Annotated in this window: 55 protein-coding genes (1 of these 55 only partly in view); 45 read left to right on the top strand and 10 right to left on the bottom strand. The window is 58.8% G+C overall.

The window, feature by feature from the left end; translation table 11 throughout:
• Window positions 1-557: 557 nt before the first annotated feature.
• The gene (locus tag NUH19_RS07270) at window positions 558-1,310 is read right to left on the bottom strand and encodes a MurR/RpiR family transcriptional regulator (RefSeq protein WP_262315888.1); all 753 of its coding nucleotides are present in this window, start codon (window positions 1,308-1,310) and stop codon (window positions 558-560) included.
• 157 nt (window positions 1,311-1,467) lie between these two features.
• On the opposite strand from NUH19_RS07270, the gene NUH19_RS07265 reads away from it, so the two are divergent.
• Both NUH19_RS07265 and NUH19_RS07260 read left to right on the top strand, forming a co-directional pair.
• Window positions 1,468-2,820, top strand: a complete 1,353-nt coding sequence (locus tag NUH19_RS07265) for an FAD-dependent oxidoreductase (protein ID WP_262315887.1) — start codon at window positions 1,468-1,470, stop codon at window positions 2,818-2,820.
• Between the two features lie 10 nt (window positions 2,821-2,830).
• Entirely contained in the window at window positions 2,831-3,469 is a 639-nt protein-coding gene (locus tag NUH19_RS07260; RefSeq protein WP_262315886.1) for an LVIS_2131 family protein, read from the top strand.
• Window positions 3,470-3,514: 45 nt separating this feature from the next.
• Here the strand turns inward: NUH19_RS07260 and NUH19_RS07255 are convergent, their stop codons facing one another.
• Window positions 3,515-3,814, bottom strand: coding sequence for a hypothetical protein (locus NUH19_RS07255; protein ID WP_262315885.1), 300 nt, complete (start codon window positions 3,812-3,814; stop codon window positions 3,515-3,517).
• A gap of 422 nt (window positions 3,815-4,236) precedes the next feature.
• Between NUH19_RS07255 and NUH19_RS07250 the strand changes: the two genes are divergently transcribed.
• The 4 genes from NUH19_RS07250 to NUH19_RS07235 all read left to right on the top strand — a co-directional run bounded on the left by NUH19_RS07250 (window position 4,237) and on the right by NUH19_RS07235 (window position 6,786).
• Window positions 4,237-4,443 (top strand): LBP_cg2779 family protein, encoded by a 207-nt coding sequence (locus NUH19_RS07250; RefSeq protein ID WP_262315884.1) that lies wholly within the window; start codon window positions 4,237-4,239, stop codon window positions 4,441-4,443.
• 117 nt (window positions 4,444-4,560) lie between these two features.
• Complete coding sequence (locus tag NUH19_RS07245; protein WP_262315883.1) at window positions 4,561-5,676, top strand: lactate oxidase; 1,116 nt, start codon at window positions 4,561-4,563, stop codon at window positions 5,674-5,676.
• A gap of 159 nt (window positions 5,677-5,835) precedes the next feature.
• Window positions 5,836-6,306 (top strand): flavodoxin domain-containing protein, encoded by a 471-nt coding sequence (locus NUH19_RS07240; RefSeq protein WP_262315882.1) that lies wholly within the window; start codon window positions 5,836-5,838, stop codon window positions 6,304-6,306.
• A gap of 249 nt (window positions 6,307-6,555) precedes the next feature.
• Window positions 6,556-6,786 (top strand): hypothetical protein, encoded by a 231-nt coding sequence (locus NUH19_RS07235; protein WP_262315881.1) that lies wholly within the window; start codon window positions 6,556-6,558, stop codon window positions 6,784-6,786.
• 105 nt (window positions 6,787-6,891) lie between these two features.
• On the opposite strand, the gene NUH19_RS07230 is transcribed toward NUH19_RS07235, so the two are convergent.
• The 4 genes from NUH19_RS07230 to NUH19_RS07215 form a co-directional block, all read right to left on the bottom strand.
• Window positions 6,892-7,554: a type 1 glutamine amidotransferase gene (locus NUH19_RS07230; RefSeq protein ID WP_262315880.1), complete on the bottom strand. Its 663-nt coding sequence runs from the start codon at window positions 7,552-7,554 to the stop codon at window positions 6,892-6,894.
• A gap of 165 nt (window positions 7,555-7,719) precedes the next feature.
• Window positions 7,720-8,307 carry an SGNH/GDSL hydrolase family protein gene (locus NUH19_RS07225; RefSeq protein WP_262315879.1) on the bottom strand — a complete coding sequence of 196 codons (588 nt, stop codon included), beginning with the start codon at window positions 8,305-8,307 and terminating at the stop codon, window positions 7,720-7,722.
• A gap of 93 nt (window positions 8,308-8,400) precedes the next feature.
• Window positions 8,401-9,021: a hypothetical protein gene (locus NUH19_RS07220; protein WP_262315878.1), complete on the bottom strand. Its 621-nt coding sequence runs from the start codon at window positions 9,019-9,021 to the stop codon at window positions 8,401-8,403.
• 153 nt (window positions 9,022-9,174) lie between these two features.
• The gene (locus NUH19_RS07215) at window positions 9,175-10,014 is read right to left on the bottom strand and encodes a sugar phosphate isomerase/epimerase family protein (RefSeq protein WP_262315877.1); all 840 of its coding nucleotides are present in this window, start codon (window positions 10,012-10,014) and stop codon (window positions 9,175-9,177) included.
• Window positions 10,015-10,221: 207 nt separating this feature from the next.
• Between NUH19_RS07215 and NUH19_RS07210 the strand changes: the two genes are divergently transcribed.
• The 6 genes from NUH19_RS07210 to NUH19_RS07185 all read left to right on the top strand — a co-directional run bounded on the left by NUH19_RS07210 (window position 10,222) and on the right by NUH19_RS07185 (window position 16,853).
• A complete protein-coding gene (locus NUH19_RS07210; RefSeq protein WP_262315876.1) occupies window positions 10,222-11,262 on the top strand; it encodes a Gfo/Idh/MocA family protein in 1,041 nt (346 codons plus the stop codon).
• A gap of 310 nt (window positions 11,263-11,572) precedes the next feature.
• A complete protein-coding gene (locus tag NUH19_RS07205; protein WP_262315875.1) occupies window positions 11,573-12,430 on the top strand; it encodes an AraC family transcriptional regulator in 858 nt (285 codons plus the stop codon).
• A gap of 115 nt (window positions 12,431-12,545) precedes the next feature.
• Window positions 12,546-14,111 carry a type 2 periplasmic-binding domain-containing protein gene (locus NUH19_RS07200; RefSeq protein ID WP_262315874.1) on the top strand — a complete coding sequence of 522 codons (1,566 nt, stop codon included), beginning with the start codon at window positions 12,546-12,548 and terminating at the stop codon, window positions 14,109-14,111.
• A 204-nt stretch (window positions 14,112-14,315) separates the two neighbouring features.
• On the top strand, window positions 14,316-15,275 hold the full coding sequence (locus NUH19_RS07195; RefSeq protein WP_262315873.1) for an ABC transporter permease: 960 nt from the start codon (window positions 14,316-14,318) through the stop codon (window positions 15,273-15,275).
• Window positions 15,276-15,286: 11 nt separating this feature from the next.
• Window positions 15,287-16,192, top strand: coding sequence for a carbohydrate ABC transporter permease (locus tag NUH19_RS07190; RefSeq protein ID WP_262315872.1), 906 nt, complete (start codon window positions 15,287-15,289; stop codon window positions 16,190-16,192).
• A gap of 34 nt (window positions 16,193-16,226) precedes the next feature.
• Entirely contained in the window at window positions 16,227-16,853 is a 627-nt protein-coding gene (locus NUH19_RS07185; protein WP_262315871.1) for a YesL family protein, read from the top strand.
• Between the two features lie 76 nt (window positions 16,854-16,929).
• Here NUH19_RS07185 and NUH19_RS07180 read toward each other — a convergent pair whose 3' ends face one another.
• The 3 genes from NUH19_RS07180 to NUH19_RS07170 all read right to left on the bottom strand — a co-directional run bounded on the left by NUH19_RS07180 (window position 16,930) and on the right by NUH19_RS07170 (window position 19,330).
• Window positions 16,930-17,616 (bottom strand): glycerophosphodiester phosphodiesterase, encoded by a 687-nt coding sequence (locus tag NUH19_RS07180; protein ID WP_262315870.1) that lies wholly within the window; start codon window positions 17,614-17,616, stop codon window positions 16,930-16,932.
• Between the two features lie 26 nt (window positions 17,617-17,642).
• Entirely contained in the window at window positions 17,643-18,464 is an 822-nt protein-coding gene (locus tag NUH19_RS07175) for a MurR/RpiR family transcriptional regulator (protein WP_262315869.1), read from the bottom strand.
• Between the two features lie 167 nt (window positions 18,465-18,631).
• Window positions 18,632-19,330 carry an N-acetylmannosamine-6-phosphate 2-epimerase gene (locus NUH19_RS07170; protein WP_262315868.1) on the bottom strand — a complete coding sequence of 233 codons (699 nt, stop codon included), beginning with the start codon at window positions 19,328-19,330 and terminating at the stop codon, window positions 18,632-18,634.
• Window positions 19,331-19,809: 479 nt separating this feature from the next.
• Here NUH19_RS07170 and NUH19_RS07165 point away from each other — a divergent pair, with 479 nt between their 5' ends.
• From NUH19_RS07165 to NUH19_RS07090, 16 genes are all read left to right on the top strand, one after another.
• A complete protein-coding gene (locus NUH19_RS07165) occupies window positions 19,810-20,691 on the top strand; it encodes a carbohydrate ABC transporter permease (RefSeq protein WP_262315867.1) in 882 nt (293 codons plus the stop codon).
• Window positions 20,692-20,705: 14 nt separating this feature from the next.
• Complete coding sequence (locus NUH19_RS07160) at window positions 20,706-21,593, top strand: carbohydrate ABC transporter permease (protein WP_262315866.1); 888 nt, start codon at window positions 20,706-20,708, stop codon at window positions 21,591-21,593.
• A gap of 22 nt (window positions 21,594-21,615) precedes the next feature.
• Entirely contained in the window at window positions 21,616-22,887 is a 1,272-nt protein-coding gene (locus NUH19_RS07155) for an ABC transporter substrate-binding protein (RefSeq protein WP_262315865.1), read from the top strand.
• Window positions 22,888-23,493 carry a hypothetical protein gene (locus NUH19_RS07150; RefSeq protein WP_262315864.1) on the top strand — a complete coding sequence of 202 codons (606 nt, stop codon included), beginning with the start codon at window positions 22,888-22,890 and terminating at the stop codon, window positions 23,491-23,493.
• A gap of 124 nt (window positions 23,494-23,617) precedes the next feature.
• Entirely contained in the window at window positions 23,618-25,150 is a 1,533-nt protein-coding gene (locus NUH19_RS07145; RefSeq protein ID WP_262315863.1) for a DUF4127 family protein, read from the top strand.
• Between the two features lie 18 nt (window positions 25,151-25,168).
• The gene (locus NUH19_RS07140; RefSeq protein ID WP_262315862.1) at window positions 25,169-27,031 is read left to right on the top strand and encodes a beta-N-acetylhexosaminidase; all 1,863 of its coding nucleotides are present in this window, start codon (window positions 25,169-25,171) and stop codon (window positions 27,029-27,031) included.
• A gap of 104 nt (window positions 27,032-27,135) precedes the next feature.
• Entirely contained in the window at window positions 27,136-28,407 is a 1,272-nt protein-coding gene (locus tag NUH19_RS07135; protein ID WP_262315861.1) for a DUF4434 domain-containing protein, read from the top strand.
• Window positions 28,404-29,141: a sugar phosphate isomerase/epimerase family protein gene (locus tag NUH19_RS07130; protein WP_262315860.1), complete on the top strand. Its 738-nt coding sequence runs from the start codon at window positions 28,404-28,406 to the stop codon at window positions 29,139-29,141. The genes NUH19_RS07135 and NUH19_RS07130 overlap by 4 nt, the downstream gene beginning before the upstream one ends.
• Before the next feature lie 50 nt (window positions 29,142-29,191).
• Window positions 29,192-29,977 carry a sugar phosphate isomerase/epimerase family protein gene (locus tag NUH19_RS07125; protein WP_262315859.1) on the top strand — a complete coding sequence of 262 codons (786 nt, stop codon included), beginning with the start codon at window positions 29,192-29,194 and terminating at the stop codon, window positions 29,975-29,977.
• An 18-nt stretch (window positions 29,978-29,995) separates the two neighbouring features.
• Window positions 29,996-31,054: a Gfo/Idh/MocA family protein gene (locus NUH19_RS07120; protein WP_262315858.1), complete on the top strand. Its 1,059-nt coding sequence runs from the start codon at window positions 29,996-29,998 to the stop codon at window positions 31,052-31,054.
• A gap of 38 nt (window positions 31,055-31,092) precedes the next feature.
• Window positions 31,093-33,291, top strand: coding sequence for an alpha-galactosidase (locus NUH19_RS07115; RefSeq protein ID WP_420844677.1), 2,199 nt, complete (start codon window positions 31,093-31,095; stop codon window positions 33,289-33,291).
• Window positions 33,278-34,981 (top strand): glycoside hydrolase family 36 protein, encoded by a 1,704-nt coding sequence (locus tag NUH19_RS07110; protein ID WP_262315856.1) that lies wholly within the window; start codon window positions 33,278-33,280, stop codon window positions 34,979-34,981. Before NUH19_RS07115 ends, NUH19_RS07110 begins: the two co-directional genes overlap by 14 nt.
• A 1-nt stretch (window position 34,982) precedes the next feature.
• Window positions 34,983-35,846, top strand: coding sequence for an ROK family protein (locus NUH19_RS07105; protein WP_262315855.1), 864 nt, complete (start codon window positions 34,983-34,985; stop codon window positions 35,844-35,846).
• Between the two features lie 177 nt (window positions 35,847-36,023).
• Window positions 36,024-37,403, top strand: a complete 1,380-nt coding sequence (locus NUH19_RS07100) for an FAD-dependent oxidoreductase (RefSeq protein ID WP_262315854.1) — start codon at window positions 36,024-36,026, stop codon at window positions 37,401-37,403.
• 50 nt (window positions 37,404-37,453) lie between these two features.
• The gene (locus NUH19_RS07095) at window positions 37,454-37,924 is read left to right on the top strand and encodes a hypothetical protein (protein ID WP_262315853.1); all 471 of its coding nucleotides are present in this window, start codon (window positions 37,454-37,456) and stop codon (window positions 37,922-37,924) included.
• Complete coding sequence (locus NUH19_RS07090) at window positions 37,921-38,898, top strand: Gfo/Idh/MocA family protein (protein WP_262315852.1); 978 nt, start codon at window positions 37,921-37,923, stop codon at window positions 38,896-38,898. Before NUH19_RS07095 ends, NUH19_RS07090 begins: the two co-directional genes overlap by 4 nt.
• A 154-nt stretch (window positions 38,899-39,052) precedes the next feature.
• Here NUH19_RS07090 and NUH19_RS07085 read toward each other — a convergent pair whose 3' ends face one another.
• Complete coding sequence (locus tag NUH19_RS07085; RefSeq protein ID WP_262315851.1) at window positions 39,053-40,012, bottom strand: AraC family transcriptional regulator; 960 nt, start codon at window positions 40,010-40,012, stop codon at window positions 39,053-39,055.
• Window positions 40,013-40,278: 266 nt separating this feature from the next.
• Here NUH19_RS07085 and rsmG point away from each other — a divergent pair, with 266 nt between their 5' ends.
• From rsmG to NUH19_RS07000, 17 genes are all read left to right on the top strand, one after another.
• Window positions 40,279-41,016, top strand: a complete 738-nt coding sequence (rsmG, locus tag NUH19_RS07080; protein ID WP_262315850.1) for a 16S rRNA (guanine(527)-N(7))-methyltransferase RsmG — start codon at window positions 40,279-40,281, stop codon at window positions 41,014-41,016.
• A gap of 78 nt (window positions 41,017-41,094) precedes the next feature.
• A complete protein-coding gene (gene noc / locus NUH19_RS07075; protein WP_420844676.1) occupies window positions 41,095-41,979 on the top strand; it encodes a nucleoid occlusion protein in 885 nt (294 codons plus the stop codon).
• 5 nt (window positions 41,980-41,984) lie between these two features.
• Window positions 41,985-42,752: a ParA family protein gene (locus tag NUH19_RS07070; protein WP_262315849.1), complete on the top strand. Its 768-nt coding sequence runs from the start codon at window positions 41,985-41,987 to the stop codon at window positions 42,750-42,752.
• Window positions 42,742-43,611: a ParB/RepB/Spo0J family partition protein gene (locus NUH19_RS07065; RefSeq protein ID WP_262315848.1), complete on the top strand. Its 870-nt coding sequence runs from the start codon at window positions 42,742-42,744 to the stop codon at window positions 43,609-43,611. Before NUH19_RS07070 ends, NUH19_RS07065 begins: the two co-directional genes overlap by 11 nt.
• A 432-nt stretch (window positions 43,612-44,043) precedes the next feature.
• Entirely contained in the window at window positions 44,044-44,238 is a 195-nt protein-coding gene (locus NUH19_RS07060) for a DUF951 domain-containing protein (protein ID WP_262315847.1), read from the top strand.
• A 20-nt stretch (window positions 44,239-44,258) separates the two neighbouring features.
• Window positions 44,259-45,359 (top strand): redox-regulated ATPase YchF, encoded by a 1,101-nt coding sequence (gene ychF / locus NUH19_RS07055; protein ID WP_262315846.1) that lies wholly within the window; start codon window positions 44,259-44,261, stop codon window positions 45,357-45,359.
• An 11-nt stretch (window positions 45,360-45,370) separates the two neighbouring features.
• Window positions 45,371-46,045, top strand: coding sequence for a DUF1129 domain-containing protein (locus NUH19_RS07050; protein WP_262315845.1), 675 nt, complete (start codon window positions 45,371-45,373; stop codon window positions 46,043-46,045).
• A gap of 841 nt (window positions 46,046-46,886) precedes the next feature.
• Window positions 46,887-48,374 carry an IMP dehydrogenase gene (gene guaB, locus NUH19_RS07045; protein ID WP_262315844.1) on the top strand — a complete coding sequence of 496 codons (1,488 nt, stop codon included), beginning with the start codon at window positions 46,887-46,889 and terminating at the stop codon, window positions 48,372-48,374.
• 670 nt (window positions 48,375-49,044) lie between these two features.
• Window positions 49,045-49,923: a hypothetical protein gene (locus NUH19_RS07040; RefSeq protein ID WP_262315843.1), complete on the top strand. Its 879-nt coding sequence runs from the start codon at window positions 49,045-49,047 to the stop codon at window positions 49,921-49,923.
• Window positions 49,920-50,804, top strand: a complete 885-nt coding sequence (locus NUH19_RS07035) for a hypothetical protein (RefSeq protein ID WP_262315842.1) — start codon at window positions 49,920-49,922, stop codon at window positions 50,802-50,804. The genes NUH19_RS07040 and NUH19_RS07035 overlap by 4 nt, the downstream gene beginning before the upstream one ends.
• A 637-nt stretch (window positions 50,805-51,441) precedes the next feature.
• Window positions 51,442-52,320: a hypothetical protein gene (locus NUH19_RS07030; protein ID WP_262315841.1), complete on the top strand. Its 879-nt coding sequence runs from the start codon at window positions 51,442-51,444 to the stop codon at window positions 52,318-52,320.
• Complete coding sequence (locus NUH19_RS07025) at window positions 52,317-53,207, top strand: helix-turn-helix domain-containing protein (protein WP_262315840.1); 891 nt, start codon at window positions 52,317-52,319, stop codon at window positions 53,205-53,207. Before NUH19_RS07030 ends, NUH19_RS07025 begins: the two co-directional genes overlap by 4 nt.
• Before the next feature lie 224 nt (window positions 53,208-53,431).
• Window positions 53,432-54,004, top strand: coding sequence for a DUF1643 domain-containing protein (locus NUH19_RS07020; protein ID WP_262315839.1), 573 nt, complete (start codon window positions 53,432-53,434; stop codon window positions 54,002-54,004).
• Between the two features lie 21 nt (window positions 54,005-54,025).
• Window positions 54,026-54,277 carry a hypothetical protein gene (locus NUH19_RS07015; protein WP_262315838.1) on the top strand — a complete coding sequence of 84 codons (252 nt, stop codon included), beginning with the start codon at window positions 54,026-54,028 and terminating at the stop codon, window positions 54,275-54,277.
• A gap of 54 nt (window positions 54,278-54,331) precedes the next feature.
• Window positions 54,332-55,774, top strand: a complete 1,443-nt coding sequence (locus NUH19_RS07010) for a hypothetical protein (protein ID WP_262315837.1) — start codon at window positions 54,332-54,334, stop codon at window positions 55,772-55,774.
• Window positions 55,775-55,783: 9 nt separating this feature from the next.
• On the top strand, window positions 55,784-56,851 hold the full coding sequence (locus tag NUH19_RS07005; protein ID WP_262315836.1) for a hypothetical protein: 1,068 nt from the start codon (window positions 55,784-55,786) through the stop codon (window positions 56,849-56,851).
• Window positions 56,852-57,038: 187 nt separating this feature from the next.
• Window positions 57,039-57,671 carry the 5' portion of a hypothetical protein gene (locus NUH19_RS07000; protein WP_262315835.1) on the top strand. 405 nt of this gene lie beyond the right edge of the window, so the window shows 633 of its 1,038 coding nt (coding positions 1-633); it begins with the start codon at window positions 57,039-57,041; the stop codon falls past the right edge of the window.

Below are 57,671 nucleotides of genomic sequence, written 5' to 3'. Positions count from 1 at the left end.
CGCCGGCGAGCGGCGCGTCAAGCCGGGCTGGGCCCGGTGGTGGGAGTGCGGTGCAAAAATGGAATCCTGGCCAGAATTCGGTGGCGTTCCTGCCACAATCTAAGCGTAACCGATTGACCAACCCCATGTACAATAATTAGATATGGTGGTTAATTATTTGGCCGCCGGGTCGCGGCGCGAGGGGGCGTCGCGGCGGTGGCAACGCATGCGCCGCAACGCCGGCGCTTGTGGCGGCACCGGGTGGTTATGGTAGCGGTTAGATGCGACCTGGACAATATTTGTCGCAATGGAACTTGTCACGGCCCGGCCGCCGAATTTCCCGGGCAATCGTGGTGGTGCGGTCGCCAGTTACCACGTGACCGCACGGTTGCCGGTCGCCGCAGGGCTTGCCGGCCAGCGCTGCGATTGCTGGGAGCGGCGGCCGCACCCCGCCCATCGCAGTACCGGCCACGCCACCCCCACCCGACAGGCGGTCAGACGGCCACGCCACCCCAACCCGGAGCGGCCGGCCACGCCAAAAAACCCCACCCGGCGGCAGTCGGGTGGGGTGCTATGGGCTAAAGCGTCTCTGCGGCCTGGGCGTCGGCCAGCTTGTGGGCCAACAGCTCGATCAGGTAGATGATCGGCACCTGGGTGGTGAGGTTCAGGTCGCCGTGCTTGATTTCGGGCATGTAGTAGGCCAAGACCAGGTCGGACATGTGAGCCAGCGTCGAGTCCGAGCGGTTGGTCAGGGCGATCACGAACACGCCGTTTTGCTGGGCCCGGGAGGCCATTTCGATCACCTGCTGGCTTTCGCCGGACACGGACAGGGCGATCATCACGGTGTCTTGCAGGACCGGGTTTTGGACCGGGAACGGGTAATCGGTGTCGGTGATGGCCAGGCTGAACTTGCCGACGTTGGACCAGTACCTCGCACCGTACTCGGCGAGGGCCTGGCCGGTGCCGATGCCGCAAAGCAGGACCATCGGCGCCGGTTGAATGTGGGTCAACGCCCGGTCGATCAGCTGCGTGAAGTCCGGGGAGTTCACGCTTTCGAAGAATTCGGCGACGGGAATGGAGATGTCGTAGCCGGTTTGGGGCTGGGCGGCGGCGAGCTTGGCGCGGTGCTGTTTGAGGGCGTAGCGGAGCTCGGAGTAGCCCTCAAAGCCCATTTTGTTGGCGAAGCGCAGAATCGTGGTGGTGCTGACATGGGCCTTTTCCGCCAGCTCACGGATGGTCATCTTCTCCACGCTGGCCTGGTGCTGGTTGATATAGGTGTAAACGGCCGACTCGAGGCCGTTCAGGGTCCGCAACTTGTCATACGGGAACACGCCTTCATCTCCTACTGACGATTTTCTTCACTCATCATACCATAACGGCGAGCTGTCACCGTGGGAAAAATGGCCGGCAGCGGCGGCTTCTGATTTGGCCAAACTTGTGGCATAATGTATACGGCCTACTATCACACTAACGGAGGAAGCGGCATTCATGAAAATTGCTGTCGTCGGCTGCACCCACGCGGGGACTGCGGCTGTTCACGAGATCCTGGCAAAGCAGCCGGACGCCCAAGTCGATATTTTTGAACGTCGCGCGGACATCAGCTTTTTGTCCTGCGGCATCGCCCTGTACCTCGAGGGCATGGTTCCCAAGCTTGAATCGATGTTCTACGATTCCCCCGCCGGCTTGGAGTCGCTGGGGCCGAACGTTCACGTGCATCTGCGCCACGACGTCACGGCGCTGGACGCGCGGTTCCACCGCTTCGAGGTCCAAAACATGGCCACCGGCGAGTCCTTCACCCAGGACTACGACAAGCTGATCGTCACCACCGGCTCGTACCCGGTGGTGCCGCCGCTTCAGGGCATCAGCCTGCCGCGCATCCTGATGTGCAAGAACGCAGACGACGCCAAGGCGATTAAGGAAACCGCCAAGGACGCGGAGACCATCGCCATCGTCGGCGGCGGCTACATCGGCGTCGAGCTGGCCGAGGCATACAGCCGCACCGGTCACCACGTGCTGTTCATCAACGGCGTTCACCGGCTGCTCAGCCACTACGTCGATGCGCCGATCGGGGATTTGATCGAGGCCGAGCTCAACGCGCATGGCGTCGACACGCACCTCAACGAGATTGCGCTGCAGTTCGACTCCGACGAGTCCCACGCCTACATTCGCACGGACAAAACGGAACACACCGCCGATTTTGCGGTGGTGTGCGTCGGGTTTCAGCCGATGACCGAGCTGGTCGACGGCCAGGTGAAGACCAACGCGGATGGCTCGATTCACGTCAACGACTACATGCAGACCTCGGATCCCGACATTTACGCCGCCGGGGATGCCGTAGCGGTGCATTTTAACCCCACGGGCAAGGACGCCTACGCGCCGCTGGCCACCAACGCGGTGCGGCAGGGCAAGCTCGCCGGCATCAACGTGCTGGGCAACCGCGTGAAGTACATGGGGACCCAGTCGACCAGCGCGATGCGCGTGTACAACCACACGCTGGCCTGCACCGGCCTGACCCTGGACCACGCGCTGAAGCTGAAGCTGCCGGCCGCCGCGGTCACCTTGAAGGAGAACTACCGACCGGAGTTCATGCCGACCACCGCGCCGATCACGATGCGGCTGGTTTACAACACCGAGACCCGCGGTATCTTGGGGGCCCAGCTTTACAGCAAGTACGACATCGTGCAGTCGGCCAACCTGCTGTCGGTGATGATTCAAAACCGCAACACGATCGACGACTTGGCCTACGTGGACATGCTGTTCAATCCGCATTACAACAAGCCGTGGAACTACCTGAACCTGCTGGGCCAAGCCGCCGTCGCGCAGGCAGACCAAGCGCAATAGGAGGACTATTATGTGGAACCTGATCGGGGTCGCGGCCTGGGTGCTTGTGATCTGCTACCTGATTTTCATCGTGCTGAACATTCGCCACCGCCACCTGCGCATGCTGGTGCTGCACCGCAAGAACCGCGCCGGGCTCACGCTTTTGGTCGACCTGATCGAGGTGGTCGTGCTGGCCGCCGCCGTCTACGGCATGAGCTGGGTGACCTGGCTGCGGCCGGTTGACTACACCGACACCGCCAGCATCCGGCTGCATTACACCTACCACAAGCTGATCATCCAGCCGGACGCGACGCGCTCTTACTACGTGACGGTCAAAACGGGCACCGGCGCCGATGCCGCCGCGGTGCGTTACTACACCTACTGGACGGAAGGCGCCAAAACCGAGATCACCAGCCGCAACGCCGACATCGCCAGCGCGACCAACGCGCTGACGCTCAAGGCCTCCGCCTACCCGTGGGACACCACGGCCCTGGCCGCCCTGGACCGCACGGCGGAAAAGGCCTGGGTGGCGTCGCTGCGAGCCACCTACAAGAGCACATTCCTGAACGGCCTGGGCATGCACATCGGCCACCAGGCGCAGCGCTTCGACCTGATTCGCGTTCCCAACGAAACCGTGATCAAGGTCCTGCCGCTGGGCGAAGACGAGTAATTCAAAAAAGCACGGGCTCCCACATTGGGGGTCCGTGCTTTTGCGTCAGCCGACCAGCACCGCGTGGTCGACGTTGAGGATGTAATGGACGGCGTCGGCCAGCTGCCGCTCCGAAAAGAAGTGGATGTCCTGATGCTCGCCGAGGTTATCGATTTCGATCACCGGCTCGAAGCCGCCGAAGCCGCGCAGCTCGCGGCGCAGCCAGGCGTCCCACACGGCGGTGGTCAGCCCGTTGTTGTTGGCGAGGTTGCGCCGGATGATCACGTTCTTGTTCTCGAAGCGCCGCACCCGCAGCTTGGTGTGCTGGGCCGCGGCCAGGTCGTTGAGGTAGGCAAAATGATCCATGGCTAATCCCTCCCTAGTCTCATGCTCTAAGTCTATTATACAAACAAATGTTCGCTTACGCAAGTTTAGTGGCAAAGATTTGTGAGGTGGCGGCCGCTGGCGGTCAAATCTGGCTCCGACTCGCAACGCGGTGGCGGCTTGCTACGCCGCGTCACCCGGTGCCAGGCCCGGGCCCCAAGCGCCACGGCTCGGCAAGCCGTCCCGCTAAATTCGCTCGTCTCCGCCCTCTGATAAACGGGTTCCGGCTCGCAACGCAAACGCGTTTAGCTCGCGCTGGCGGTTGAAGCAAGGACCGCTTCAACCGCCAGCGCCACACTAACCGGTTCGCTAAGTTCGCTCGTCTCCGCCCTCTGCAAATAAACTGCTCTTTTGGCTCAAAGTTCGGTATACTAAAGGGGATACAAATCGAGGAGGTTACAACCGTGAGTGAGAAGGAACAAGTAAGTGCGTTCTCTCAGGAGATCATCGCGTTTCAGCGAAAGAACAATCTGACTGATACTGAAATGGCGCTCAATAGTCACGTGTCCGTCGAGCACATCCACAACATCAAGGCAATGCGCGAGGCACCGGAACCGTCGATCGTGGCGAGTCTCCGCGATTACATGGAACACAAGCCAACAGGCAAGTAGACAAGGTTGAGTCGCAGGCAGCGACTCTTTTTTCTTACAAAAAATCAGTGAATCGGCTTTACTTATCTTTAGTAAGTGATAAGATAGACCTCGTAAACAACTTTGGGAGGGATTCTTATGACAATTGTGAATGGTTATGAACAAAGCGACAACGAGCGACCGCTGAAGATTGTGAACCTGCCGGCGCTTGAAAAAGACGCGCAAAAGATTATTCCCAAGGGTGGTTTCGGCTACATCGTGGGTGGCGCCGAGGACGACTGGACGCTGCGCCAGAACACGCAGGCGTTCACCCACGCCCAGATTGTGCCCAAGGCGCTGTCCAACATTGAGCAGCCATCGACTGCGACCTCAGTGTTCGGCATCGACCTGAAGACGCCGATCATGATGGCGCCGGTGGCCGCCCAGGGCCTCGCCCATGCCAAGGGCGAGGTCGACACGGCCCAAGGCGTCGCGGCGGTCGGCGGCCTGATGAGCCAAAGCACGTACAGCTCGACGTCCATTGCGGACACCGCGGCGGCCGGCCACGGCGCCCCGCAGTTCTTCCAGCTGTACATGAGCAAGGACTGGACCTTTAACTACGCCCTGCTGGACGAGGCGAAAAAGGCCGGCGTGAAGGCCATCATCCTGACGGTCGACGCGACCGTCGACGGCTACCGCGAGGCCGACATTGTGAACGACTTCCAGTTCCCGATTCCGATGGCCAACCTCGAGAAGTTCTCCGAAGGCGCCGGCAAGGGCCAGGGCATCGGCGAGATTTACGCCGCCGCCGCCCAGAAAATCGGGCCGGATGACGTGCGGCGCATCGCGGCTCACACGGATCTGCCGGTGATTGTCAAGGGAATCGAGTCCGTCGAAGACGCCCTTTTGGCCATCGGGGCCGGCGCGGCCGGCATCTACGTCTCCAACCACGGCGGTCGCCAGCTCAACGGCGGCCCGGCCTCGTTCGACGTGCTGCCGGCCATTGCCAAGGCGGTCAACCACCGGGTACCGATCATCTTCGACTCCGGCGTTCGCCGCGGCAGCCACGTCTTCAAGGCCCTGGCCGCCGGCGCCGACCTGGTCGCCATCGGCCGGCCTGCCGTGTACGGCCTGGCGTTGGGTGGGGCCCAGGGGGTTCAAAGCGTGTTTGAGGCGCTGAACCACGAGCTTGAAATCACCATGCAGCTGGCCGGCACCAAGACCATCGCCGACGTCAAGCAGGCGCCGCTCACCCACTTTAATTACGCAGACTAACGCGTGGTTTCCCCGCCCGAGATTATTTCCCGGGAAATCACGCGGCCAGCGCGGCGCGTCCCTGTGACGCGCCGCGTTTTTGGCCGGGTCAGGCAATCGACTCGTGAAAGCTTTTACATCCAGGCCCGGCCTAGTATAATGAAGGCAGAGGTGAACGCGATGAAAGTGTTGATTTTGTACGCATCGATCACGGGCAATGCCAAGGGCATGGCGCGGATTCTGGATCAGTTCTTCAAACACGCCGGCGCCGAGACCACCGTCGGCACCATGCAGCAAACCGACGCGGCGACGCTGAACGACTACGACGCGATTGTGCTGTCGACCTACACGTGGTCCGGCGGCACCATTCCTGAGGAGTCCGAGGACTTCTACGCCGATTTGGAGAAAGTCGACTTTAGCCAAGGCCCCTTGGTGTTCGGGGTGGTCGGCACCGGCGATCCGTTCTACGGCGCGGATTACAACACGGCGCCGGACCTGTTCACGGCGGCCCTGCGAGCCAGCGGCGCCGTGCGAGGGGCAACCACCGTCAAAATCGAGCAAAACGCGACGGAAGGCGACATGCCGGCGTTCGCCCAGTTCACCAAGTCGGTGGTGGCCAAGATCAAGGACGTGCAGGCGGCTAAGTCGTGAGCCGGCGACCGGCCGCTTCGTTCGAGGTGCGGCCGGTTGCATTGCCCCGGTTGCGCTCGGGGTGTGGCCGGCTGGGCTGAGTCGCGGGTGGCGCGACCGACCACTCGGTGACGCCGCGGCCGTTAACCGCGGCTGGCCGCCGAGTGCCGCCGGCTGCCTGAGCCGTTGGATGGTGCGGTCAGCCGTCTGGTGACGCCGCCATGACTGGTTGCGTCGGTGCTTTGAGTCAGCAGGAAGGGAGCGAGCATTATGGATGAGATCATTTACTTTAACCCAGGCGATGCGGTGGCGCAGGATCACGATTTTGCGGCGGCGCGACGCAGCGCGGAGATTTTCAAGGCCAAGTCGGTCAAGGACTTGGGCCTGGTGGTCGGTAAGGACGACGACGGCAAGTTCGCCGTCTTCTACGAAGGCGCGGCCCAGGACCCGCACCCCGGCACCGAGCCGGCCACACGTTACACGATTCTGGCGCATCTGTGAGCTTCGCCACCGGTGCGACAACGCACAGGTCCAAAATAGGACCCCTCGCAGCACAGTCTTGTGCGGTGAGGGGTCCCTTTTTTGCGTGGCCTGTTGTGTGGCCTGTTACGCCACAACCTTGGCGCGTTGGGCCAAAATCAGCTGGGTGATGCCCTTGGCGATGTTCTCGTTGCGCAAAAGCGGCCCGTGAGCGTAGCTGCCGAAAGTGTTCTTGTAGCGCATGCCCTCGACGCCGTCGTCCGGGTTGTTGCCGTAACCCTTGACCATTTTGCCCAGCGGCTGCAGCTTGTCGGCGTCGTCGAAGTAGGTGCGGCCGCTATGGTTCTCAAAAGCGCGAACGGTGCCGAATTCGGTCTCGAACTCGGTGTCGCCGATCATCCGGGCGTCGGCCTTGAACACGGTGTGAAGCGGCAAAATGCTCAGCCCCGGAATCTTGGTGCCGCTTGAGGTCATGTAGTAGCTGCCGAGCAGCTGGTAGCCGCCGCAGATGGCCAGCATCGGTTTGCCGGCCTCGATGTAGTCGCGCAGGGTGTCGCGCAGCCGCGGCAGGTCCTTGGCGACCACCGTCTGCTCGTAGTCCTGGCCGCCGCCGAAGAACACGAAGTCGTACTGCATCGCGTCGAAGTCGGCGCCGAGGCTGATGTTGTCGACGGTCACCGGGTAACCGGCGCGGTTGAGCCAGTAGCGCAGGATTTTCACATCGCCGCTGTCGCCGTACGTGTTCATCAGGTCTTCATATAGGTACGCGATTCGAATCGTGTCTGCCATGTCAGTCTCCCTTTCCGTGCGTGGATTATGCCTGATTCTAACACAGAATGGAAGAAAAAACAGCAGACCGGCTCAGGCGAGGTAACCAAAAACGGCGGCCACGCGGGGCCGCCGTTGAAAACGTACAAAATGGTACACGAAGCGGGGACGGCTGCGGCTCGCCGCTTACAGGTACTGCCGCAAAAAGGCGGCGGTGTGAGCGGCGACTCGGCGGTTGCCCTCGGCGCTGAGGTGCAGCCGGTCCGGCCCCTTGAAGTAGTTGGGGTCCTGCAAGGCGAAGTGGTAAAGGTCGTTGATGGCGACGCCGTGCGTCTGCATGATCGGCAGCGCGGCGGCGTTGTAGGCTCGCACCACCGCGTCGTCGTAGGTGATGTCGATGTCGATGCCGGTGTTGTCGGCGGCGTGGCCGGTGTAACGCACCGGCAGGGTGGTGGCGAACACCAGGTGCTTGGTGTGTTGGCCGAGGAACTCCGCCAGCCGGGTCAAGAAGTAGCGGTACTCGGGCAGCGGGTGCAGCCGCTCCAGCATCGGCGGCTCCGGGTTCATGTCCCAGTAGCCGTTGTTCCAGTGAATCACATCGACGTCGCCGTATTCGTGCAGCAGCTGGTTGGCCTGCCACAGCGTGAAGGTGGTGTCTCGTCCGTTTTCCGGGGAGAAAAGGGTCTCGGCCACCGGGGCGAGTTCGCGGCGCAGGTCTTCTTGATAGCCCATGCGCATCGAATCGCCCAGCAGCAGGACGCGGGGTTTGGTCATGTCGTGCCTCCTATGTTGTGAGCCGCACAGCAGACGCGACGTGACCGTCGTGACCTAGGCGAGCCGGGAAAGGCGCCGCAAGTCGGGTCTTGGCTACTGTGCGAGCATTTTGACCAGCACTTTCTGGGTCACGGTGCGGTGCTTGGACGCCGCAGAGAAGAACATGACCTGGTTGGTGAGGCCGTACTTTTTGAACAGCGGCAGCTTGCCGGCGTAGACGCCGGTCGCCTTGCCGTTTTTGAAAATCAGCTTGGTGCGGTACTTGGCCACTTGGGCCTTGCTCAGCGGCAGGGTCGCCACGCTGCCCTGCTTTTGATAGTTGCGGTAAATTTTGGGCTGCACCACGGCCAGATCGATTTCGCTGGCGGCGATGCCGTCGACCAGCCGCTGCATCGCGGCGGAGCTTTGGGAAATGGTGTCCCAGGTGACCACCAAGTTATCCTTGTCCTTGTCGTAGGTGACCCACTTTTCCACCTGCTTCTTGACGCCGGGCTGGGCGTCGTCGTTGGCCACGTTGACGAACACGCCGATGTTGAAGGCCTGACCCTTGGCCGTCACCTGCGTGTAGACGAAGTAGCCGGCCAAGACCACGGCGACGGCGATGGCCGCGGCCGCCTTCCAGTAGTAGCCGGCCAGGTACCGGAACTTCTCCTCCCGGGAGATGTCCGAGTGCAAAACGTTTTTGAGTTGATTGTGAACTTCGTATTTAGGCATGTCGCGCTTCCGATCTATCTGGATTTGTCAGCGAGTAGCAACTGCTTCCAAAGCCATGTTACCACGAAAGCGTGGCGGCCGCGCGGTGAAGCTGGGGGGTGTCACCCCACCGGTAGGATATGCGGCACCGGTGGGGATGCGCGGCACCGGTCGCTAAAGCGCCTGAATCCGCCGCAGCGCGTTGGCGGTGTCGTCGATGGCCTGATCGGCGCAGTAGCGGTAAGGGGGCACTTCGGCGGTGACAGCGCCGGTGTAGCCGATGTCTCGCAGCGCCGCCATCACCGCCGGCCAGTTCACGTCGCCGGCCAAAAGCGGCACGAAGCCCTGGATGTTGCCGATGCTTGTGCGGAAGTCCTTCACGTGGACCTTCAGCACCAGCTCGGCCAAAACGTGCAACCACTGCTCGGGGAAGCCGCACTGCAGCACGTTGCCGACGTCGAAATACGCACCGATGGCCGGGTGGTTGAGCTCGGTGATGAACCGCCGCATGGCCAGCGGCGTCATCAGGAAGTTGTTCCACACGTTTTCCACCCCGACGGCCACGCCGGTGCCGCTGGCGTAGTCGCCAATCGCCGTAAGCGAGGCCTGGGCCCGGTCGTAGGCGGCTTGGTAGTCCGTGGCGGCGTCAATCACCGCCGGCACAATCAACACCGTGTCGCCGCCGACCGCCTGAGCCGCGTCGATCATGCGCTTGGCCACCGCGATACCCCGGGCCCGAACCGCCGCGTCCGGACTGCTCAAAACGGCCTGCCAGTGCAGCCCGGTCGAGACGCTCGACACCGCCAGTCCCGCGTCGCGACTCAGCGCGGCCATCTGAGCCAGCGCCGCGTCGCTGACCGCCTCCGTCAACAGCCCCAGCGCCTGGGCCTGGGGCGTCGCCGCCACCATGTCCAGCTCCAGGTGGTCGTACCCGGCCGCCTTGGCCCGGGTGAAAATCGTCGCCAGCGGCATGTCGGTCGGGGCACAGCCCGTGTTTAGTCCAATGGTTACCATGTTAGTCCTCCTTGTTCGGGTCTGGTTCGGGGATGCGGCGCCAGGACTTAGCCGCATCCGTCACGCCCATTATGGACGCTCAACGAGCCGGTGTAAGCGTATGCGCAACGGTGTGGCCGATATCAGACATTTCCTAGCCGATTGCGGCATTTTGCAAGCGCTTTTGCGGGTATTCTACAGGTATTCCAGACTCGAAGGAGGATTATTATGACGATTAAAGTGGGACTGGTCGGCCTGGGCTTCATGGGTAACGGCCACCTGAGGAACTACCTGCGCCTGCAAGAAGAAGGCGTGGATGTGAAGCTGGTTGCGATTTGCGACGTGGATCCCAAGAAGCGCAAGGGGGCCCTGGTCGCCGGCAATCTGCCGGTCGGCGTGGCCGGCGACGTCGACTTTTCGCAGTTCAATTTTTACGCCGACATGGCCGACATGATTGCGCATGAAGACCTCGATTACGTCGACCTCGTCACCCCGACTTACACCCACAGCCCATTAGCGGTTCAGGCGATGCGCCTCGGCGTCAACGTGCTGAGCGAAAAACCGATGGCGATCTCAAGCGCCGACTGCGCCAAAATGATTGCGGCGGCCGAGGAAACGGGCAAAAAGGTGATGGTCGCGCAGTGTCTACGCTTCCATCCGGCCTACGCTTACGTCAAAGAGGCGGTTGACTCCGGCCACTACGGCAGCGTTGTCAACGCATCGTTTTATCGCGGTGGCACGACCCCGCGGTGGTCCTGGAACAACTGGATGATGCAAAAGGAGCTGGCCGGCGGCTGCCTGCTGGACCAGCACATTCACGACGTCGACACGATTAACTGGCTGTTCGGCATTCCGGCCAAGGTCGCGACCAGCGGCCAAAACGTGATTGAAACCAGTGGCTACGATGCCGTCAGCACCAACTACATCTACCCGACCGGCGGCGTGATTCAGGCCTCGGACAACTGGACCATCAACTCCGACGACTACGGCTTCGAGATGCGCTTCCGCGTCGACTTCGAGCACGGGTCCATCCGCTACGAGAACGGCAAGGTGACCGATTTTCCGTACGGCGCCGCCAGCTTCGAGCCGGCGCTTGACGAAAACGATGGCTACTACAACGAGATCCGCTTCTTCATCGACTGCGTCCAAAACGACCGCGACCCGCAGGAGCGGCTGCCGCTGAGTTCGACCATGACAACCATCCAGATCGCCGAGGCCGAGGTTCGCTCGGCGGATGACGGTGGTGCGGTGGCGGCCGTGACACTGTAGCCTTCTCTTGACGCAGGTATTCATCACATGCGGTTTGAAGCGTCGGATGACTCAATCAGAGTCATCCGACTTTTTTTTGCAGTAAGCATGCCTACTTTTTGAGGTGTAAAGGACTGACTGAGCGGTTTCGAACAGAGAAATTACAAATCATCTCTAATAAGTGGGATGAGATTCTCTGTGACAAGTTTTGAACCTAAAAGGTCATGAACTGAGAGTTTAGACTCAATCTTTGCATATATAGTGAATACGAAATGAAGCGATTACAACAGATGACGTGTCAACTTAACAATGAATCGAAGGTGGTTTGTATATGTCAAGCTACGTTGAAATTCCCGGGCTAGATCCCAGTTTTCCAGTTAAGGTCTTTGATGGCACAGGCGATTCAGCAATCGCTCCGCATTGGCATATTGAGATTGAGATTATTTATGCGCTGAGCGGAGTTGTACCGTTGGGACTTGAATCTGGAGTGGTTGAAATCGCGAATGGTGAATTCTATATCATTTCATCAGCCGTCTCACATTATTTTTTGCCTGCCAAGAAGTCGAAACGATTAGTATTCTGGATACATCCAAGTCTCTTTGCTTCTCCACAAACTGGTTACTCATTTGCAGCAGTTACAGATGTCTTTGCAACACGAAATTCGTATAGCGTGAACTGGTCAGCTGTAGAGGCACAGAAATTTCGACTGATTCTTGATCGTCTCAGAGATGCACAAACCCAGTCCGCTGACCGCCTGATTCTCTTTTCGAACTATATTCAACTATTTGAGTGCCTAGTCGTAGGAGCTCCAACTGATTACAGCGTCTCTAATGCCGCAAAAGTTAGAGATGCGACTGAGTCACTCGCTTTGGTTCAAGAGGCGATGCAATATATACAGGCACATTACGCAGAAAATGTCACACTACGTCAAGTATCAAATGCAGCAGGGTACTCTGCTGAGTATTTCTCTCGGCGATTTAAGCAGACAACAGGTTTAACTTTTACCCGGTATTTGACGATGTATCGGGTTAATATGGCTAAGTATCTGTTGAGCTGTTCTTCTCAGGCAATCGATGTGGTAGCAATGCGAGCAGGTTTTTCCAGTTTGCAAACTTTTTATCGAGTTTTTAGGCAAGAAACCGGATACCCGCCCCTCAAGTTTCGAAGACTAAAAATTGAGAATAAATGAGCTGATTTCGAGATTTTAACATGACAGTTAGAAGTTATAGTAAGCGCATACAGAAGAAACCGCGGGAATTTAAATTCTGTAGGCGTGAACAGAGAATACTGCTGGAGGGGACAAAATGAATCGAAAAATCATGTTTTGTGCAGCAGCACTTGGAGTACTTGTCTTAGCCGGGTGTGGAAAGAGTAGCCAGAACGAGAAAACTGGTGACAAAAACACTTTTACAATTTTAACCGCGCGAAATCAGGACTGGGGCGACGCTTTTCAAAAAGGGTTCGTGGCTAAGGCCGCGAAGAAGGCAGGAATTAAGCTCAAGTGGGATGTGGTCATAGGGTCTGACTGGGGAGATAAAAAATCTGTCACATTGTCTTCCGGTAAACTTCCAGATGCCTTTTTGGGACATGCAACGTTAACTGATCAAGATGTCGAGAAGAACAAAGCCGCCTTTGTTGTTCTTGATGATTATATCAAGGACATGCCAAATCTTCAAAAAGCCTTTAAGGAAGATCCGACGTTAAAGGCAATGTGTACCTCGACCGATGGACACATCTACTCATTGCCTAATAAGTTGGCGCCACGTCCTCTGGTCGGGAATCAAATCTTCATTAATAAAAAATGGATTGATAAACTCGGAATGAAGATGCCAACCACTTATAAGGAGTTTATTGAGGTACTGCGGGCCTTCCGTGATGGAGATCCAAATGGTAACGGTAAAAAGGATGAAATCCCGTATGGCGGTGGGTCTTCAGGTATGTCTTCCGAGATTCTTTTGAATTTTGTGCTTCCATTCAAGATTTTCTCTCCGTTTGGTGGCGGCATTGCCGATAACATTGTGATGGACAATGACAAACCGATTTTTCAGGCCACAACGGATCGCTATAAGGCGGCTATTGAGGCAATGCACAGTGCATATAAAGAGGGGCTGATTGATCCTCAATTCTTTACTGCAGACGGCGCTCAAGTAACCGCGAAAAAGCAGAGCAAAACACCAATTTATGGTGCGGCAGTTATGTGGACAGCAGATGCTGAATTTGGGGTTAATGCTGATCAATACGAGGCACTACCACCATTGGTTGGCGAAGATGGCGGACGATACGTAAACTCGGATCCAACTCGGCTGAATTATAATCGAAATGAGTTAGTTGTCACCAAAGGTACAACGAAAAAGAACATTAAAAAGTTGATGAAGTGGGCAGACGCGTTCTATACAAACGATGCCACGGCCCAAACCATGTATGGTTCATTTGGTGTTGGGACAAAGAAACTTGCGAACGGCGATATTCAGGTTCTACAACCGAAGACCGGCTCCTCAGATATGTTTGCATGGAAAAATGCGCTTCGAGATAACGGAATGAAGTACATGCAACCAGATTTCGAGAAGCGACTGGTATTCGACAAGGCAAATAGTGATTACGCCAAACTTTCAATTGATAAAAAGTATCGTAAATACGCGCTTCCTGGTTTTCCTAATGTTATGTATACCCCTGAGGAATTAAAGACTTCCGCCAAACTGACAACTGATATTAATACGTTTGTGACGCAGAAGCGAGCGCAATGGATCACTAAGGGTGGCGTTGAAAAAGATTGGAATAACTACAAAAAACAGCTCAATGCAATGGGACTTTCCGAGTTTATGAAGATTCAAAATGCGGCGTATGCGCGGTGGCAAGATAACCTGAAGTAACCTTAAAAAATTGTAATATTCGGAATGAATTTCTGGACGCGTAATGCTTCCGTATTGCCAGAGGCTGTATGTGAATCGAGTTTCTTGGTCGTTTCCTTGCAGATTATGGTAATGGCGGAGGCATTATTTGTCTGAAATAGGGTTAGTTATTACTAGAATTTGCGGCCGTATGCTGGGTTGTGTGGCGAAAAAGGAGGAAGTCTAATGGATGTCAGAACGGAGATATCGACCAATATTCCCACTAGTAGGGATCTACGAACACGGGAAATCAGAAGGAAGTTCAAAACAAGCTTACCCCTATACGTACTACTGCTGCCTTCACTTATTCTGCTTGTCATATTTGCCTATTTTCCAATTTATGGCCTGATAATGGCCTTTCAAGACTATTCACCGATTCTAGGAATCTCTGGTAGTCCGTTTGTCGGGCTGGACAATTTCAAACAGTACTTCAACTCATATCAATTTCTGCTTACGATTAAAAATACTCTAGTACTGAGCGTATATAGCCTGATTGTCAACACTCCATTGCCGGTTGCACTCGCTATTATGTGTAACCAGATTCGTCGTGAAGGATTCAAGAAGGTTTTCCAGGTAGTGACATATCTCCCACACTTCATCAGTACAATGGTCATGTGCGGGATGATTTTGCTGTTCTTGTCTCCACAGACGGGACTCCTTGCAAATTTTCTTCACCTTTTTGGGGTGAAGCTTCCCGACATTATGTCTAACGCCAGCAACTTCGCACATGTTTATGTGTGGAGTGACGTTTGGCAGCATGTGGGTTGGAACAGTATTATCTATATCGCGGCGCTTTCTGCAATTGATCCGACGTACTATGAAGCCGCAACGATGGACGGTGCGACGGTCTGGCAGAAAATCGTTCGAATTGACTTGCCACTAATTCTGCCTACCATGATGATTCTACTGATTATGAGTGTGGGCAACCTCTTGAATGTCGGCTTTGAGAAAGTCTTACTCCTCCAAAACTCCTTGAATTTGTCTCATAGCGAGATTATTTCGACATATGTATATAAGATCGGTCTTCAGGATTCGCAATACAGTCTTTCGACAGCTATCGGTCTCTTCAACACGCTAATTAACGGGACGCTCTTGATTGCCGTCAACTGGCTGTCCAAGAAATTGACGAACACAGGTCTGTTTTAGGAGGACGTGCCATGTTTAAAAAAAGAAAATCTGCAGTGGTCCGTTTATCAAAACGTGATCAAGTGTTCAAAGTTGCGATATACATTTTGGCCATTCTTATGATTGTAGCGGTTCTTTACCCGATGTGGTTTGTTCTCATTGCATCCTTCAGCAATCCTTCTGACGTTGCTAACGGGGAGGTATTTCTATGGCCTACACGCTGGACATTAAAAGGATACAAGACGCTGTTTGATCGCGATACGATTTGGCGGAGCTACTTTAACACGATTGTGTATACAATTCTCGGCACAGCCTTTTCCCTTATCGTCAATCTTCCAGCGGGGTATGCACTATCCCGGAAGGACTTACTCGGGAAGAAATGGCTCTCGATTCTCTATGTAATTCCGATGTTTGTCGGCGGTGGCCTCATTCCAACGTACATGGTTGTCAAAAATGTCGGATTGCTGAACAACTTTTGGGTGATGATTATTCCATTCTCTGTTTCTTCGTACAACATCATTGTGGCTAGAACTTTCTTCAAACAAAGTATGCCGGAAGGTCTATGGGAGGCTGCGCAGATAGATGGCGCCGGCACGTTTAGGTACTTTTTCGAAATGGTGATTCCCTTATCCAAGGCAATCATCGCTGTTCTGGGACTTTGGACAGCGGTCGGCATCTGGAACCAATGGTTTAACGCTTTGATTTATTTGCAAGATGAGAAGTTACAGCCCCTTCAGCTGATCCTGCGACAAATTCTGATTACCAATCAGCAGATTTCGGCGAATTCGACCGGTCAATTAGGAGCAGAACTGCAACAGCTAGCCGAAATGATGAAGTATGCCTCTATCGTGGTTTCGACGCTTCCGATTATGTTGCTATATCCATTTCTTCAGAAGTACTTTAACAAGGGAGTAATGCTCGGTTCTCTGAAGGAATAACTGCGGCCAAATTCATTTGCCAGGGGGATATGAGATGCAACGCCTGTTAGGCTACAATAGTAAGACAATTCGAGTCTTGGAAAACTTAACGAATTTACTCATCATAAATCTACTTGTCTTGATCGCAAGCGTCCCTATCGTCACGATTTCTGCTGGTCAAATCGCAGGGGCCAATGTTGCTCAGTATTGCCGCCGTGAGCGGGGAGGTCATGTGTTCTCACTTTTCTGGCATTACTTTCGAAGCAATGCGCGGCAAGCAGTGGTTCCGTCTATTCTTCAGGTAATAGGTGTAGTTGCGTTAATGGGCAGCGTTGCCAGCATGGCAATCGTACCCATCATGGTGCGGCCGTTGTATCTGGTCACACTGTGCATAGGTATTCCGGGACTGTTTGCCCTGTGTCAATGCGCTTGTTTGTACCAGGCAAGGTATCAGGGTAACGTTAAGCAAATATGGCGTAATGCGTTGGTGATTTTAGTCCAACACCCGGCTGCGGCGCTACTTCTGCTCCTTGTGAATGGATTACCTGTCTACCTAGTTCTCATGGCTGGCGTTCCAGGCGTTGTGACTGTTTTGTTCGGTTATACTTTCGGTGCGGCCGGTGCGGCGGCATGGTTGACGGGGATCATTTATCAAAAGGTCTATCGAAAATTAGAGTCTTAGCCAGTTTAATTCAATGTACATCAAAGGCCCGGTTCAAATGAATCGGGCCTTTGATGTATTCTCGAGCAAGAATAGATTATCTGGATTCGAGTCGCAGAATTTCCTGGGCCTCCTCGAAGTGGTTGGTGATTAGCCCGGTGACATTCGGCAGGAGGCTGAGCCGGCGCATCTGCCACGGGTCATCGATGGTCCAGACGCGCTGCGGTAAGTCGAGGTCGTCAAAGTAGCGGTCGGGGTGCAGCACGTCGGTCAGCGGACCGATGGTGCCCCAGCTCGGCAGCACCGTGCCTTCCGTCAAGAAGCAGCGCTGCATCTGCGGCGCAATCGCGTGAATGGCGACCAGGCTGTCCGGGTTGAACGAGCAGTAGACGGTTCGCGCCGCGACGCCGTACTGCTCGACTAGTGCCTGCACTTGGGCTTCCAGGCCTTCGTAGCGGTAGCGGGTGGTTTTGAACTCGATGTCCAAAAGCGCCGAGGAATCGGCGACGGCCGCCAGAAAGGCCTTGAACGTCGGAATCGGCTCACCGTTGGCCAAGTGGAACTCGCGCAGCTGCGCCAGGGTGTAGTCCTTGATGGCACCGTGGCCCGAGCTGGTGCGATCGATCCACTCGTCGTGCATGATTACCAGCTCGCCATCGGCGGTGCGGTGAACGTCGGTTTCGACGCCGTCGATGCCGTGGCTTACGGCGTAGCGGAACCCGGCCAGACTGTTTTCAGGAAAACGGGCGGGATACCCGCGGTGACCGAAAATCTGGATTGACATGATTGCCTCCTGAATGATTGACGTTGTTACAGCGATTTGGGTTCATGCACCGCCTCGATGGTCAGGCGCATGTTTTCAGAGTATTGGGGATCCTCGAGCAGGTAAACCGACAGCACATCGACGACGTAAAGTAGGGAGAATTGCGTGTTGATGAATGACTCGTTGTCCAAAAACAGGGAGTTGTAGACCAACACGGTGTAGTCGCTGAGCTCGGTCAAGGGACTTTGAGAGAAGCTGGTGAATGACACGATCTGAACGTGGTTTTTCCGCGCAATCTTGACGCTTTGGATGATCTCAGGGGTGTTCCCCGAGTTAGAAATACTGATGATTAAGTCGTCTTGACCCAGCAGCGCGGTGGCGATGCGCATTGCGTCGCCGTCCGTGCAGGCGAAGGCGACGATGCCCATTCGTGACAGGCGCGACTGCAGTTCCAGGGCGGTGAGCCCCGAGCTGCCGATGCCGAAGACGTAGACGCGCTTGGCGTTGGCAATTAGCGAGGTGACGTGCAAAATGACGGATTCGTCGACGGAGCTGATGGTGTGTTGCACCACTTTTTTATAGAACTCGTTGACCTGCGTCAGGGTGGTGTGGCTGGGATCTTTCTGCTTCGCCGCATCGCCATTGGCGGTCGACACGGCCAGCTTGATCTTGAAATCGGCGTAGTTGGCACACTTCATTTTTTTGCAGAAGCGGGTGACTGAGGCGATGGACGAGTGAGCGCGAGCGGCTAGGTCCGTGATGGTCATGGATTGAACGAGCTTCGGATTGTGGATGATGAACATGGCAATCGTGCGTTCCTTCGGTGCAAACGAATTGTAGCTCTTTTCGATCTCTTCAAGGATGTTCAATGGTGGCCCTCTTTTCCTCTTATGGTGTAGAAGTTTCCGAGTGGTGTGGAAGTTTCCGAGCTGCCGGTGGTCCGGCACGAACTTGGTAAATCAGTTGTCAGCTTATCATACCACCTTGAACGCTCCCACGGGCTCACAAACGCCTGGCGTCCTTGATCCGCGGGGGTCTAGGCCTCCTGCTTGAGGGTCTCAATCTGTTTGACGAAGCGCTCGGCGATTTGCTGGGGCCGGGTGATGGCGCCGCCGACGACGACCGAGTAGGCGCCGAGCGACAGCACCAGCTTGGCCTTCTCCGGCGTGTCGATGTTACCCTCCGCGATGACCGGGGTGTGAACCGTGTTGAGCACGTCTCGCAGGTAGGCGAAGTCGTGGTCGGCGATGTTTTGGCCGCGGGTGTAATCCGTGTAGCCACGCAGCGTGGTGCCGATAAAGTCAAAACCGAGGTGCTCGGCGTTGATGGCCTCCTCTAGCGTCGAGGTGTCGGCCATGAGCAAAACGTCTGGATACTTGTCACGCGTGTAGGCGACAAGCTGCGCCAGGCTTTGTTTGGGGCGGGGCTGCGTCGTGGCGTCCATAGCGATGATCGGCACGTGGCAGGCCGCCAGCGCGTCTACTTCCCTCGCGGTGGCGGTGATGTACACCTTGGAGCCCGGGTAGTCACGCTTGATAATGCCGATGATTGGCAGCGCCACGACCTGTTGAATCGCCTGGATGTCCGTAACGGTGTTCGCCCGGATGCCTACCGCCTTGGCCTGCTTGGCCGCGATCGCCATCCTTGCCATGATTTCCGATCCGAATAGGGGTTCGCTGGCCAATGCCTGGCAAGAAACAATCAGCCCGCGATGAATCGACGTCATCACACTCATTTTGTATTCTCCTTTAGCTGCAACATTTGACTAAAACATAGCACTTGACAAAAATTATTTCAACTAGAAAAATTTGGCAAAAATTACCGCGTATCCGGCACACAGATTTGCCGCAAAAATGTGACTTGGTACCCAATCCAGTCACTTTTCGGGAAGACTAGCGTAGTAATTCTCGCCAGCTCTTTGGCGGATTGAAAAAAATGTAACATGATTGAAGACGAATTAACGCCGAATTAAGGGCATTTGTAAAACCGAATACGTGACAAATCACAAAAAAAGAAACTTCGGGTCTTCGGTTTGGCCGGCTTTCCTTGCGGCTTCTGGCACCGCGTCTGTTTTTAACACTACGAAAAAATATTTTCTAAAATAAACGGTTGAAATAATTTTTTTCGTCTGCTAACATGATGGCGAACCGTGAGTAAGCGCTTCACTTTCGCGCGGATTGGACGACTATCAGAATGAACGAGGAGGAGGAGTTTATGAGAGGCAAGAACTCAGCTAAGTATTTCTACCTGTTTATTTCGCCCTGGCTGATCGGCTTCTTTATTTTCACGGTAGGGCCGATGCTCTACTCGCTTTACATGTCCTTCACGAATTACAACGGGATTGGCACCGCCACCTTTGTCGGGCTGGATAACTACAAGGCCCTGATGCACGACCCGCTGTTTTGGAAGGCGCTGTGGAACACCTTGATCTACACGGTCTTCGGGGTGCCTTTGGGCTTGATTGTCGGGTACCTCCTGGCCTACCTGCTGAATGCCAAGGTCCACTTCATGAAGCTGTTTCGCACCATCTTCTACATACCGTCGCTGGTGCCGGCGGTGGCCAGTTCGCTGCTCTGGGTGCTGATTTTCCAGCCGGACTTCGGGATTGCCAACTCGATTCTCGAGTTCTTCCATCTACCGACTTCCACCTGGCTGCTGAGCGAGACGATGGTGAAGCCGGCGTTGATCATCATGAGCCTCTGGGGTGCCGGCGGCGGGATGATCATCTACCTGGCCGGGCTTCAGCAGGTTCCCGAGGCGCTGTACGAGGCGGCCGAGCTGGATGGCGCAAGCAAGCTTCGTCAGTTCTTCACCGTCACTATTCCGATGACCTCGAACGTGATCTTCTTCAACCTGATCATGGGTTTGATCGGCTCGTTCCAGATCTTCACGACGGCCTACATCGTCGGGAACGGGCAGGGTGGTCCGAATAATTCCGCGCTGTTCTACGTGGTTTACCTTTACCAAAACGCCTTCTCGTTCTTCAAGATGGGTTACGCGTCGGCGCTGGCATGGGTGTTGTTCGTCATCATCTTGATCGTGACCCTGATTCAGTTCAAGGTTGTGGGCAAGCATGTGTACTACGAGGTTGACTGAGAGGAGGTCGTGTCGTGGAAAGTACCGTTAATCATGTTAAATCGGAACACGTGGCGAAGCTGCACAGCAAAAAGCACACCGCCCGTGTGACCAAAATTGTGACCTACGCGCTGCTGGTCTTGCTCTCGGTTGTCTTCTTGTTCCCGTTCATCTGGATGGTTTTCGCCGCACTGAAGCCGGAAAACGAAATCATGGCCTTCCCGCCAAGCGTCTTCCCCAAGGTCTGGGACTTCAAGAACTTCGGCGAGGTCTTCAAGCTGATTGAGTTCGCCACCTTCTATAAGAACACGGTGTTCGTCACCGTGCTTGGGGTCATCGGGACGGTCTGCTCGTCGACCCTGGTCGCTTACGGCTTTGCGCGACTGGAGGCCAAGGGCAAAAACGTCTGGTTCGTCCTGCTGCTGGCGACGATGATGCTGCCGACGCAGGTAACCATGATTCCAGTGTATCTGATCTACTCGAACCTGAACCTGGTCAACACCTTCGTGCCGCTGGTGCTGGGTTCGTACTTCGGTAATGCGTACTACATCTTCTTGATGCGTCAGTTCTTCCTCACCATTCCGCGTGAGCTTGAGGAATCGGCGTACCTCGACGGGGCTGGGGTGTTCGGCATCTTTTGGCACATTATGGTGCCGCTTTCTAGACCGTCGATTATCACTGTCACGCTGTTATCATTTATGGGCTTTTGGAACGACTTCATGACGCCTTTGATCTACTTGAACGACACCAGCAAGTACACGCTGGCACTCGGGATTATGCAGCTGAAGGGGAGTCTGAACGTCACTTGGGGGCCGCTGATGGCGGCGAGCCTGATGGTGATCGTTCCAGTTATCATCGTGTTCTTTATTGGTCAGAAGTACTTTATTGAGGGTATTGCAACCACCGGGAGTACCGGTAAGTAAACCAATTAAGGAGAGAGATATAATGAAAAAAGGTGCATGGATTGGAATGGGCATGGTCGCGCTGACGCTGTTGCTGACGGCTTGCGGGAGTGGCGGCAAGTCGGGCGGCGCCAAGAACGCAACCAAGCCGACGCTGAAGATTATGACCTGGAACGTCGACCCAGGGAACGCGAAGCGCGAACAGGAAGTCTTCGATGAGTTCACCAAGGACACCGGCATCAAGGTGGAGCAGGTGACCGCCGACTACAACAAGTACAACGAAAAGTTCATGACCATGGCGGCCGGCAAGAAACTGCCTGATCTGACCTGGATTCTGCCGAACTCGTTCTCGAAGTTCGTCAGCGAAGGCCTGCTGCTGCCGCTTGACGAGTACGTCAAGAAAGACATCGACACCTCCAAGCTGGTCCCCGGGGTCATGGACTTCGGGAAGGTCGACGGCAAGCAGTACGGGATGACGCGCGACTACTCCACCACGTTCATGACCTACAATAAGGACATGTTCGACAAGGCCGGCGTGGCCTACCCAAAGCCTGGTTGGACCTGGGACGACTTCATGAAGATCGCCGACAAGTTCAAGAAGGTTCAAAACGGCAAGACCGTGCAGTTCGCACTGACCGACATGAACACGATGGCTTCACTGCTGTCGATGTCCGGTTCCTACCTGGTTAACCTGAAAAACAAGATTACGTTTGACGATGCCCAGAGTCTCAAGTTCGCCAAGATGTACCGGGACATGGTCAACAAGTACAACTACCAGCCAAGCGCCGCCCAGATGCAAGGGGTCAACAATGCGTTCTTGGCGCAGAAAACCGCGATGCAGTCCGGCGGGGTTTGGGAATGGAAGAACTTCAAGGACAACGCGAAGTTCAACTGGGACATCACGACCTTCCCTCGCGGCAAGGCCGGCAAGCTGATCGCCAACCAGCAGCAGATCGCCATCACCAGCCAGACCAAGCACAAGACCGAGGCCTGGAAGCTGCTGAAGTGGCTGACCTATGGCCGCGGTCAGAAGATTCAAGGCGACAAGCTCGGCGCGGTGTCCGTGCTGAAGTCCAACGTGAACGACATGGCCAAGGTTGACTACGCACCGGAACACGCCAGCGTCTTGATGGACGAAATCAACTCCGGTCGCCCAGTTCAGCTTAACCCGTACATCAGCTCGTTCACTGAGGTTGAAAGTGGCTACATCACCCAGCTTTCCAACTTCGTGCAAAACAAGACCAGTGACAAGAAGATCGACGCCACGCTGAAGAAGCTCGCCGCCGATGATCGCCAAAAGTTTGGACTGAAATAGATGAAAAGACTGAATGACTTGCTGCTTCTTGGCTTTGAGAAAATCTACCTCCTGGTCTGCGTCAGCATGACCTTCTGGCTTCATCTGATCAAATCACTGTTCGTGCGTCACGCCTACACCAACGCGGTGCAGCTGGTGGGCGCCTACGAGAAGGTGGCCTCGCACCGTTACGGCCGCTTCCGCGATGCCTTTCGCGACAGCCAAGATCAGTTTCGGCCGACGCGTCGTCAGCGGGTACTCTACCTGCTGACGCTGGGTTACTGGCTGGCCTTCGTGGTGGTTCCCGTTCGGCTCTCCGCGGTTGCGCTGGCACCACGGGTGATTCGCACCTATGCCCTGGGGATGTTTCTGCTGACGCTTTTGTACTGGCTGTTTGCAGGCAGCACCCAGTCGCACCACAGCTTTGTGATGGATGTTTTGGCCTTTGCCAATTACACAGCACGTCATTTGGTCAAGCTGCTTTTGCTTCTCGTTCTCCTGGTTGCGTCCTTTGAATTCTCGATTGCTAACTTCGTGTTCGGGCTCTTCTTCCTGCCTGGGATTATCGTCGCCGAAGTCGTCTCGTTCTACAAGGGACTGACGGCAGAGGCTCTAATCTTCGGCTAGGTCTAGGCCGCCGGACGCGTGTCAAAATAAGCCGGATTTTCGCGAATTGTCCCCCAATTGACGAAGATCTGGCTTATTTACGGAAAGATGTTATTCCTAAAATTCAACAGGTGAGGTTATCGTTATGCAAATTCTGTATGTTCCTTTGGATGAACGGCCGTGCAACTACGCTTACCCGCTGCGAGCCGTTAAGACCGTCAACGGCGTCAAGGTCGTGTCACCGGCCGCAGACATTCTCCCGCACAAGAAGACACCGGCCGACACCGATGCCCTATGGCAGTTCGTGACGGCCCATGTGGCGGAGTCGGATGTCGCCATTCTTTCGACCGAAATGCTGATGTACGGCGGCTTGATTCCGTCGCGGCTGCACCACAAGGCAGAGACCGAGATTGATACGTTCATCGACCGGGTCGCCGCGCTGAAGCAGCAAAACCCGCAGCTGGTGGTTTATCTGTCCAGCATGATCATGCGGACGCCGCAGTACAGCAGCGCTGAAGAGGAACCCGACTACTACGAGGAGTACGGCCGTCGGATCTTCCAGTACGGGGCGTTCATCGATCTCACTCAGCGAGGCACCATCAGCGAGTCGGAGCAGGCTGATTTTGCCAAAATCAAGGCGGAGGTACCGGCCGAGATTATTACGGACTTCACCACGCGGCGCAAGTTCAACAAGCAGGTCACGCAGCGGCTGATCAAGCTGGTGAAGGCCGGAGCCATCGACTTCATGGTGATTCCACAGGACGACTCGCACGAGCTTGGCTTCACCGCGATGGACCAAAAAGACATTTACCCGATGGTTCGCAATCTGAATTTGAGCGACCAGATTCTGATCTACCCCGGGGCCGATGAGGTCGGCTATGATTTGCTTGCCCGGGCGGTCAACCGCAGTCGCTTCGCCCAGCCCAAGATTTACGTTGAGTTCACCTCAATCAATGGTCCGTTCATCATTCCGGGTTACGAGGATCGTGAGCTTGGCGAAAGCCTGAAGTCCCACGTCCTGGTCACTGGGAGTCGGTTGACCACCGACATTAACCAGGCCGACTTCGTGCTCGCCTACAACACAGCCGGCAAGCGCATGGGTGAGGCCGCTTCCCAGTTCACCGCTCACGAGATCAGCTACGACCGCAACCGCAACCTGCCGTACTTCGTCGCCGCCATTCAGGCACTGGCCAGCGAGGGCAAGCGCATTGCGGTATGTGATGCAGCGTATTCCAATGGCGCGGATTTCCAGCTGTTCCAACTGCTGGCGAAGGACCCGACGATGATGAGTCACTTGCTCAGCTACCGAGGCTGGAACACCAACTGCAACACCCTGGGCAGCACCTTGTCCGAGGCGATTTTCGCTCTGGACTGCGAGGAAAAGGCGCATCGCGAGAACCTGTACTCGGAGGTGCTGGATGATGTCTTTTACCAGGCCATCATTCGCGACGAGATTCAAAAAATCGAGAAAAACGAGCCGGACAAGGCCCTGGGCATCAACTACTTTAACCTGTACGACAAGCAACCTGCGCTGACGGCGCGGATGGCGGCAGAGCTGCGCGACCTCACGCACGAGTACCTGCCAACCGTGTTCATTGACGGCCAGTTCGATATTGAGCTGAGCTTCCCGTGGAACCGTTTGTTTGAACTTTACTGCAACGTCACCTTTGCACACTAATCGTAGGAGAGGCACATCATGCAAAGCATTCACTTTGTTGGCTTTGAGGACTTCATCGAAGCCAACCGTGATTTTTTGAAGGAGCTGGGCGTTCGCGCAGACGAGAGCGGAACGCTTTTGACGCTGGCGCAGACGACCGAGCGGGAGCTGCTGGTTGAAAAAGGGGACCGTAATCAAATTACTGTGAGCTCACCGAGCTACATCGTGCGCGGCCTGTTGCGCTGGCTGAGCCTGGCCCCGGGCGAGACCGTTCGCGAAAGCGTGCGGTTCGACAGCGTGGGGCCGATGGTCGACATGTCCCGCAACGGGGTGATGACGGTTGCGGCCGTCAAGAACCTGCTGAAGCGCCTGGCGCGGCTGGGTCTCAACAGCTGCATGCTGTACATGGAAGACGTCTATGAGGTTCCGGCCTACCCGTACTTCGGTTACCTGCGCGGCCGCTACTCGCTGGCCGAGCTGAAAGAAATGGATGACTACGCCGCGGCACTGCACATCGAGCTGATTCCGGCCATTCAGACGCTGGGCCACTTGGCCAACCCGCTCAAGTGGGGATTCAGCAACGGCTTCAAGGACACCCAGGAGCTCCTGTTGGTCGGCTCGGAGAAGACCTACCGCTTCATCGATGCCCTGATTAGCACTCTGCGCCAGGCCTTCCGAAGTCGCAAGCTGCACCTGGGCATGGATGAGGCCTGGAACCTGGGTAGTGGCATTTACCAGCAGCAAAACGGTTTCCACGAGAAGTTCGAGATCATGACCCAGCACCTGCGCGAGGTACTGAAGATCACGGCCAAGTACAACTTCGAGCCGATGATTTGGAGCGACATGTTCTTTGATTCCAAGTCCGAGACGGGCGGGTACTACGATCCCACGGTGATTTTCACCGAGGAAGACCGCGCCAGTGTTCCGGCCGTCGGGCTGACCTACTGGGATTACTACCACGACGACGCGTCGTTCTACGAGGCCATGCTGGCCAAACACGCCGAGCTTTCCGACAATATTTCCTTTGCCGGAGGCATCTGGACGTGGAATGGGGTGGCACCGAACTACGGGCGAACCATTGTCGACACCAAAGCGGCGCTGGCGGCGTGTGAGGCCAAGGGCGTTCAAGAAATCTACGCGACGATGTGGGGTGACGATGGTCAGGAAACCTCAATTCGAACGGCGGACTTTGGCCTGGCCTTGTTTGCCGAGCACGACTTTGCCCCGGCGCCGACGCTGGACCACGCCAAGCAGGACTTCAAGGTGTTCTTGGATGATGACGCGGAGGACTACCTGATGCTTCAGGCGTTCGATGAGACGCCTGGCATCGGGGCGGACAACCTAGGCAGCTCCAATCCAAGCAAGTGCTTGTTGTACCAGGATCTGTTGCTGAGCATGTTCGATGTGAACTTCGCCACAATGGATCTGCCGCGGCATTACCGCGACTTGGCTTCGCGGCTGGCACCGCTGCGCAACAAGTCGCTGATGCTGACGTTTTACGCCCAGCTGGCCGATGTACTGGCACTGAAGGCACCAATCAGCCCGGCCATTCGCGCGGCCTACCACGCCGGTGACACGGCGGCAATCGGTGAGCAGATCGCCCAGCTGAAGCAGCTGATTCCGGCCCTGGAGCAGCTCAAGCAGGCGCATTACGCGCTTTGGCATGCGGATTACAAGCCGTTCGGGTGGGAAGTGATGGATATTCGCTACGGTGGCCTGATCAGCCGCGCGAACACGGTGGTTGATGTGCTGACGCGCTGGCTGGCTCAGCCGACAACGACGATTTCCGAGCTTGAAGAGGCACTTTTGCCGTACGACATCGGATACAGCTACAAGGATGATGCGCTCAGTAACGCGCAGTACGGCCGCATCATCAGCCCGAGCAAGCTGTCCGGGGTGTGAGTGAGATCGTCGTCGTTGGGCGTCGCAAAAGGGTCGCGAACCGCTCGCGGCCGGACGGATGGCCGTGATGCTACCGCGGCGACAAGTGTAACGGAGGAATAACAGTGGAACTAACCATTATGCCCGGCTTCCGGGTGGCCCAACAGGTGGCGCCGCAACTGAAGGTGTACAGCCCAACGGCCAATCGGCTGACGGTGACGCTGAGCCAGCAAGGGCGTGAGCTCAAGTCAACAGATTATGCGCTGGCGGCTTCGGCGGCTTACCAGTACTTCAGCCTGGACTTGGGCGGGGTGCGAGGCGAGCTTGTCATCACGGTGACCGGCGACGGCTTCAGGCGCGAGATTCCTTACGAGGTGGTTGCCTCGCCGGTGCGGTCCACCCGGCAGCTCGACGGCTGCTGGATTTCCTTGGTGCATTGGAGCGACCAGGAGGCGCGGCACTTCAACCGGGAGCTGAAGACGCTGACGGCCGCGCAGTGGCGTGACCAGATTCGCGGCATGAGCGCAATCGGGGTCAAGGCGATTGTGATTCAAAACGTGTTCGACAGCAGTAATTACGTCTTCGCGCATCAGGACACCGTGGAGACGTATGGCGGTGCAGCGTTTTACCCATCCAAACTTTACCCGCGGCGGTTTACGGGGTTGGCGCTCGAGGACCCGCTTGAAGTGATTTTGGCGGCGGCGGATCAGTACCATATGCAGGTGTTCGTTGGGGTCGGGCTGTTCGCTTGGTTCGACTTCTCCACCGAATCGCTGCGCTGGCACAAGCGCGTGGCCACCGAGCTGTACCAGCAGTACGGGCATCATCCGTCGTTTTACGCCTTTTACATCTCTGAGGAGCTGCCGGGTAGCTTTTACGACGATTATGCGCCGGCTCACAAGGCGGCGTGGCACGATGTGGTGACCTTTTTCGCTGAATTCGCGGCGTTCATCAAGGAGCTGGCCCCGACGAAACCGATTGCGCTGGCCCCGAATAACATTCGCTTCGAGCAGTTTCTGCCGGCGTGGCGCCAAGTGCTGGTTAACGTCGACATCCTGCTGCCGTTCGCCTTCGCACGAGACCTGGAGCACTTGAACCTCGCGGCCATTCAGGCGGTTTGCGACGAGGCGAACACCCACCTGTGGGTCGACATGGAGATTTTCGCCTACCCGTTCGAAGACACCGGCCTGATTCCCAAGGACATCGACAGCCTGATCAAGGAAATCAAGATTTACGACGCAGTGGAGAACGTTTTCGGCTACCAGTACACCGGCCTGTTGAACGCACCGGACAGCCTGTGCGACCTCGGCGGTGCGAGCCCCAAGCAGGTGTACCGGGACTACCAAGAATATATCGCGCGTAAGCAGTTGGACGAAGGACGGGAGGAATCGTTATGAAAATAGCTTTGCAGCTTTGGTCGGTTCGCGACGCGTGTGACGAGGATTTCATCGGCACGTTGCGGCGGCTGAAGGACATGGGTTACGACGGCGTTGAGTTCGCTGGCTACCGCGGCGTCGACGCACCGGTGCTGAAGGCCGCGATGGACGAGATCGGGCTGGTGTCTGCAGGCAGCCACATCGGCTTTGACCGGCTGGCCCCAGATCAGCTGGCGGCCACGCTGGACTACGAGGCGGTGCTGGGCAACAAGCGGATCATCATTCCGTACATGAACTTCGAGGACGTCGCCGGCTGGCGGCACTTCTTCACCCAGCTCAACGCGCTGGCCCCACAGATTCGCCAACGCGGCATGCAGCTGATGTACCATAACCACGCCAACGAGGTTTGCTTCCACGGCGACACCGACATTCTGGCCGAAATGCTGGCGGCGGTGCCGGATGTGAGCCTCGAGGTGGATGTCGGGCTTTTGACCAGCGGCGGCGGGGACCTCAAGGCTTGGCTGGCCGCCCATGCGGCCCGCATCAGCCAGTTTCACATCAAGGACATGAAGCCGGATCTGTCGGTCAGCACGAACCTCGGGACCGGCGTCATTCCGCTCGCGGATTGCGTTGCGTTCGCCAAGCAGCACGAGATTGAGTGGCTCGTGATTGAGCATGACGTGGCGGAACCCACTCAGATGGCCGATGCGGCCGCCAATCAGCGGTACCTGGCCACGCTTGTCGACAAATTGTAAGCGCTAACGAGACGGAGGAGAACAAGATGAGTCATTTTCCTGTAGGAGTTTTGCTTGAATCGTACCGTGACACCATTGAAAACTCGATCAAAAAGGCGAAGGCGGCCGACCTGGATGGCGTTCAGATGTACGTGGTTCGCGGTGAGATGACGCCGCAGCAGCTGACGCCGCAGAAGCGGCGCGACCTGAAGCAGCTGATCGCCGATAACGGGCTTGGCATTTCAGCGCTGTGCGGTGACCTGGGCACCGGCTTTGGGGATGCAAGCCGCAATCCCGAGGCCGTCGCGCAGTCCAAGCGCATCGTCGATTTGGCTAAGGACCTGGGCACCGACATTGTGACCACACACATCGGGGTGGTGCCAAGCGATCCGCTGAGCCGCGAGTATGCCGTGATGCACGATGCCTGCAAAGAGCTGGCGGATTACGCCGTGGCGGCCGGTGCCCGGTTCGCCGTTGAAACCGGTCCGGAGCCGGCGCTGGTGTTGAAGGACTTTCTCGACGGCCTCGGCAGCAAAGGGGTTTCCGTCAACCTGGATCCGGCCAACTTCTGCATGGTGACCGGCGATGACCCGGTTGCGGCCGTCTACACGCTGAAGGATTACATTGTCCACACCCACGCCAAGGACGGGCGCATGCTGACCAAGCCGGACTCCCCGACCGGCCTGACTTACGCGGAGCTGCCACTTGGCCAGGGTGATGTCGATTGGCCGGCCTACCTCAAGGCGCTGACCGACGTTGGCTACACCGGCTACCTGACGATTGAACGCGAGGTTGGGGACAATCCGGAGCAAGACATCCGGGATGCCGTCCATTTCCTTCGCACACACATGAGCTAAGGGCTCGGAGGCGAGAACATGACAATTAAAATTGGGATTATCGGCGTTGGTAGCATCGCGCAGCTGCACCTGGCGGCCTACAAGCAAAACCCACACGTTGAGGTGTACGCGCTGTGTGACATTAACGAACCGCGGCTGATCGCACAGGGTAAGCTACACGGCGTTGAGCGGCTGTACACGGACTACAACGAGATGCTGAAGCTCGAGGAACTGGATGCCGTCAGCGTCTGCACCTGGAACGCCGAACACGCTCCGGCCAGCATCGCGGCCCTGAACGCGGGGAAAAACGTGCTGTGCGAAAAACCGATGGCGATGAACCCGGAGCAGGCCGTGGCGATGAAGGCCGCGGCCGACGCGGCCGGAAAGCTTTTGATGATCGGGTTTGCCAAGCGCCACAGCCGTGAGTGCCAGACGCTCAAGGACTTCGCCGACCAAGGCTTCTTCGGTGACATGTACTACGCCAAGGCCGAATACTACCGGCGCAACGGTAACCCGGGCAGCTGGTTCAGCAACTTGGCCTACTCCGGCGGCGGTCCCTTGATCGACCTCGGGGTTCACTTCATCGACTTGACGCGGTACCTGATGGGCAACCCCAAGCCGGTGTCGGTTTACGGCGCGACCTTCCACGCCATCGGTGATCGCCCGTACCTGAAGGATCCCCACGGCTACCAGCCGGCCGACTCGGGCATCGAAAAGAAGTACGACGTCGAGGACTTCGCCACCGCGCTGGTCCGATTCGACAACGGCGCCGTGATGCAGGTGGAGGATTCGTACGACATGCACCTGAAGCAGGAGGGCGGCAACGTGCAGATTTTCGGCACCAAGGCCGGCGCCACGATTTTCCCCAAGGTGGAAATGTTCACGGAGAACAACGGCTACCTGATGGACTACAACTTCGCGATGAACGCGTCTTCGAGCTTCGATGAGCTGTTCGTGAACGAAATCAATCACTACATCGATTGCATCGAGACGCACCGGCCGAGCATTGCACCGCCGGAAGACGGCATTGCCATCATGAAGATTCTGAGCGGCATCTACGAGTCGGCCAGAACCCAACACGAGGTTCGCCTCGATTAATCCAGCAGAGGAGCACCGAGATGAGTTTTCAACCGACGATGATCGAATACGATGAGACCAACCGGGTGTTTCACCTGCACAACGGGCTGGTGTCCTATGCCCTGGGTGTGGCACCCGGCGGCTACCTGACGCACTTGTACTTTGGTCGGGCCGTTCGTCACTACCACGGCACCGGCCGGGAACACCACATGAGTACCAGCTTCTCGCCGCTGCCGGCCGGGCAAGGTGACGATGTGTTCGGGCTCAACGACCTGCCGCTGGAGTACCCGGGCAGTGGGTTCGGGGACTACCGCGTTCCCGCCCATGAGGTGGCACAGCCGGACGGCACCGCGGTGACGGATTTGCGTTACCAAAGCCACCGCATCACAGCCGGCAAGCCGGCGCTACCGGGTCTGCCGGCGACGTATGCAACCGGCGACTTGGATGCCGAGACGCTGACGGTGGTGCTGGCTGATCCGGTCAACGGCACGGAGGCGGCGCTTGCCTACACCATTTTCCGCGACCGGGCCGTCATCACCCGGTCGGTGGTGGTTACCAACCGGGATGCGCGGCCTAAAGTGATCCGCAAGGCGGCCAGCGCCAGTCTCGATTTCACCGCCCCGGGCTTCGAGTTGATTCACCTGAGTGGCTCTTACGCCAAGGAGCGGCACCTAGTGCGTGAACGGCTCACGCAGGAAATCCGCATTCTCGACAGCAAGCGCGGGGCCAGCAGCCACTACCAAAACCCGACCTTTGCGCTGGTGGCGCCGGGCACCACGGAACACACCGGGGTGGCCTACGGGTTCGGCCTGGTGTACAGCGGCAACCACGAGTGCGTAATCGAGCAAAACGATCGCCAGCAGGTGCGGGTGATGGCCGGCATCAACCCGGCCGGATTCGCCTGGAACCTTGCCCCAGGGGCCAGCTTCCAGACGCCCGAGGTAATTTTGACCTACACCGACCAGGGCCTCAACGGGCTGTCGGCGACGTGGCACCGGCTGATCAACGACCGCCTGATTCGCGGTCGTTACCGTCACCACGACCGCCCGATTGTGATCAACAACTGGGAGGCCACGTACTTTGACTTCGACGAGGCCAAAATCCTCGCGATTGTCGCGGCCGCCAAGCGTCTGGGTGTCGAGGCGTTCGTGCTCGATGACGGATGGTTCGGCCACCGTGACGATGACCGCTCGTCGCTTGGGGATTGGGTCACCCACGCACAAAAGCTGCCGGCCGGGCTGGCGCATCTGTCGCAGGTGATTCACCAGCAGGGGATGAAATTCGGTCTGTGGTTTGAACCCGAGATGATCTCGGAAGACAGCGAGCTGTTCGCGGCCCATCCCGATTACCGGCTCGCCATTCCCGGGCGAGCCGGCTCGGCCGGGCGGCACCAGTTTACGCTTGATTTTTCCCGTGAAGACGTGCGGCAGGCGGTGTTGGATCAGATGTGTGCGGTGCTGGACCACACCCAGGTCGACTTCATCAAGTGGGACATGAACCGCAACATGTCCGAAGTCTTTTCGGCTACCTTGCCGGCTCACGCCCAAGGGGAGGTTGCCCATCGCTACATGTTGGGGCTTTACGACATGCTGGAACGGCTGACAACGCGTTATCCCGAAATTTTGTTTGAGGGCTGCTCGGGTGGTGGCGGTCGCTTCGACCTCGGCATGCTGGCCTACACGCCACAGATTTGGACTAGCGACGACACGGATGCGGTGGCGCGGCTCAAAATCCAGTACGGCACCAGCCTGTTTTACCCGTTATCGACCATCAGCGCCCACGTCTCGGCCGTGCCGAACCACCAGTTCCAACGGGTGACCAGCATGGCGCTGCGCGGTGCGGTGGCGAGCTCCGGGGTGCTGGGTTACGAGCTGGACGCTACGAAGCTGACCGAGTCGGAGCAGGCGGCGGTTCGCGAGCAGATTGCCTTTTACCAAACCCATCGGCGGCTGCTTCAGTACGGCCGGCTGACTCGGCTGCTCAGTCCCTTCGACGGTGGCGACACGGCTTGGCAGATTAGCGATGACCGTGGCCTGGAGGCGGTGGTCGTCTACGCACGACCGCTGGCCGAAGAGGCGCCGGCGGTGATTCGGCTGCGGCTCTTTGGGCTCGATGCTAACCGCGACTACGCGGTTTTGGGTCAACGCGTCGGCGGTGATGAGCTGATGGGTGAGGGTCTCTTGGTGCCGCTGCCGCTGAGCCAAGACTACGCCGGGGTTCAAGTCTACCTGAAGGCGGTGACGGATGATGATGAATGATATCCAGCTTGAGGATTGCGGTGCGGCCCGGGTTCAGGTCACGGTGAACCACGGGGTGGCCGACTACCAGGTTCACTTCGGCGAGTTGAAGGGGGCCGCGCGGCTTGTCTTCTCGTTTCCCATCGTTGAGATCGGCCACTTCTGGCATCCCGGAGTGCGGCAGACGCCAGGCATTCCCGTGGGATGGGCGGCACCGCTTCACAGTGCGACCAACCACGCAATGCCGCTGTATGTTTTCTACAACGACCGCGGCGAAAGCCAGGTTGCGCTGGCCGTCTCAACGGTTCACACGGCGGTTGAAGCAGTAATCGGGGTTCGCGAGGAGGATGCCCGGTTCCAAGTGACGCTCACCTTTGCCGCCGAGACGACGGCGGCCACCGTTCGGTTCGACACCGTTGTTCGAGCCTTCGATCTGGCGGTGCGTGACGGGGCCGCCTGGCTGCGCGAGGTGAATGGACTGGTCGCGGCGCCGGTTCCCGCGGCGGCGCTCGCCCCGATGTATTCGACATGGTATTCATTTCATCAGCAGATGACCGGCGACCAGCTCGCGCAAGAGGCCCAGGCCTTCGCGCAATATGGGCTTGAAACCATCATCGTGGATGATGGCTGGCAGACGCCGGATATTGCGCGTGGTTACGCCTACGCCGGAGATTGGCAAGTGGCCAAAGCGAAGTTTCCGGATCTTCGTCAGTTGGTTGCAAACTTTCACGCACAAGGCCTGAAGTTCATGCTGTGGGTCAGCACCCTGCACATCGGCATGAAAACCAGGGAGTGGGCGACCTTCAAGAACCGCCTGCTGGGCGTCGATGAGGTGTCGCAGGCAGGACTGCTCGATCCCCGCTACCCGGCGGTGCGTGCGTATCTCTGCGAGCGCTTCGTGGGGCTGGCCAGGCAGTACGACCTGGATGGGCTCAAGCTCGATTTTGTGGATGCGATTGTCGGCATGTCGGCACCGGTGACGCCGGACATGGACGTGGCCTCGGTTGAGGACGCGCTGAATACGCTGCTTGCGACGCTGCAAGCGCGGTGCCTGGCCCTGAAGGCCGATTTCTTGATTGAGTTTCGCCAAGGTTATTTTGGTCCCGAGATGACGCGCTACGCGAACATGATGCGCGTCGGGGATTGCCCCAATGACTATGTTCAAAACCGCATCGGCATTGCCGAGCTACGACTGGTCTGCCCGGGGACGGCCGTGCATTCGGACATGCTGATGTTCAACCTGCAGGAGCCAGTGGCGGCTAACGCCTTGCAACTGTTGAATGCGCTGTTCGGGGTAATCCAGCTGTCGGTGCGGCTGCACGAGCTGAGCGAGGCGCAGCAGCGCATGCTGGCCTTTTGGCTTGGGTATCAGAGACGGCACCGCGACTTGCTGTACGGGCGTGACGTACGGTTCTTGGCCCCGCAAAGCAATTACGCACTGATCACCGCAAGCGATTCGAAGCAGACAATCATGGCGACCTACACCCCGGATCAGGTGCTGCAGGTACCGACCGACGTTGACCGCATTGATGTGATCAACGCGACCGGGGCCGCCCGGGTGACGCTGGCGCTGCCGCGCGAGACGCACTGGGTGGCCACACAGTTGGATTGCACCGGCGTCGTGCAACCGCAACAGACCGCCGACGGGGTGCTGCAGGTGCTGGCGGTGCCGCCTGCGGGACTGCTGCGGTTGCGGAAAGAGGAGGGGTAACATGAGCTACTTGTGCATTGACATCGGCGGTACCGCCATCAAATGGGCGCGGTTTGCCCGAGACGGGAGCCCGGTGACCGAGCGGCAAGAGGTACTCACGCGCAAAACCGCCACCTCAAACCAAATCTTGGAGCAGGTCGTGCGCCTAGTGCAGGCCGAACGGGCCAGCGGCCCGATTGAAGGAGTGGCAATTTCAAGCGCCGGGGTGGTCGATGCCGAGGCCGGGGTCATTCGCTCGGCCGGTCCGACGATTCCGGGTTACGCCGGCACCGACTTCAAGGCGGCCATCACAGGCGGCCTCGGCCTGCCTTGTGCAGTCGAGAACGACGTGAACTGCATGGCCCTGGCGGAGGCCAGCCAGGTTGCGGTTCGCAATGTTTTTGCCCTGACCATCGGCACCGGCATCGGCGGCGCGGTTGTGTTGAATCAGCGACTCTACACCGGCAAGGGTTCGGCCGGGGAAATCGGCTACCTACCGCTTTTTGACGGTCGGACCTACCAGGAGGCGGGATGTACCCAGGCGCTGGTCGACCTAGTGAACGCGACCACGGAGCGGGAGGTGGCGACTGGGCGTGATGTCGCGGCGTGGTTCGGCTGCGATGCCGGGGTCGCCTTGGCGACCACGACCTGGCTGGGCCGCATCGCCAAGGGCATTGTGACGATTAACTACATCGTCGACCCGGACCTGTTCATCGTCGGTGGTGGCATCATGGAAAGCAATCCGGCGCTGGTCACGGAGCTTGAGGACCTGGCCAACGCCGCGATGGAGCCATCGTTCACTAAGCCAATCGTGATCCGCCGGGCCGCACTGGGCAACAGCGCCGGCATGATTGGGGCATTGCGTCACCTGCTGGCGGCGGTCTGAAGACGGGATTAACAGACGTGACCGGTTCGCATGGGCGCGAGCCGGTTTTTTGTTGCGTCGAATCGGCCCAAAAATGTCCGAATTCGGCCGGAACGCGGCCGGTGACGGTTCGCCGAGCGGGTTTGACGGCATAATGAAACAGGTGGCGGCGTCACCTGTTCGGAAAGGAAGCAAATGATGCGTTATCACGATAAAGTCTTACCGGTGCTGGTCACAACCGACACCGTTGTTGTCGGGGGTGGCACGGCAGGGGTGGCGGCGGCATACGCCGCCGCCGAGCGCAATCGGGTCCTGGTGATCGAGAAAAACACACTGCTGACGGGGACGCAGGCCAATGCGCTGGTGACCCCGATGATGCCCTCACACGCCAAGCGACTTTCGTTCAACCGGGAGCTGTTGCACCGCCTGGACCGCTACGTCGGCACCCCGACCGGTCCGGTCGGTGACGGCACGGCGCGGTGGTTCAACCCCGAAGCCATCGCCCGGGTGACCGAAATGATGCTTCAGGAACGCGGGGTCGAGATTCTCTACGATGCGCGGGTGATCGATGCAGTGGTGGCCGACGGGGTCATCACCGCGCTGGTCGTCCAGGCGTTCAATCAGACCTTCGCGGTGACCGCGCAAAATTACGTCGATGCCTCGGGGGATGCCTGGCTGGCCCGGCTGGTTGGCATTCCAACCGTCAGCGGAGATGACGGCAAGCACTCCGCCCTCAGCTTGCGCATGGAGGTCGGTGGGGTCGACATCCCAACGCTTAAGGCCTGGTGCGGCACCCAGCAATATGTTTTCTCGGACCTGGCCGGAGATGATCGGTACTTTGAGTTCGTGTCGGTTCCGGAAGAGGCGCGAACCGGCGATGTCTGGCGGGTTTTTCAGGCCGGTGTTGCCGCCGGTGAGCTGACCGTGGATGACGTTCGCTACATTCAGGGCTTCACAATGCCCGGCAAGCCCGGGGTGATGGCCTTCAACAACCCGCAGCTGCCGAATCGCTTCGCCCCGGATGATCCGCTGCAGATGGCCGCGGCGGTGGCGTTCGCCCATGGCATGCAGGATCGCTTGGTTGACTTCTTGCGGCGGCGCATTCCCGGCTTCGACCACGCCTTTTTGGCCAAACGCGCGACGATGCTTGGCATTCGCGAGTCGTACCGCATCCAAGGGCTCTACGTGATGCAAGACGATGACTACGGCAACCGGGCCAAGTTCGCCGACGGCATCGCGCGAGGCGATTGGTTCGTCGACATTCACACGGATGTCGAGGACAAGACGCGTCCCGCCTACCGCTCGTTGTACCCGAACCACGAGTACTACGAGGTACCGTACCGCGCGTTGGTGACCCGCGAGATTGCCAACTACATTGCGGCTGGTCGCCACATCTCGGCGTCATTCGTGATGCAGTCAAGCATCCGGATTCAGACCACCGCCGAGGACATGGGCGAGGCCGCGGGGCTCGCCTGCTGTGAGGCACTGGCGCAAGGCGTCGCCCTCAACCGGCTCGACGGGGCCGCGCTCAAAAAGAAACTGGCCTCACGCTGGGCGCATTACCAGCCGACCGACTAGCACCGGCGAACTAGGGCGTGAGACCGCGTTCGCACGATAGGAGGATTCCAATGTTACTAGAAAACCAACAACTCGCCATCAGCGCGGCCAGCGGCCAGCTGGGGCAAGTCACGTTCTACCGCTGCCAGCTGTCGGCCACGGCGCAAGATGAGGGACAGCTGGCGCGGCTGCTCACCGAGACGGCGGCCAGCCTGGCGACGCTGAGCTTTGGCGCCATCACGCGGCTGTCTGCCAAAAAGCAGCCGGCCAAGCCGATCTACTCGATCATCGGGCAGACGGCGACCGGCCACCTGATCAACCTGGTGTACGACTTCACCGCGCAAGGCTACACCAAGAAGCTCGACGTCGCCGGCAGCGCCGGGCTGTACGTCTACGACTCGCGAGCGGACATGGCCTTTTGGTCGGATACCTATCAAGCGCCGCTGCCGGCCGGCGAGCCGGCCGATCTCGAGTCGCCGCTGGTCGCGATGGTGCAGCGCAGCCTGGCCAGCCAGGCCCCGGTTCAGGAGGTGGAAGTATGAGAGTCGGAATCATTGGTTGTGCCCACATGCACGTCAATAGCTACACCAGCTGCCTGGACACGCTGGGGGTGCCGATCACCGGCATCTACGACCGCGACGCGGGACTGGCCCAGCGCGTGGCCGCCGCGCATCACGCGCCGGTTTTGGCCACCGCGGAGGCGGTGGCGGCGAGCGACTGCGACACGGTTTTGATCTGCGCCGAAAACGCGTGGCACCTGCCTTACGTGCGGATCGCGGCGGCCGCCGGCAAGGCAATCGTAGTTGAAAAGCCGATGGCGATCTCGGTCGCCGAGTGCGACGAGATCATCTCAATCGTCGAAAAGGCCGGCGTGAAGCTGATGGTGGCACATCCGGTGCGGTTCACCAACACGATGGCCGACCTGCGCCGGCTGGTGCGAGACGGCACGGTCGGGACGGTTCGCGCGATCAACGCGACCAACCACGGCCAGAACCCGGGCGGCTGGTTCATCCAAAAAGCGCTGTCCGGTGGCGGGGCCGTTTTCGACCACTCGATTCACATGATTGACCTGGTCAACGACCTGTTCGGCTGGGAGCTGGAGACGGTCACGGCTTACGCGGCCAAGAGCGACCCGGCGCTTGAGTGCGAGGATTCCGGCATCATTCAGGCGACGTTCAAGGGCGGCGCAATGCTCAACCTCGACACGTCCTGGAATCGCCCGAACAACTACCCGGGCTGGGGCGACGCGACGCTGGAGCTGATCGCCGACAACGGCCGCTTCGTCGCGGATGGCTTCGGCAGGCAGGCCGAGTTCTACGGGCAAAAGCCGGTTGAAAACGCGTGGCTGCGCTTCGAGCCGAGCATGGACCTGAACATGTGGCAGGCCTACCAGCGGGTGATCGACTTGGACCTGCCGTCGCCGGTCGATGCTCACGCCGGCCGCTACTCGGTGCTGCTGGCGGAGAAGGCCTACGAGTCGATTGCCACGGGCCGCACGGTGCGGGTGACGCGCTGAGCAACGTTCAGTAATGTGAATAGGGTCGCAAGTTGCGTCAATGCGCAACGTGCGACCCTATTTGTGCTACGGTGGCGAAGCGGGCAATGCGGGGCTGCCTTTCCGGCCGGCGGTTGGCGGCGGGAGGTGTCACCGCGCAACTGGACTCGGGGCTTTAGTCGCGCGGTGCGGGGGCCGTGGCCGTCTCGTCGCGCGTCGGCTCGCCGCCGGCCAGCACCGCGGCGTCTTGTTCAACCGACCGGGCGTACTGGGTTGGGGTGAAGCCGGTGGCCTGCTTGAAGCAGGTTGAGAAATATCGCACGGAGTCGAAGCCGAGGTTCAGCGCAATCTGGGTGAAGCTCTCGTTTTGCTCACGAATGTACTGCTTGGCCTGGGCGATGCGCAGGGCCTTGAGGTAGCCCATGATGGATTGGCCGGTCACCGCCTTGAACCGCGCCTTCAGGCTGCTTTTGCTCAGGAAAAGCGCGGCGCTGAGCACATCGAGCGTGATCGGCGCGTCGATGTGCTGCTTGAGGTACAAGATGACCTGGTTGACGGTGGCGTCCGCGTACTGCCGGCTCAGGAAGGGGTCGCGCGGCTTGGCGGCGACGTTGCGGTCTTGGGCTCGCAGCAGCGTGATCAGCAGCTGCGCCAGCGTGAGGTAGATCATCTGCTCGCCGCCAAGCGTTGGTTCTGGCAGCCGCAGCGCGTCGTGGCAGACCATGCCCAGCTGCGGCCGATAGACGCCGTATGCCTCCTTGATGATGGCGGCCAAGGCGGCGCGTTCCGCCGGCGTGGTGGTCATGATTTTCCCCGCGAAGGCCGCCATCGCCGGAGACTCACACACGAACGTGACGATCATCACGTTCGGGGCGACCCGGCCGTTGGACCACAGCCGGTGAAACTCGTTGGGCTGGTGGAAGACCAGCTCGCCCTCCTTGAGGGTGAAGGTGGTGTCCTCGGCCAGCACCTCGATCTGGCCGCGGTCGGCATACACCAGCTCCCAGAAGTTGTGCCGCTCGCCGGGAAACGAGTAGTGCTTGGAGAACTCGAAGTAAAACAGCGAGACGATGCGCCGAATGTCCAGCAAGGGGGCAAACCGCGGCAGGTCGGCCACAAAGTCGTAGGCACCCACAAAATCACATCCTTGAGCGAATTGAGAAACCGCTTACGGTCCAATTATAGAGGAAAGCCGGGCAAAACACGAGGGTTGCTGCCAGTATAACCTGGCAGTTCTGAAGCCGCGTGTTTCACATGAAACAACGCCGCGGTCGGCGGTTGTGAGTCGGACGCTTTTACGTTAAACTAGACAGTGACGTGAAACCGGATGTTGTTTCACAATGAGCGGGGTAAAAACGCGGTGCCATCACGCTTTTTCCCGCCGAAAGGAGCCTCACCCACATGGACGAGACACAATTTGGCGAGCTGCTGGCGGCGGCCGACCTGCCGCACGAGTCGGCGCAACTGCGCCAGTTTGCCGCCTATTACGACTACCTGGTGGCCGAGAACGAGAAGCTGAACCTGACGGCGATCACGGACCGCGGTGAGGTTTACCTCAAGCACTTCTGGGACTCGCTGCTGTTGACCCAGGCCGCGCCGCAGGTGGCGACGCCGGGCCTGACGCTGTGCGACGTCGGCGCCGGCGCCGGCTTCCCGTCGCTGCCGGTCAAGATTTTGTACCCGGCACTCGACGTGACCATCGTGGATTCGCTGCAAAAGCGCATCGCTTTTCTCGAGCGGCTGACCGGCCGGCTCGAGTTGACCCGCGTCCACCTTTTCCACGACCGGGCCGAGACCTTCGCCGGCAAAAAGTCGCCGCAGCGTGAGGCCTTCGACCTCGTGACCGCCCGGGCGGTGGCGCCCTTGAACGTGCTGGCCGAGCTGTGCCTGCCGCTGGTCAAGGTCGGCGGCCAGTTCGTCGCGATGAAGGGCAGCCACGGCGAAGCGGAGCTCGCGGCCGCCAAGGTGGCGATCGGCCAGCTCGGCGGCAAGGTGGCCGCCACCTACGAGCTGACGCTGCCGGAAACCGGCGCCCCCCGGACGCTTCTGGTCATCGATAAAGTCAAGGCGACGCCCAAGCAGTTTCCCCGCAAGCCCGGCACCCCGAGCAAGCAGCCGCTGGGCCAGCCGCGCCAATAGCGTAATTTATATAGAAGAAATGCGGCGCTGCGCGGTTCGCTAAACCCGCACTTTTACACTCTCTCACGAAAGTAGGTCATCATCGTGGCATTGTTTTTTAATAAGAAAAAACCCGTTGCACCGGCGGCGACTGTGGTTCAGGAGCTGCCGCTCAGCGCCATCGTTCCCAACCGCTTCCAGCCGCGCAAGGTGTTCAGCAGCGCGGCCATCGCCGAACTGGCGGCGACGATCAAGGACCACGGCCTGCTGCAGCCGATCGTGGTGCGAGAGTACGCGCCGAAGCAGTACGAGATCATCGCCGGTGAGCGGCGCTTTCGGGCGATGCAGTCGCTGGAGTTCGAGAAGGCGCCGGCGATCGTGCAGACCATGACCGACGCGGAATCCGCGTCGATGGCGTTGGTTGAAAACCTGCAGCGCGAGGGCCTGTCGCCGATTGAGGAGGCCCGGGCCTACGTCGAGCTGATGAAGCTCAACAACCTGACGCAGCAGGGGCTGGCCGCCCAGATGGGCAAGAGCCAGTCCTTCGTCGCCAACAAGCTGCGGCTGTTGAAGCTGTCGGAGCCGGTGCAAACCGCGATTTTGAACGGCGAGCTCTCCGAGCGGCACGGCCGCGAGCTGTTGCGCTGCGACGATTACCAGCAGCAGCTCTTGCTCCACGACATTTTGGCCAACAACCTGACCGTCGCGGAGACGCATGCGGCCATCGAGGCGCTGCTGAACCCCGAACCGGTGGTGACGCCGGAGCCCGAGGTGATGCCGGAGCCGGCGGCCGCACCGGAGGCGGCCGACAAGCAGCCTAAGAAGCGCAAGATGATCAAGTCCAAGGACACGCGCATGGCGGTCAACACGCTGAAAAAGTCGGTGGCGATGATCAAACAAAGCGGCGTCAAGGCCAAGGTCACGCAAGAGGACACGCCCGAGGCCTACCGCTTCATCGTGGAACTTCCCAAGGAAAAGAGGTAACGCAGTTGGTTAATGTGATCGCGGTCGCCAATCAAAAGGGCGGCGTGGGTAAAACAACGACGACCATCAACCTGGGCGCCTGCCTGGCCAACGCCGGCAAGAACGTGCTGATCGTCGACGCCGATGCGCAGGGCAACGCGACGTCCGGCCTCGGCGTGTCCAAGGCGGAGGTCACCAAGGACATTTACGATGTGCTGGTCAACGAGGACCCGATTGAAGAGGCCATCATCAAGACCAAGCACGAGCGGCTCGCCATTGTGCCGGCGACCATTCAGCTGGCCGGCGCGGAGATCGAGCTGACCAACCAGATGGCCCGGGAGATGCGGCTGAAGCTGGGACTCGACGCCGTCAAGGACCAGTACGACTACATTTTGATCGATTGCCCGCCGTCTTTGGGGCAGCTGTCGATCAACGCCTTCACCGCCGCCAACTCGATTCTGATTCCGGTGCAAAGCGAGTACTACGCGTTGGAGGGGCTGAGTCAGCTGCTCAACACGGTGCGGCTGGTGCAAAAGCACTTCAACCCGTCGTTGAGCATCGAAGGGGTGCTGTTGACCATGTACGACCGCCGCACCAACCTGGGGGCCCAGGTCATCGCGGAGGTCAAGAAGTACTTCGCCGACAAGGTTTACACCACCATCATTCCGCGCATCACGCGGCTGGCCGAGGCGCCGAGCTACGGGATGCCAATCGTGGATTACGATCCGCGGTCCAAGGGTGCGGAAGTCTACAACGCATTAGCACAGGAGGTATTGAAGGCCCATGGCGAATAAAAACAACAAGGGATTGGGCCGCGGGATCGAGGCCATTTTCAAGGACTTCGAAAGCCCCGACGTGCCGGAGGCCGCCGTCACCGAGCTGCCGCTGGACGAGATCCGGCCCAACCCGTACCAGCCGCGCAAGACATTCGCGGAGGACGCGCTGAACGACCTGGCGGAATCGATTCGCCAAACCGGCGTGTTCCAGCCGATCATCGTTCGCAAAAGCGTCGGCGGCTACGAGATCATCACCGGCGAGCGGCGCTTCCGGGCGTCCAAGCTGGCCGGCAAGACCAGCATCCCGGCGATCATCCGCAGCTTCGACGACCCGGCGATGATGGAGATTGCGGTACTGGAGAACCTGCAGCGCGAGGACCTGACGCCGCTTGAGGAGGCGCAGGCCTACGACACGCTGATCCGCCGCCTGGACTTGACCCAAGTCGAGGTGTCCAAGCGCCTGGGCAAAAGCCGCCCGTACATCGCCAACTACCTGCGGCTTTTGACGCTGCCGGAGCCGGTCAAGCAGCTGCTGAATCAAGAGAAGCTGTCGATGGGCCAGGCCAGAACGCTGCTCAGCCTCAAGGACAAGAAGCGCCTGGTGCCGCTGGCCAAAAAGGTCGTGGCCGACAACCTGACCGTCCGGCAGCTGGAGCACCTGATCGCCCAGATGAACACCGGCAACCCGCAGCCCAAGCAGGCCGCAACGCCGAAGTCGCCGTACCTGCGAGCCAGCGAGAACCAGCTCGGCGACCGCTTCGGCACCAAGGTCAGCATCGCCCAAACCGCCAAGGGTCACGGCAAGATCGAGATCGACTTCCAAGACCCCCAGGACCTCAACCGGCTCCTGGCGCTTCTGGACGTGAACCTCGACTAGGTCGTATTTGAAAATTCGGGCTCCGGCCCGGATACACCAGAGCTACGGCTCCGGGCCGGGGCGGCGGAACGCGTGGGGCTCCCGTAGCCCGTTCCGGTCTCAAGACCCGCCCTTGCTGTAAGCCGGCAAGTTCGGCCAGCTAACAGCAATTTCACGCTGGCTCGCCCCGGCCCTTCGCCGTAGCAGTGGTGCGTCCGAGCCTCCGCCCTACCTAGTGTTAATTGATCGATTGATGCCGGTCAATGCAAATAGAGACAAACCTTTATTTTAGATACTGCCTAGGCGGGCCCGACCGAGCCCGGACCCGCCGACCGCCGCCAAGCGCCGCGCCGCCGTGGCGGCACCCGCCCGATGGCTATTGCGCAACCCGGCGCAGTTGGGGCACAATAGAGACAACACCGGCGAGCCGGAACGGACAAGGAGGCATCTGGGATGTACAATCTTCACGATCGTGTGCTGATGAAGAAGCCGCATGCCTGCGGGGTCAATGATTGGGAGATCATTCGCCTGGGCATGGACATCAAGATCAAGTGTACGGGCTGCGGCCACATCGTCATGATGTCGCGGCATGATTTTGACCGGAAAATGAAAAAAGTAATCGTCACCGCAGCAGACAATAATCAGTAACCAAGGAAGGAACCTCACTCATGGCTTTAACTGCAGGTATCGTCGGCTTGCCCAACGTCGGCAAGTCCACGCTTTTCAACGCGATCACGAAGGCGGGGGCCGAAATGGCCAACTACCCGTTTGCAACCATCGATCCCAACGTCGGAATGGTCGAGGTGCCGGATGCCCGGCTGGCTCGCATTGACGAGCTGATCCCCGCCAAGAAAATCATCCACACCACCTTCGAGTTCACCGACATCGCCGGCATCGTGAAGGGCGCCTCCAAGGGCGAGGGCCTGGGCAACAAGTTCCTCGAAAACATCCGCCAGGTCGACGCGATCGTTCACGTGGTTCGCGCCTTCGACGACTCGGAGATCACCAGCGTCACCGGTACCGTCGACCCGCTGGACGACATCGAGACCATCAACCTGGAGCTGGCCTTGGCCGACCTCGACTCGGTCAACAAGCGCTACGCCAAGGTCGAAAAGGTCGCCCGGACCAAGGACAAGGACGCCGTGGCCGAGTTCGAGGTGCTCAAGAAGATCAAGCCGGTCCTTGAAGAGGGCGGCGCGGTTCGCAGCATCGACTTCACCGACGACGAGCAAAAAATCGTCAAGGGGCTGTTCCTTTTGACCACCAAGCCGGTGCTGTACGTCGCTAACATCGCCGAAGACGACATGGCAGATCCAGAGGCTTGCGCCTACGTTCGCGTCATCGAGGAACACGCCAAGGCCGAAGGCGCCGAGGCAATCGCGGTGTCGGCCCGGACGGAAGAGGAAATCGCCGAGCTCGACGATGCCGACAAGGCCGACTTCCTGGAGGCGGAAGGCGTCAGCGAGTCCGGCCTGGACAAGCTGATCAAGGCGTCGTACCACCTGCTGGGCCTGGCCACGTTCTTCACGGCCGGCGGCAAGGAGACTCGGGCCTGGACCTTCAAGCAGGGGATGAAGGCGCCGCAAGTTGCCGGCATCATCCACTCCGACTTCGAGCGCGGCTTCATCCGCGCCGAAACCATGAGCTTCTCAGACCTCGACAAGTTCGGCTCGGCCAGCGCCGTGCGTGAGGCCGGCCGGCTGCGGTCCGAAGGCAAGGAGTACGTGGTGCAAGACGGGGATATCATCGAATTCCGCTTCAACGTTTAGGGGGAACCATTTTGGCAGAAAAGGAACAACAACCGGTTGAGGAAACCGTGGACGTCGACGCGCTTTTGGGCCAGTTGACCAACAAGAATAACGATTACGTCTTCAAGCTGCGCCGCATCCTGACGGAGCACCAGTGGTCCGAGGAGAAGCAGCGCCGCACCCTGGCCAAGCTGCTCCCGGAGATGATCGAGGCCCAACGCGCCGGCAAGCCGGCCAACCAGCTGTTCGGCCCGGTGACGGAAAAGGCCGACAGCCTGATCCACGCCCCGAAGGCCTTGCCCAAGGCCAACGTGTGGCTGAGCGGCCTGGACCTGAGCCTGCTGTTCGCCGCCATTTTCGGTGCGGTCTACGGCGTGATGGTGCTGTGGAAGCCGAACATGAAGGCCACCGGCAACGGCCTGCCGTCGCTTCTGGTCATGGGTACCGCGGCCGGCTTCATGTTCGCCTTTTACAACGACTGGAGCCGAAAGCCCAAGGAGGCCCGTGGCACGACCTGGAAAATGCTCGTGGCCGGCATCGCGCTGGTCATGGTCGCGTCGTTCCTGTCGTCGGCCTTCTCCTTGATTAAGTCGCCGATCACCCAGCAGATGCCGTGGCCGGCCTACGCCGCCGTGGCGGTCCTGGGCTTTGGCGGCCACTGGTTCCTCAAGCGCAAGTACAACCTCCGAGGCTTCCTCGGTCAATAAGCATGGCAAAGGCCCGGCATTGTGCCGGGCCTTTGGTGTCTCAGTGGGGTCGGTGTTCACGTTGCTGGGCTCCGGCCCTGACCGCGATTGTGGCCGGACGCGCCGAAGCCACCGCAGGGCAGAGCGCTGCGGTGGCCTCGGGCTTCTTGCTGGTTGGTTGCGTTCTTGTGCTGTCGTCCCACGGTCATCGCATTGCTGCGCGGCACGTTGGGACAAGCCCCCTGTCAGTTCGGCACCGCAGCTACCTCGCAAGCGAGTAGGCGCCAGACTGTGCGGCAGGAAGATGGTGGTCCACACCCTGGTGGTCGGTCCCAATCGGAGGGGACCGTTGCACGAAAACGTCGACGTTGTTGCCTGGTTCGGCATGGCATGGGTGGGGTACTGGGAATGCTTATGTCCCGGACCGTTCCCCATAGACAGTAGAGTTGCAAGCGCTGCGGCCGCGGCGCTTTCCCTGTCCGTTGACAATCATCTGAGGCTAGTGTAAGCCCTGCCATTTCGGCCGTCAACTTTAAAGCTCACCGTTTGGTGCGGTTCGGGTCGCCTGCTGGTGGGGTGGCACGACGGCCGGCCCGGCCTGCGGCAAGAAACGTCGGCGTCACTGGTAGAATCCGAACTGAACCACGGAATTCCAGACACCATTTCGCATTTTCACGAACAATAATTTTTGAGCTCGCCGCTTTTGCCGCGATGGTTCGGGAATTTTGGCTACACATGAGCGTTTTCTCATTTAAAAACGCCGTCGCACCGGGCCTCGCCGGCTTTTTGGCGAAAGCGCGTTGACCTCTGGCCGCGAACATGCTATTGTAAACGACAACAAAATTGAAAGAGGGCTATCTACTTGAGCAATTGGGAGACGAAGTTCGCACGTCGTGGGTTTACCTTTGATGATGTTCTGTTGATTCCTGCCGAAAGTCACGTTCTGCCACAGGAGGTCGACCTGGGCGTTCAGCTGGCCGACAACTTGAAGCTCAATATTCCGATTCTTTCCGCCGGGATGGACACCGTCACGACCGCCGACATGGCGATCGCGATGGCGCGTCAGGGCGGCCTCGGGGTCATTCACAAGAACATGAGCATCGCGGAGCAGGCCGACCAGGTCCTGACCGTGAAGCGTTCCGAGAACGGCGTCATCCTCAACCCGTTCTTCCTCACCGCCAACGACCCGGTCGAAGAAGCCCACAAGCTGATGCAGAAGTACCGCATCAGCGGGGTGCCGATCGTCGATTCCAAGGACTCCCGCAAGCTCACCGGCATCATCACCAACCGCGACCTGCGCTACGTCGCCGACCACAGCATCGCCATCGGCAGCGTGATGACGAAGGACAACCTGATCACCGCGCCGACCGGCACCAGCCTCGAGGAAGCCGAGGCCATTTTGCAAAAGCACAAGATCGAGAAGCTGCCGCTGGTGGATGCCGACTTCCGCCTGTCCGGCCTGATCACGATCAAGGACATCGAAAAAGTGGTCGAGTTCCCGCAGGCCGCCAAGGACGCCCATGGCCGCCTGCTGGTCGCCGCCGCGGTCGGCGTGACCTCCGACACCTTCGAACGCGCCCAGGCGCTGCTGGACGCCGGCGCCGATGCGATCGTCATCGACACGGCTCACGGCCACTCCGCCGGCGTTTTGCGCAAAATCAAGGAGATTCGCGATCACTTCCCACACGCGACCTTGATTGCCGGTAACGTGGCCACCGCTGAAGGCGCCGCCGCCTTGTACGACGCCGGCGTCGATGTGGTCAAGGTCGGCATCGGCCCCGGCTCCATCTGCACCACCCGCATTGTCGCCGGCGTCGGCGTTCCGCAGCTGACCGCCGTGTACGACGCGGCCACCGAGGCCCGGCGCCGCGGTAAGGCGATTATCGCCGATGGCGGGATCAAGTACTCCGGCGACATCGTCAAGGCGCTGGCCGCCGGCGGCACCGCCGTCATGCTCGGCAGCATGCTGGCCGGCACCGACGAGGCCCCGGGCCAGTTCGAAATCTACCAGGGCCGCCGCTTCAAGACCTACCGCGGCATGGGCAGCCTGGGTGCGATGGAGCAGGCGCATGGCTCCTCCGACCGCTACTTCCAAAGCGGCGTGAACGAGGCCAAGAAGCTGGTTCCGGAAGGCATCGAAGGCCGCGTCGCCTACAAGGGCGCCTTGGCCGATGTCATCTACCAGCTGGACGGCGGCCTGCGTTCCGGCATGGGTTACGTCGGGGCCCCGACCATCCAGGCGCTGCAAGACAACGCCCAGTTCATCCAGATCTCCGGTGCCGGCCTGCGCGAAAGCCACCCGCACGATGTTCAGATCACCAAGGAAGCGCCGAACTACTCGGTGGAATAACCAGACAACAAGTCATGAAGGCGTCTCGCAGCGGTGCGAGGCGTCTTTTTTTGCGTGGCGAGCGATTGACAATGGGGATGGGATAGGATTAACTGATGATAGCGATGACTAATAAAAAAACGCCGTCACCTCAGGCCTGGGGAGGCGGGGTGACGGTGCCAAAAATAGCTTCAGTGACGTTCGACGATAGGGGGTGGCGGCGCCGCCGGCGTGACGCCTACCAGCCCTGGCCGGTGATGCCTAGCAGGTTGATGAGATAGTCAAGCATGGCTATCCCCCCTTGAAGTTGCGTCCACCCTTGGCTTTCGCTGCCTGGGGTGGCTGGCCAGCACCGCGGTTGCGAGCCGGATGCCTGGTGTACTTGACGGGTCACGACGCCGTCTTGTGCAGGTCGCCAGCGGTTGTCGCAGGGAACCGCTGGATTGGCCGGTCCGGATGCGCGTGTCGCATCAGGGCCGGCGGAGTGTGATAATCGATTGGCCAATCTACACTTATAATTATATCCGCACGAGGTGGAATAGCAAATGCGTGGATCAGGCGAAGAATCGGTGCCTTCATCCTCTAAAAAAGCAACGTATTATTCTCTGACGCGTCGTTGAAGGCCCGAAATGCTTGCTGACGAGAAAATTAAGATTTGGTAAAGCTGACCATAAATGCGAGGAGTAAGCAGATGGAAACGTTCCAAGTTGCATTCGGGAAATACCTGAACGATTATCGCAAGGCACGTCGCATTCCGCTTGGCACGCTGGCGCAGGGAAGAGGCACGACCCTATCGCGCTTCTTCAATCACGGCAACAACATCTCCCTGCAGATGATCACGGACACGATGCGGCGGATGGGGCTGACATACGCGGATTTGACCAGCAATTTTCCCCGGTTCGACGCGGCGTTCACGTCGGCCGTGAACACCTTGATTGCGAACCGTTACGCGGCGGACGAACGATTGATCAGGGAGATCGCGACGGGTTACCTGCAGGACACGGCGGCGGCCGATGGCCCGATTGCGGTGCTCAATCGGCAGGTGATGCAGCATGTGCTGCAGGTGAGCGTCTCGCGTCGGCCGGCGCTACTGCCCGATGGAATCCAGGCGACGATTGAGCAAGTTCTGATGAGTAACGCCGATTGGCTGGTTTACGATTATCTCCTTCTCCGCTTGGGGATGGTGTACCTAGATGATGCCCGGCTGGGCCGTTGCTACCAAATGCTGCGGGAGCGGATGGCGACGATGCGGCCAGGTTATCAGCACTACGCCAATGATGCGATGCTGCAGTTTGGCATTGTGTGTCTTGCACGACGGACGCCCATGTTGGTGCCGACCTACCCAACTGATTTGGCTCAAATTCAGGTCAGCGGGTACAGCTTTCAGGATGCACTGGTGATCAACGCGATCCGGCGGCTTTTTCGAAACTCTGTGCGGCTAAAGACCGGCCCCGGTGAGCTTGAAGCGGTGTTCGAGGTCACGGCAACGCTGCATCTGACGCAGATCGAAGGCTACTTACGCCGCCTGCTGGCCGTTGCCAGCGGCGAGGCAGAGGGGGTGTTCGTATGACTGCGTTGAGCGATTTTTTCAAGGCGACGCGGGTGGCGCGTCACGTAGCGCTGACGTCAGTGTCTGGGGACCGTTCGCCGGCCACGGTGTCGCGGTGGGAGAACGGGCTGATTGACATCACCAGCGAGGTCATCGGCCACGCGCTGACGCCGCTGGGAATGGATTTTGAGGACCTCACCATTCGCCACCTGGTAGCCGATGTTGACGATTGTTCCTGGGCCGCGGTTGCGGCGGAGCGGTGGGATCGCACAACCGTTGCCGCGTTGCGGGATAATTTTCAGGCGCAACGCGACTTGGATAATGACACGCCGTACACTCGGTTCGTGATTGCCATGCTGAATGAGTTGCTTCGCGTTCACGATGCGCAAAGCCAGCAGTTGAGTCCCGACATTGTGGCGCTTGTGACGGCTTATACTCAAGGGGTCACGGCGTATGGCAGTGCAGAAGGGGTGCTGATCGAAGCTGCAATTGAATACGCGCCGGCCGCGGCCGGTTGTCTGTGGATGCAGCCGCTGTATGATGGCGTGATGACACGGCCAAACGCGGCATCGCTGCGCATGAAGCGACGCCTCCTCGCCTTTGGCGGCGTGGTGGGCAACGCGGCGGTACTTGCTGACGATCGCCCTATCTTGAAGCAGGTTCTTGGGATGATGGCCGATGTGTTGGGGACGATGCCAGACGACCCGATTGCCGCCTACAATTACAACATTCTGTTGCGGCTGGATGATTATCTCCAGGACAAAAGTGCGGCGAATCGCCAGGCAGTCGCTGCGGTGATCAAGACCACTCAGCTTATTTATCCAACGGGGTACTTCGAATCCTTCGCCGCCTACGCAATCGCGCAGGACTGGGTGACCGCGGCAGACCTCGAAGGCGCGTGACTTCGCGTCAGGGACCCCGCGGGTTGGACGAGCGTCTCAGACAGCAAAAGGCACCCGCACGTCACCGAAGGGGGACGTGCGGGTGCCAACAAAATTCATGAGTGACGGTTAACGGATGATGCGGCGCCGTCGGGGCACGGCTTACCAGCCCTGGCTGGTAAGGCCCAGAAGGCTTACAAGATAGTCAAGCATGGCTATCTACTCCTTGTGATCGAGTCCATCCTTGGCTTTCGGTGCCTTGGATGGGGACCAGCATCGCGTCTGTGGAACGGATGCCTGGATGTACTTGACGGATCACGAGGCCGTCTCGTGCAGGTCGCCAGCGATTGTCACAAGTAACCACTGGAGGGGCCGGTCCCCATGTTCGTGAGGCAGAGGGGCTGGCCGGAAAAACGTCGATTGGTTAACTCAACCTACGAGTGCTATTATATGTTCTAAAACTCATCGAATCAACTGTGCGTAGAATTGATATAAAGCGTTTTCCTATTGCAATAGTGTGCTACCTATTCAGAGTCTTGGTCGACTCAAAACGAGTCTACCTCCCCCAAAAAAGAGGATAGTGCCAAAAGTTCATTCGCGTGGAAAACATGTTACAAAGACGTTACAAAAACATGACGTTTGTTAAGGAGAGCAAGGCATGGGCGATTTTCAAACTGCTTTAGGCGAATACATCAACATTTACCGCAAACAGCGCCACATCAGCATTCGCGCATTGGCGCCTGGCCGCGACACAACCCTGTCGCGTTTTCTGAACCGCGGCAACAAGGTCTCGGTTCAGCTGATTACCGATGCGATGCGGCGCATGGGACTGCAATACGCTGATTTGGCTGGTGACTTTCCCCGGTTCAATGCGCCATTCACGACGGCGGCGGAGAACCTGATGGCGCATCGCTATGCGGCGGATTCCAGCGCTATTACCGCAATTGCCGACGCCTATCTGGGTGAGACGGCAACGGCAAAGGGCAAAATTGCCGAACTGAATCGGCTCGTGTTTGAACACATCAAATCTGTGAGCGAGGCACAACAGATGTCTTTGCTGCCGGAGGCGACGCAAGCCGCAATTGAGGAAGTACTGGCCGATAACGCCGACTGGCTGATTTATGATTACCTGCTGTTGCGGTTGACGGTCGGCTTTCTCAGCGATACTCGGGTGGCACGGTGCTATCTACTCCTGAAGCGGCAGATGGGTCAAATGGCAACGGGTTATCAGCACTATGCGAATGACGCCATGCTGCAGTGTGGCATTATCCTCCTCACGCGGCGGTTGGATGAGCAGCTCGCAGACTTCTACTCCGATTCTGAGACGGCTCAGGCCAAAATCTACAATTTTCAGGATGCGCTGGTTTTTAACGCCGTTCGCCGAATGATTGCCGGCCGAGTGGGTTCTGCAGTGAGCGAGGAAACTTTGAATGAGGTGTTTGCGGCGACGACAACGGTGGAATTGCCTCAGGTCGAAGGTTACCTGCGGCGCCTGCTGGCCGCCGCCAATGGCGAGGTGAAGGGGGTGTTCCTGTGAAGACGATGGGGGATTTTTTCAAGCAAATTCGCGAGGCCCGGCACGTGCCGCTGACCGCGGTGGCGGGGGTTCGCTCACCGGCGTCGGTGTCGCGGTGGGAGAATAACCAAATCGAGGTGACTAGCGACATCATCGGCGACGCGCTGACGCCTTTGGGGGTGGACTTTGGCGACCTCACCATTCGGCACTTCGTCGCGGATGTCCACGATCATGCCTGGGCGGCGATTGCCCCGGAGACCTGGGACCGCGCCGCCGTCTGCGGGTTGCGCGAGTCGTTTGCGGCGCAGCGCGAGTCGGGCAATGACACGCCCTACACGCGGTTCGTGGTCGCGTTGCTGGATGAGCTGATTCGCATTCACGACGAGAACGCCCAGCAGCTCAGCCCCCACATTACGAAGCTGATCAGCGACTACACGGCGGGGCTCACTTCGTACGGCAGTGCCGAAGGGGTCTTGATTGAGGCGGCCGTTGAGTTCACGTCGGCTGCTGTCAGCGTCACCTGGATGAGGCCGCTGTACGACAGCGTGATGGGCAGGCCGGGCGAGGCCACGCTGCACCTGAAGCAGCGGCTGCTCGCATTCGGCGGCACGGTGGCCAATTCCGCGGCGCTTTCCGCCGAGTTTGACATCATGAAGCAGACGCTCGCCATGATGGCGACGGTGCTTGCGACGATGCCCGACAATCCGATCGGCGCCTACAATTACCACGTGATGGCGCGGCTGTACGATTACATGCAGGACAAGACGGCGGCGAACCGGGCCGCGCTGGTCGCGGTGATCAACACGACCAAGGTCATCTACCCGACCGGTTATTTTGCATCCTTCTCCCAATACGCCATCGCGCAGGGCTGGCTCACCGCCGCCGACTTCGCCGCGGCGCCGGTGTAAGCATTGACAGCGCCTGGTTTGTATTGTTAAATAACAGTATCAGTGTCTGAATATTTCGAAAAAAGATCGGCCGATCGCTTCGAGATGTTTCACTTATCAAGAAACCTGCAGATATGCAACGTGATGAGTGATCCTCGTATTACCGCCCCCTTGGGAGCGGTGCGGCCGGTCTTTTTATGCGCCGCGGGGCAGCCACCGAACAAAAATCTTTGGAGGCATCATTCATGGCTGTTTACAACTACCCAGAAGGCTTCACGGCTCACACAATCCCAGCTCAGGTGACCACAGAGCGTTATGCCCTGGTCATCGACACGCCAAATCCACTGCAGCGACTGACGCTGTTTGTGTTGATGATGAACCCCAGCGTGGCCGACGCGACGCACAGCGACATGACGGTGAACACGCTGCTCACCAACCTCGGCGAGCGTTACAAGCAGGTGATCATCGTCAACACGACGCCGATTGTCGAGACCAAGAGCGAGAACCTCAAGGCCCATTCTAGCCAGATTGCGCAGCGGCTGCTGGCTAACCAAAAGAGCATCGCCAAGCAGATTCAAGCGGCGGGACATTTTCACTTCCTGGTTGCGACGGGCAACATTCAAGACGGCGTCAACTCCAAGGCCTACGTGGACCTGATGGACTACATCAAGACCCACACGGTGGGGGATGCCTGGTACACCGTCGGCCTGACCCAGCAGGGCTACGCCGGCCACCCGACCCGCCGGCCGAAGGAAGAGGTCCAAAACCTCAAGCACATTGTTCAGGCCGATGCGCAGTGGCACTTCCGCCTGGGCTAAGCGGCGGAAGGAGCAAACATCATGCCAACAAAATTACCAACCTCTTACACGCCACATGGGCAGCAGACGCGGTGTCCGAATCCGAGGTGCAAGCGTTACGTGAAGGCCACCGCCACGGTTTGCCCTAGCTGTGGCACTCGGCTGAGGGCGCCGCGCAAGGCGAGCTACCGCCAGCCGGCGCCGACCGGCAACTGGTTCACGAACCTGTCGCTGACGGCCAAAATCGCCGTGGTGGTCGGGGTGTTGATCGTGTTACGGATCGTTTTACGATAGGCAAGCGGAAGGCGTCGGTCCAGGCCGGCGCCTTCCGTCATTCAGGAGGGAACCATGGCACCAAACGAGGAATGGGTCAAGCGCTTCACGGCGCAAAACGGGCGTGAGCCGACCGTGGCCGAGTACCAGGCGGCCAAGGCGACGGGTTTTGATCTGACGGGGCTGGAAACCGCCGCCGGCGACGCAGCCACCGCCAGGGATGCAGACGCCGCCGGCGACGCCGCGGCCTTCAATGCGGCGGTAACGCCGCAGCAGCCAGAAGAGGCGGCAAGCGGCTCGCAGCCCTTGCCGACGGCCGGTCAGCCGGCGAGCGACGCGAACCAGGACCAGCCGGAAGCACCAATCACCGGCCAGGATGACGCAACCGCTGCGGCAGCGAATCAGGCGTCGGCGACGGCGGCGACCGCGCAATCGGCCACCCAAGCGCCTGAGCAGCCGACCGTTCCGGTGACCCCGGCGGCCGGTCGGGCGGCGGCAACCAAGCGCCGCCGAACGCCGCGCAAGTGGTGGCAGCGGCCTTGGGTGGTGCTGATCATCGCGCTGGTCGGGGTGACGGTGATCGGCCTCGGGCTCGCCGTGGCGGCGATGGCCATGGACGGCAGCCCCGAGCCGCCGGTGCCGGCCAAGAAGGCCAAGGTGGCCAAGGCCAAGCCGGCCGCCAAGGCGAGCAGCAAGCCGACCGCGCTGCCCACAACCGAAGAGAAAATCGCGCTGATTTTGCTGACGCACGGCGCCAGTGATTATTCACCCACGGGCCAGGCCCTCGCGACCGGTGAGGAGATGGAGGAGGCGACCCGCACCGACGTCGGCGTGTCGGACGCCCCGGCCGATGCGCAGGTGTACGTCCTGTCGCAGACGCTTGACGAGGAGTATGGGCAACCCTTCGTCATGCTTTACGGCAACACGGGTTACCTGAACAAGTCGGAGGATCCGGTGACGTTCGCCTCGATGAAAAAGTATGGCCTGCGCGTCGACCTGACCGAGGCCTGGCAGAAGCTGTGGCAGGACCAAACGTTGAAGAAGCTGACCGGCTTGATCAAGCTGGTGTCCTCGGACACCACGGCCAGCGATGACGCGGCCGACAGCGACGCGGATGAAACCGCAAGCGATGACGACAGTGACGCAGACGACAACATTGATAAAGGCGGAGACGGCATCAGCACCGACCCGGCTACCGCCTGGCAGCAGATGGCTGGGACGTTCAAGGAGGACGCTTCGACGGTCACGGGGCAGGCGCAGATCACGAGCTTTTTTGAGCAGGACGGCAAGCCGATGTGGGAGGCGCATTTTCCCAACGACGGGGCCCCGCTGCACGAGCTGGATCTGAGTACGTTGACCTTCATCGGGCCGCATGAAGGGGCCAACATTTTCAACGCCACTGTGCGGGACATGGGGAGTGGCAAGACCGCGCCGGTTTATTTCTACCTGTACGACAAGGATACTTACGTGCTCGAATCTAAAGACCTGAACTACTACGGCAAATTCAATCGGGAGTGAGGACGCACAATGACACCAAACGAGGAATGGGTGAAGCGGTTCGGCGAGCTGACCGGGCGCAACCCGACCATCGCGGAGTACCAGGCCGGCAAGGCGAGCGGGTTCGACCTGAGCAAACTGCCGGAGATTGCCCCGAAGGCAGCCAGATCGACATTAGAGAATGCTGATGGCAAGCAACTCGCACCACAGGATGGCGGTATAAGGCGAAATAAGACACGTTGGGTAGTTGGTATTGTACTGGTTTTTGCGGTGATTATCGGGATATCGGTTGGAAAGGTGATTCATGAGTCAAGGGTTGCGGCCCAAGCCGAGGCACGTAAGCAGAGTTTATCGATATCGGCAAGTCGCAAGACCTCGTTGAGTGTGTCCAGTTCGAAAGCAATTGAAAGGTCCGAAAGCCGTGCGAGTTCGGCCAGTGAGCAGTCGCTTCGTGACCACTCAGTGACCGGAGAGTGGATGACTGTTATCCCAAAGAACAATTACGACGAAACCTTTAAACTGCTGGGCAGTCAGGCTTACGAAGACGCGCCGGATGAGAATATCGCTGATTACGGCCTGACTGCCTCTAGTGTGGTCAAGGAAGGAGATCAATGGTACTGGTTGTTCGAGCTGACCGGTGACGGGAAATACTATACCCTGCACAAGGATCCAGTGGTTGAAGCGTGGGTCGTAGGGGATGTTGCCGACATCACGATGCAGCTGGATTTGGAGGACTCGAAAACGGGTGAACCATACTCAATCGTCTTCCAGAATCAGTACAAGCAAGGCGGTGGTAATAATTATGATTTGAACTACCAAGGCATTACACACCGCTTTCTGGTCCATGCCAGCAACTACGGAGATGTTTTGGACACAACCGCCGACTTGGGTGCTTACGGGGAAACGTTTGATGATCAGGCAAGGGCGTATATTGACGCGCATGCTAAAACAGAACGGGCCGCAGCCACGGCGAAGTCATCCAGTATCGCAAAACAAACTAGCGAACGAAAAGCTTCAGATAAGGCTGCCGGCAGAGTGCATGACAGCTTTGGCGACGAGGGCTATATTGGGCAAACAATTATAGACCCATACAATTAAGAATCATCCTGACTTGCTGCCTTATTTATTCTGGGCCTGAAACACTGTGATTTGCTATTGAATAATTGAAGGCAGAAATTTGATACTTCTGAATAATTATTATTCGGCGTGATACCATTTTTTGATGCATACAGTGACTATTATAAAAATCAATTTGACTATATTTTGCTGGGAGTGAGGACGCACAATGACACCAAACGAGGAATGGGTGAAGCGATTCGGCGAGCTGACCGGGCGCAACCCGACCATCGCGGAGTACCAGGCCGGCAAGGCGAGCGGGTTCGACCTGAGCAAGCTGCCGGAGATTGCCCCGGCCGCGGCTGTGACCGCAACAGCTACGCAGACCGCAGATGAAACCAATACGGCGGCGACCGCAGCCACTCCCACGCCACCGCGGCCCGACGGCAACGGCGGCAAGCACCGCCGCCACTGGTCGCGGCGAACGGTGATTGTCGGGAGCATCGTCAGCTTTGTGGTGATTTTGGGCGTCGCCATGGGCCTGGTCTGGCTTCATCTGAATGGCCAAAAGCAGGCCGCGGCCGCAAGCACCAGCAAACTCGTGGTTGCCAGCGTTCGGGCGAGCAACAAGGCCGCGAGCAGCAGTAAGGCAGCCGCGAGCAGCAAGGCGGCAGCCAGCAGTAAGGCGGCGGCCAGCAGCAAGGCGGCAGCCAGCAGCAAGGCGGCAGCCAGCAGTAAGGCGGCGGCCAGTAGTAAGGCAGCCGCGAGTAGCAAGGCAGCGGCTAGCAGCAAGGCAGCCGCGAGCAGTAAGGCCGCAGCCGCGGCCAAACCGACGACCGCGCCGACGACCCTTCAGCAGCTG

This window comes from Lacticaseibacillus parakribbianus (assembly GCF_025490915.1).
GTDB classification, from domain to species: Bacteria; Bacillota; Bacilli; order Lactobacillales; family Lactobacillaceae; genus Lacticaseibacillus; species Lacticaseibacillus parakribbianus.
Note: the sequence above shows the minus strand (reverse complement) of the source record. Positions and strands in the feature narration are given on the sequence as shown.

Excerpts from the sequence above, each read along its gene's own strand:
- NUH19_RS07200 (WP_262315874.1), top strand. The coding sequence starts at position 12,546 with ATGAATCGAAAAATCATGTTTTGTGCAGCAGCACTTGGAGTACTTGTC.
- NUH19_RS07170 (WP_262315868.1), bottom strand. The coding sequence starts at position 19,330 with ATGAGTGTGATGACGTCGATTCATCGCGGGCTGATTGTTTCTTGCCAG.
- NUH19_RS07240 (WP_262315882.1), top strand. The coding sequence starts at position 5,836 with ATGAAAGTGTTGATTTTGTACGCATCGATCACGGGCAATGCCAAGGGC.
- NUH19_RS07060 (WP_262315847.1), top strand. The coding sequence starts at position 44,044 with ATGTACAATCTTCACGATCGTGTGCTGATGAAGAAGCCGCATGCCTGC.
- NUH19_RS07110 (WP_262315856.1), top strand. The coding sequence starts at position 33,278 with ATGATGATGAATGATATCCAGCTTGAGGATTGCGGTGCGGCCCGGGTT.
- ychF (WP_262315846.1), top strand. The coding sequence starts at position 44,259 with ATGGCTTTAACTGCAGGTATCGTCGGCTTGCCCAACGTCGGCAAGTCC.
- NUH19_RS07195 (WP_262315873.1), top strand. The coding sequence starts at position 14,316 with ATGGATGTCAGAACGGAGATATCGACCAATATTCCCACTAGTAGGGAT.
- NUH19_RS07225 (WP_262315879.1), bottom strand. The coding sequence starts at position 8,307 with ATGACCAAACCCCGCGTCCTGCTGCTGGGCGATTCGATGCGCATGGGC.
- NUH19_RS07100 (WP_262315854.1), top strand. The coding sequence starts at position 36,024 with ATGCGTTATCACGATAAAGTCTTACCGGTGCTGGTCACAACCGACACC.
- NUH19_RS07150 (WP_262315864.1), top strand. The coding sequence starts at position 22,888 with ATGAAAAGACTGAATGACTTGCTGCTTCTTGGCTTTGAGAAAATCTAC.
- NUH19_RS07130 (WP_262315860.1), top strand. The coding sequence starts at position 28,404 with ATGAAAATAGCTTTGCAGCTTTGGTCGGTTCGCGACGCGTGTGACGAG.
- NUH19_RS07005 (WP_262315836.1), top strand. The coding sequence starts at position 55,784 with ATGACACCAAACGAGGAATGGGTGAAGCGGTTCGGCGAGCTGACCGGG.
- NUH19_RS07265 (WP_262315887.1), top strand. The coding sequence starts at position 1,468 with ATGAAAATTGCTGTCGTCGGCTGCACCCACGCGGGGACTGCGGCTGTT.
- NUH19_RS07155 (WP_262315865.1), top strand. The coding sequence starts at position 21,616 with ATGAAAAAAGGTGCATGGATTGGAATGGGCATGGTCGCGCTGACGCTG.
- NUH19_RS07035 (WP_262315842.1), top strand. The coding sequence starts at position 49,920 with ATGACTGCGTTGAGCGATTTTTTCAAGGCGACGCGGGTGGCGCGTCAC.
- NUH19_RS07205 (WP_262315875.1), top strand. The coding sequence starts at position 11,573 with ATGTCAAGCTACGTTGAAATTCCCGGGCTAGATCCCAGTTTTCCAGTT.
- NUH19_RS07245 (WP_262315883.1), top strand. The coding sequence starts at position 4,561 with ATGACAATTGTGAATGGTTATGAACAAAGCGACAACGAGCGACCGCTG.
- NUH19_RS07120 (WP_262315858.1), top strand. The coding sequence starts at position 29,996 with ATGACAATTAAAATTGGGATTATCGGCGTTGGTAGCATCGCGCAGCTG.
- NUH19_RS07165 (WP_262315867.1), top strand. The coding sequence starts at position 19,810 with ATGAGAGGCAAGAACTCAGCTAAGTATTTCTACCTGTTTATTTCGCCC.
- NUH19_RS07090 (WP_262315852.1), top strand. The coding sequence starts at position 37,921 with ATGAGAGTCGGAATCATTGGTTGTGCCCACATGCACGTCAATAGCTAC.
- NUH19_RS07255 (WP_262315885.1), bottom strand. The coding sequence starts at position 3,814 with ATGGATCATTTTGCCTACCTCAACGACCTGGCCGCGGCCCAGCACACC.
- NUH19_RS07020 (WP_262315839.1), top strand. The coding sequence starts at position 53,432 with ATGGCTGTTTACAACTACCCAGAAGGCTTCACGGCTCACACAATCCCA.
- NUH19_RS07210 (WP_262315876.1), top strand. The coding sequence starts at position 10,222 with ATGACGATTAAAGTGGGACTGGTCGGCCTGGGCTTCATGGGTAACGGC.
- NUH19_RS07015 (WP_262315838.1), top strand. The coding sequence starts at position 54,026 with ATGCCAACAAAATTACCAACCTCTTACACGCCACATGGGCAGCAGACG.
- NUH19_RS07230 (WP_262315880.1), bottom strand. The coding sequence starts at position 7,554 with ATGGCAGACACGATTCGAATCGCGTACCTATATGAAGACCTGATGAAC.
- NUH19_RS07145 (WP_262315863.1), top strand. The coding sequence starts at position 23,618 with ATGCAAATTCTGTATGTTCCTTTGGATGAACGGCCGTGCAACTACGCT.
- NUH19_RS07010 (WP_262315837.1), top strand. The coding sequence starts at position 54,332 with ATGGCACCAAACGAGGAATGGGTCAAGCGCTTCACGGCGCAAAACGGG.
- NUH19_RS07040 (WP_262315843.1), top strand. The coding sequence starts at position 49,045 with ATGGAAACGTTCCAAGTTGCATTCGGGAAATACCTGAACGATTATCGC.
- NUH19_RS07220 (WP_262315878.1), bottom strand. The coding sequence starts at position 9,021 with ATGCCTAAATACGAAGTTCACAATCAACTCAAAAACGTTTTGCACTCG.
- NUH19_RS07105 (WP_262315855.1), top strand. The coding sequence starts at position 34,983 with ATGAGCTACTTGTGCATTGACATCGGCGGTACCGCCATCAAATGGGCG.
- NUH19_RS07260 (WP_262315886.1), top strand. The coding sequence starts at position 2,831 with ATGTGGAACCTGATCGGGGTCGCGGCCTGGGTGCTTGTGATCTGCTAC.
- NUH19_RS07115 (WP_420844677.1), top strand. The coding sequence starts at position 31,093 with ATGATCGAATACGATGAGACCAACCGGGTGTTTCACCTGCACAACGGG.
- NUH19_RS07190 (WP_262315872.1), top strand. The coding sequence starts at position 15,287 with ATGTTTAAAAAAAGAAAATCTGCAGTGGTCCGTTTATCAAAACGTGAT.
- NUH19_RS07030 (WP_262315841.1), top strand. The coding sequence starts at position 51,442 with ATGGGCGATTTTCAAACTGCTTTAGGCGAATACATCAACATTTACCGC.
- NUH19_RS07095 (WP_262315853.1), top strand. The coding sequence starts at position 37,454 with ATGTTACTAGAAAACCAACAACTCGCCATCAGCGCGGCCAGCGGCCAG.
- NUH19_RS07215 (WP_262315877.1), bottom strand. The coding sequence starts at position 10,014 with ATGGTAACCATTGGACTAAACACGGGCTGTGCCCCGACCGACATGCCG.
- NUH19_RS07180 (WP_262315870.1), bottom strand. The coding sequence starts at position 17,616 with ATGTCAATCCAGATTTTCGGTCACCGCGGGTATCCCGCCCGTTTTCCT.
- NUH19_RS07235 (WP_262315881.1), top strand. The coding sequence starts at position 6,556 with ATGGATGAGATCATTTACTTTAACCCAGGCGATGCGGTGGCGCAGGAT.
- NUH19_RS07185 (WP_262315871.1), top strand. The coding sequence starts at position 16,227 with ATGCAACGCCTGTTAGGCTACAATAGTAAGACAATTCGAGTCTTGGAA.
- NUH19_RS07140 (WP_262315862.1), top strand. The coding sequence starts at position 25,169 with ATGCAAAGCATTCACTTTGTTGGCTTTGAGGACTTCATCGAAGCCAAC.
- rsmG (WP_262315850.1), top strand. The coding sequence starts at position 40,279 with ATGGACGAGACACAATTTGGCGAGCTGCTGGCGGCGGCCGACCTGCCG.
- NUH19_RS07065 (WP_262315848.1), top strand. The coding sequence starts at position 42,742 with ATGGCGAATAAAAACAACAAGGGATTGGGCCGCGGGATCGAGGCCATT.